The organism is Peribacillus sp. TH16 (genome assembly GCF_016651095.1).
Lineage (GTDB): Bacteria > Bacillota > Bacilli > Bacillales > DSM-1321 > Peribacillus > Peribacillus butanolivorans.
Genome location: NZ_JAEKEM010000009.1, coordinates 115,343 through 173,013 on the forward strand (window position 1 = coordinate 115,343; position 57,671 = coordinate 173,013).

Genomic DNA, 57,671 nt, shown 5'->3' on the forward strand with positions numbered 1-57,671 from the left:
GACATAATGGTTTTGGGTCGTTCTTTGTTTGTTGAAAACGGGACAGGAACCAATTGAATGTAGGCAAGATCATTAAAGAAAAACGAGCATTTGTAAGCATTCTTTTCCGTTTTTTTATAAACCATAGAGGGAATTTTTCTGATAAAAATCGAGTCTTTAGTTAGCGTCGTCTTAACACTCCAACTCTATTAGGTGATAAGATGATTAACTTTTATTTTTGGGGGAATTTAAAACGTTGATATTCGGTATTCAGCACAGATGTTGAAATTTACAACAACTTTTAAGGTCCTTATCTAAAGAATTCTAAAAAAAATTTTCTTAGCAAGTATTAGCACTAGAAAATTGGGAAAGAGATCTCTTTCATCGCTAGCCAAACATGTCATTTAATCAGCTACCACCAGAACATCGAGATGTCTAGACTCTCTTAGTAGACGTGCAACAATGGAACCTTGTTTAATTTCTTGCCATCTCGATCTTGCTGAATGCCCTATGATAACTTGTGTCGCTTTTTTATCTTTTAATTGTTTAGTTATTTCACCAACCACTAATCGTCTGTCTGCAGTTGAATATAATTCGAAATTACCACCTAATCGATTCGTAAGACTTATGATTTTATCGAGTATATTCTGCTCATCATTTGACAGAGATGGTTGATCTTTAACGTACACAACAAACCACTTAGCTTTAAGACGATAGGCAATACGAAATCCCCTTCTAATTAAGCGCTCAGAATCTGGTCTAAGATTTACACAGACAAAGATTACTTCTTCTTTTCTCCACGGCCCTCTTACTCCCTCTTTTCGTTTTAATGACTCTAATCTGTCATCCACATCATCTGCTAATTCACGGAGCGTAAGTTCTCTCAATGCTATAAGGTTTCGTGTCTTAAAGAAATTGCTAAGTGACTGTTCTACTTTATCTCTAGCATATATATATCCTTCCTGCATCCGTTGTCTGAGTGCCTTTGGGGAGATATCAATTAACTCTAGTTCGTCTGCTAAATGAAGAAAACTGTCTGGAACAGTTTCTCTTACACACACTCCTGTTATTTGCTTTACACTATCATTTAAACTTTCTACATGTTGAATATTCATTGTAGAAATAACCGAAATTCCGGCATCCAGAATGGCAATTACATCTTGATAACGTTTTTGGTTGTTACTTCCGGGTACATTCGTATGTGCTAATTCATCTACCAGCACTACTTCAGGATTGCGAATAATTATGGCCTTAAGGTCCATTTCCTCAAGTACTACGTTTTTATATGTAATATGTTTTCGAGGTATGATTTCTAAAGTTCCAATTTGCGCTGCTGTCTCTTTACGCCCGTGTGTTTCCAATAATCCAATCACAACATCAATTTCGTTTTGATTCAATTGATTTGCTTCCCTCAGCATGGTATATGTTTTTCCTACACCAGGTGCAGCCCCAATATAAATTTTTAACGTACCTCTTTTTACTCCTTGTATTTTTTCTTTTATTTCATCAGGAGAAAGTCTTTGATATGGATTTTTTTTCCTTGTTTTTGACTGAATAGCGGGTATTACTCTTTCTCCATGTACTTCTGCACGGTCTGCTACAATAAACACATCAATATTTTTCGTTTTTCTCAATATTCTATTTACTATTGAACCGTGAATAATCTCTTCCCATCTCGTCCTTTTAGAATGACCAAGGATAATTCGAGTTACATAATGTTGCATGGCATATTCAACTATTTCTTCAGCGATTTCTTCCCCTTTTATTGTCATTTCCTCAAATTTTCCATTTAATTTATTAATGAGTTTTTGCATGGATCTTTTAAACATTTCTTCTTCTTTAGATAATTTTCTTTGAGTTGGAACAAAGCTAACAATCAATAGCTCCCCACCTAAACGCTTGGCTATTTGATCCCCTCTTCGTATTAAGATGGATCCATTCCAATGATATTGTACACATACCAAAATCCGTTCAGAAGCACCTGAAGGTCCCAATAACCCTTCCTCTTCTCGATATTCAGTTAGATCCTCTTCCACTTCTCCAGCCAAAAACCGGAGTGACAGTTCCCTAAGTACCGCTAGGTTATCCTTATTGTATAATTGCACAAGTCCTTTGGCTTGTTCGTCTTTTTCTTCAATTTCCCCTTCCTGGAGACGTTTTAAAATTGCTTCAGGAGTAACATCTAAAAGACGTACTTCATCTGCCTGCGTCAATGTATCTTCGGGTACAGTATCATTTACATGAAGTGGCAGTTGTAGTAATTGCTCTGCAACTTTTTTCACTCCTTTCAACTCGTAAATATTTATTGTTGTTATGACACTAATCTCATTGTTTATTAATTCCTTAACATCTTCTAATCTAGTTGGGTTTTTAGCAGATGAATGATTTTTATGAGCTAATTGGTCAACTAAAATTACTTCCGGGTTTCGTTTGTAAATTTCCTTCATATTCAAATCTTGTCTAACATGACCGTTTTGCTCCCATTCGATAGAAGGTATAATTTCTAGGCAGCCTAATTGCTCAAGTGTTTTAGGACTACTCGATGTGCAAACTACCCCGACAACTACGTCAATCCCACGTTTTTTTAACTCATTTCCTTCAAGGAGCAAATGATAGGTTTTCCCTGAACCATATACAGCCCCAAGTATGATCTTCAGCCTGCCTTTTTTAATATTAGAGATCGACTGTAGAATTTCATCTGGTGTTTTTCTACGAAATTGATCTGGCATATTACTACCTCCAGTTTCATTCTAAGGTAAAAGGAGAGTAGAAAAACTCTCCTAATTAAAATTATTCTAGTTCGTCCAATGCTATATTTAACTTCAAAACATTAATTCGAGGTTCACCAAAAAGTCCAAATGAACGACTTTCCGTGTATTCGTCAACAAGATTATATAAACTTTTTTCAGATAATCCTCTCTCATTTGCAATACGGGGAACCTGAACAATCGCTCCTTGAGGAGTAACATTTGGATCAAGTCCTGAAGCCGAATTTGTCATTAAGTCAGAAGGTACATCTGCTTTATCTACTGTAGGATTTTCATTTAAAAATTCTTCAATATCATTTAATGTCCTTTCAATCATTTCTTTATTTGATGGAGAATAGTTTGGCGTACCTGAGCCGGCTGCGTCGTAATTAATGGAAGAAATACGACCATGGAAGTAACCCGGATCTTTATAAGATTGACCAATCATTTCGGAGCCTATAATTTCACCCGATTCATTTTTAATTAAGCTACCCTCTGCTTTTACAGGCATTATCACCTGAGCTAGCATTGTCATCAGTAACGGATACGCAATTCCACAAATAAATAGTAGTACGAAAACTGTACGTATATTCTTTAACATGAATTCTCACCCTTATTTTTAATTTTAAGCAACTCTAAACATCACAAGAATTAAATCAATAAATTTAATTCCGATAAAAGGAACTAACACTCCTCCTAATCCATATAGAGACAAATTCTTTGTTAACAATCTTGTGGCGCTCATAGGAACATATTTAACACCTTTCATAGCTAATGGTATTAGCAATGGAATGATAATGGCGTTAAATATCAAAGCTGATAATATAGCACTTTGAGGTGTTGCTAATCCCATAATATTTAGAGCTTTCATTTGAGGAATAGCCAACATGAACATAGCAGGGATTATCGCAAAATATTTAGCCACGTCATTCGCAATACTAAAGGTGGTTAAGGCACCTCGGGTCATAAGCAATTGTTTTCCAATGGCTACCACTTCAATGATTTTTGTAGGATCTGAATCCAAATCCACCATATTAGCTGCTTCCTTTGCTGCATTTGTTCCTGTATTCATTGCCAATCCAACATCAGCCTGTGCTAACGCAGGCGCATCATTTGTACCATCACCAGTCATTGCTACAAGTTTACCTTCCGCTTGTTCCCTCTTAATAACAGAAATTTTATCTTCAGGCTTTGCTTCGGCAATAAAATCATCTACTCCGGCTTCTTTAGCAATAGTCGCAGCTGTTAACGGGTTATCACCAGTACACATCACGCTTTTAATGCCCATTTTTCGTAATTCATCAAAACGTTCCTTCATACCTGGTTTTACTGTATCTTTCAAGTAAATAACACCTAGTACACGATTTCCTTCTATAACAACAAGTGGCGTCCCGCCTTGCATGGCTACTTTATCACTAATGTCTTTTAAATCACTTGGGACTTTTCCCCCCTGATACAGGATGTTTTCGATTATTGCATCAACTGCACCTTTTCTGACCTTTTTCCCATCAGTAAAGTCAGTTCCGCTCATCCTGGTTTCAGCTGTAAACTCTATTCCTTCCGTACCATTTTTATTTAATTCTTTTTCAGACAAGCCGGATTTTTTTGCAAATTCTATGACAGAACGGCCTTCTGGAGTTTCATCATGTAAAGATGAATATACCGCAAATTTGTTAAGCTCTTCTTGACTTATACCACTAACCGGTAAAAGGGCAGCAGCCATGCGGTTCCCATGTGTGATGGTTCCCGTTTTATCAAGGATGATCGTATTAATATCACCAGCTGCTTCTACCGATTTTCCAGACTTCGCAATTACATTATATTGTGTTACTCTGTCCATTCCCGCTATTCCAATAGCAGAGAGTAGACCTCCGATTGTTGTAGGAATCAAGCATACCAGTAATGCTATTAAGGTAGCGATTGGCAATGTCACTTTGATATATGAAGCAATAGGTACTAGCGTAGTACATACAAGCAAAAAGATAAGTGTCAAACTAACAAGCAGAGTACTAAGGGCAATTTCATTAGGTGTTTTTTGTCTTTTAGCTCCTTCTACCAAGTTAATCATACGATCAAGGAAAGATTCCCCAGGATCAGTACTTACTTTGACTTTGATATAGTCACTAATAACTTTTGTTCCACCTGTTACCGAACTAAAATCCCCACCAGACTCTTTTATTACAGCAGCTGATTCACCAGTAATTGCTGATTCGTCTACAGCAGCCACTCCTTCGATTACATCACCATCCGTTGGAATTAAATCATTGGCTTTCACTAAAACTGTATCGCCCTTGCGTAGTTCTGTTGCATCGACTATTTTTATGCTGCCATCTTTCTGGATTAACCTTGCTTTAGTATCCTGCTTTGTCTTTTTAAGACTATTAGCTTGTGCTTTTCCGCGTCCTTCTGCCAGAGCTTCAGCAAAATTAGCAAAAATAATGGTCACAAATAAAATGATGGTCACTGCAATGTTATATCCTCTTTCTGATATTCCACCAAAAAGTGCAGGGTATATTGAAAGGAGAAGGGTAATAACAAACCCTATTTCAACTACAAACATAACTGGATTACGAGCCATTACTTTTGGATTTAATTTTTTGAACGCATCTTTAATCGCCTCTAAAACAATTTTCTTACTTACGTTTGCTTTACGCTTTGTACTCATTTGGAATACTCCTTTTCAACATTTATCTAATCGTTAGCCACTCAGCGACTGGCCCAAGTGCAATTACTGGGAAGAAAGTCAATGCTCCAATAATTAAAACAGTAGCTAAAAGAATAACAAGGAACGTACTATTATCTGTTTTAAATGTTCCGATTGTTTCTGGAACACGTTTCTTAGCGAGTAATGATCCAGCGACAGCAATCATTGCAATCATTGAGAAGTAACGGCCAAACAACATGACTAAACCAGTGGAAATATTCCAAAATGGTGTATTGTCACCTAAACCTTCAAAACCAGAACCATTATTGGCTGCAGAAGAAGTAAACTCATAGACTACTTGAGAAATACCATGAAAACCAGGGTTTGAAATAGCCGATGAACCCAACTGTGTTGCTAAAGCTATGGCAGAGGGTACTAAGATGATTAATGGATGCAGAAGAATTGCTATTGCTATTAATTTCATCTCCTTTCCTTCAATTTTCTTACCTAAAAACTCAGGTGTACGGCCAACCATAAGTCCGGCAAGAAATACAGCCATTACTGAATACATAAGGATATTTACCGTTCCTACTCCATCACCGCCAAACACACAGTTCAACATCATCATGGCCAGTGGTGCTATGCCTCCGAGTGGAGTAAGGGTATCATGCATATTGTTAACAGAGCCTGTAGTAGCAGCTGTTGTCACACTTGTAAATAATGCACTCTGAGCAATACCAAAACGAACCTCTTTTCCTTCCATACTCCCATTCTCTTGTGAAAGACCTATTTTCTCTAATGCTGGATTACCATTTTTTTCATTGATATAAGTAATACTTAAGAAGACAAGCAACATTAATCCCATCGCTGAAAAAAGGATCCAGCCTTGTTTCTTATTTCTCGCCATATATCCAAAAGTGAATGGAAGAGCTGCAGGTATCAGAAACATAGATAATATTTCCAAGACATTTGTAAAACCGTTAGGATTTTCAAATGGATGGGCTGAGTTGACCCCAAAGAAACCTCCTCCATTTGTACCAATGTGCTTGATAGACTCCAATGCAGCTACAGGCCCTCTTGCAATATTTTGCGTGGCTCCTTCTAATGTGGTAGCAATTGCCGTAGGATTAAGTGTTTGCGGCACCCCCTGTGACACTAGAACTAAACCAATCAAAATAGATAATGGAAGTAGCACCCGAGTAATTGAACGAATTAAATCCACATAAAAGTTTCCTATACTCCGCTGATTCGTTAACCCTCTAAAAAATGCCATACATAATGAAAGACCAGTAGCGGGTGTCGTAAACATCAAGAATATAATTACTGCCATTTGAGATAAATAAGAGAGACCCGATTCTCCACTATAGTGCTGTAAATTGGTATTTGTAAGAAAACTTGCAGCAGTATTAAATGCCAACAATGGCTCCATGCTGTCTATCTTACTAGGGTTACCTGGTAAAACACCTTGAAAGCGAATGATAATGTACGAGATAATAAACATTACTAAGTTACTCAATAGCAGTGCCTTGGCATACTGCTGCCATCTCATATCATTTGTATCAATGCCAGATAGTTTGAAAATAACTCGTTCTATTTTTCCAAACACGCTATCTTGTTTGGTTATTTCAAGAGAATAAACATTCGTTAAATATTTGGCCATTGGTATGGAGAATATAACGACAAGTGCCAATACCACGCCGATTTGTAAAAAATCCATTTACTTTTCCTCCGTTAGTAACTATTAATATTTTTCTGGATAAATTAGAGCATGAATTAAATACAATGTAATCGCTCCGACGATAAGAAATAAAAACATTTTCTACTCTCCCTCTTTTTCTATAACTTTGTTACAAAAAAGAATAAATCCTAAAAAGAGAAAAAAAGTTATAGCTATAAGTAATATCGATACAAAATCCATGTAAATTTCTCCCTTCTTCTTCCAAACAGCCATTAATAATAATTTTCTTTTTTCCACCGCTTAATAATTACTGGCAATTAAACTAAAGAACATTGTTTGTTAAAAGCCGATGACACAATCAGCTCCCCTTCTTTAACACATGCTAATATATTGGTTATGACAAGTGACAACTATTAGTCTGAAAGGTTTGAACTCTGAAAAAATTCTAACAAAGTTATTTCCATCAATAAGAGAATTAGGAAAGAGATATAGTTATAAAAAGCTAGTGCATTCGGGCAAATTGATAGTGGTCTTAAACCACTTTTTGTCATAGTCAAATATTTGCAGATTATTTGTGTGCATATGGCTTGCCAAGATGCTTATCTTTTCTAAATTTGAATAATTTCTAATCAGTACTTTTCCCATACAACCGCTCCATTTACTTTTTTTGTTTTCCACGCTTAATTTTTTCTTGGTTAGATAATCCTAACTACTAAAACATAAAAAATAGACCAATGCTTACTCTCTCTCCAGTATGCAGCCATGCAAATTCTATTCAGATTCCAGCAGCGTAAAAAACATTCACGCAGCGGAAAAAAGAATGACTTGCACAAACAAACATATTGTTGGAGAAAAAGTACTCATTGGTCTACTTAACGCCTAGCAAGCTATACAGCTCTCTCTGCGATCAGTCTTCCAAGAAACCTTTTCATTTATAGGCATAATAAAAAGACCTACTAAAATGACAGGTTGCTTTTTTGCTTTAATCACAACAAAAAAAGCCTCCTGAATTAAGGTGGTCTAATGACCTCCTTCGCTTTAGCCGACGAAGTTAGCTGACGGGTAGGATGGCGAAAGAGTGTCTCATCCCTTCTGCAAATGCAGAATTAACCCCAATAATAGTGGGTCCTCCGTTCTCAATTACTTGAGATTTGGCCGATATCAAATTGTTATTTATGAGGATTATTCTACGCTCACCATTAAAGGTTTGTAAACCTCATTAAATCTCGAAAAAACTTCAAATTCATTCATATAAGTCCATTTCAATTAAATTTATCCATAAAAACCTTTATTTACTCTTAAATCCTATATATTACGGATTTTTCTAAAGTTTTACAAACTCATATTGACAAGAACTTAGATTGGGCATTATGATAAACCCCATAAATTCCTGAGATAAAATGGAGGCAATATGTTAAATTCTAAAAAGAAACTTGAGGCTGAAATAAGTGAAGCATTTATTAAATTCCAGCGTGATCTTATTGGCAGAGGACCACAGGAAGCCAAAACATATTTAATTAATGACATGTTGATTACTCGTTTTAAAGGTGTTCTGACAGTGGAAGAAAAGCACCTTGTCAGTCACAATTCCGGCAAAAAACTTGTAAAAAAAATGCGTTCGCTTCTTCGTGAAATGTACACCAAGGATTACGAAAAAATAGTTGAAGATCATACTGGATGCAAGGTTCTTTCCTCCCATAGTGATATTAGCACTAAAACAGGTGAAAGAATCGAAGTTTTTATTATGGATAAGGATTTAGAGAGGTACTTAGAAACTATCAAATAAATAATAGTACTTGATTTGAAATTATGAAGATAAAAAGTATTGAAGTTTTTGAACGAACTTGTTTAGTATTAGTACAAAATATATCCTTAAAGGCTCAAGATTACGATTATAATAAATTACTATATTAAGATTATTTTTATTTGAGAATTTGTCGGATGTTTATCCTATTCATCAATAACATCCTGTAACCTATACGGTCAAAATCCGGATTATTTTTATTGAGCTTTTTTAATAAAAAACATCAGTAGGATGACTATGAATGTTGTCATCTTAACCGATGTTTTTTACGTTTTCGTTAAATCAAAAGACCGTAATTTGTACTTATTATGTTTCTGCATTTTAAATTCCAGCAATTTAATACTTTTTATAGGTGTAAGGATTGTCAGAATCTTCAAGTGTATTCCAATCTTGGGCTATGAGATACGAAATAGTTGCTTTGAATGGCTGGTAATAAATTGAGGATAATTTCCCCTAAATCAGCGATATAATGTATAACTCGGAATCATATTACAGAGAGCAGTTTAGCACTCACTGCTTCTCCATAAAATGTAATACCATAAAACTCAATAGTTTTGTCCATAAAGTTACCTGGGAAATTATATAGGATATCTAATCCTTATAGGTAGTTTTTATCATTTAAAACCATACTCTCTTTTTTGTGGAGAGTGCCTTAAATTCTTCCTCCCTTAACTCTTAATAATCTTCATCTCCGTAATAACTACTGTATTAGGTTGTCTTCGGCACTACTTTCCCAACCATTTCTTCACTAACAAACATCTTTATTTTTCTAGCCACAAAAACATCGATTAACACAAACGGAAATTCTTATATTAAGATATTAATAAATAGTGTATTCAATTGTAAAAAGGTTGACATAGCAAGTATCCTCACCTTAACTTTGTTTATAATTTGAGGAATATATTATTATGATAAAATTAATCTTATGACATTGAATATAAAAACTTAACAACATCAAATTACTATATCATTGTGAAAGCAGGTATATTTATTGCTGAGTAAGCCATTAATAAGCCACGTACTTCCATCATTTCAACTTCATTACGAGAGCTCAATTCGTACCGCGTGGGTATCATCTCACTGTTAGCAATCCATGTTTGGGTGATAATGCTACTATAAACAATTTTGGTTTTCCATACAGATCCAACACATTTTGTACAGTAGTAGTATCATTATGTCTAAGATTTAGAGAATACTTGCATTTGTCCTGAATTTTTTTGCATCAGAACTCAATAGAGTATATAATTACATTATATACAAAATATGTAAAAAGGAAACAAGAGTTATACCTGTGTTATGTTTACCATTTTAATATTTAAGGAGGAAATGGGTATGAGCATGAAAAAATCCTTAATAGGAGTGTCTACAGCTGGATTCATAGCACTTCAAATTTTACTCCCTACAATGACTGAAGCCTCAACGGCTGTCAAATCCAACATCACTCATTATGTAAATGCAAGTGATCCTTACCCGGGTCATGTCATAAAATACGGGGATCAAGGACCTGAAGTGAGGAAAGTACAGAACCAATTAAACAAGAACAACGTCCCAATCTCAGTGGATGGCATTTTTGGTTCGATTACGCTTAAGAAGGTCAAAGAATTTCAAATGCGAAGACATTTAAACACAGATGGGATAGTTGGACTGTCCACTTGGACTGCACTTTATCAAACCGAGTTTCCTTATCCAGGTCATGTTATTAAAATTGGAGATCGAGGTATGAATGTGACTAGAATTCAAGCGCGGCTTAATGACGCAGGGGGATCAATTAAAGTGGATGGTATTTTCGGACTAAAAACTCAAGTCAAAGTGAAGGAATTCCAGAAAAAATTCGGTTTGCAAGTAGACGGAATTGTTGGTCCAGAAACCTGGGACATTCTCTTTAATTATCAAGAATAGGCTGTGTGAATAAATAAGCCATCATGTGAATCAACTCAACAAATAGATAAGGCTGTCGAGGGTTTCTCGACAGCCTTACATTACCATAACAATAGAGTCTATTTAACAAAATATGTGGTACATTATTTCAGCAGCATATAAGGCTCATACTTTGTATAAACATCTTTACGGCGCTTTCTATCTTTAAATGTTGTTGCTGCACCACTTTTCCGATTCTCATAGAGTTCGTCAATATCCACTGTACCGGTAATTACTGTATGTTTATTAACTTCTGCTTCAGCTACTACCCCATTGGCTAGCCAAGCTTTGTCACAAGGACTTAATATGCTTGCACGCCCATATCCATTAGGTAGGGGGTCTCCTGGTTCACCAACAGTAGGACAATGAACAAAGTATACTTGGTTTTCAATCGCACGTGCATGAGCACAATGGCGTACTCTCCAAAAACCAGCCTCAGTAAAAGTGTATGATGGACAGAAAATAATGTCTGCTCCGTTTACACTTAGTATTCTTGATATTTCTGGTATCTCAGCTTCATAACACACAGCTATGCCAATCTTAACCGGACCTATAGAATACACTTCAAGTGTATTCCCTTCAGAGGTTTGCCAATTTGCTTCAGCAGGAAAGATATGAGTTTTTTTATGTTCAACATAAGATCCATCTTTATCAAAAATGTATGCAATATTAAAGTACTCATCTTCACGACATTCAAGATGTGAGCCTGCAATAATAACCTGCTTTCTTTTTCTTGAAATCGAACTAAAAAGTTCTTTATATTGAGTGGTATATTCGTCGATCTTGATTAATGACGAAGCATTCTGATCCGGAAAAGTCGCTAATAACCCGATAGTTAACAGTTCAGGAAAAATAATATAATCTGAGTTTTCGGGAACTTGATTGATTAAGTCTTCTACTTGTTTCTGGAATTCATTAAACGATGCTACTTTTTCTACACGAAATTGACAAGCAGTAATTTTGACTTTCACAGAACCCCTCCCAATTTATTTCTTTTTGTAGCAATGATATAATCATTAATTTCATTTATACGCCCAAAGCCCCCCTTGGTCTAGTTAACCATTTCAACGATAGTGTATGACATGACAACTTCAAACTAGAGTAGGAATTAGGAAATATTACTTTTATTCATATTATTCATTTGCTTACCATGAATAGTGATGTTTTTAGTTAGTCCACTTACAATAAACGTTACTATTATATTTATTAACAACGCTATAACACCTGTACTGATGTCATTAATTACGTGTGGTATATTCGGCAGAAATGTAGCTATTTTCACACCTGAAATTGTCGCATATAAAACAATAAGCACTCCAGCAAATATCCCAGCAATTGCTCCATATTTATTAATTATATTGATTTTTGGTAAACTGCAAAATAATGCAGGTGCTAATTGAGTAATTAAACTATACGACATGATATTCAAGATGGCTAGCGCTTCGCCACCTGTTACCGTTACGATTAAGGCAATGATTGAGATACCAATTATTATTAATCTTGAGACAATTAATTGTTGTTTCTCATTAGCTGCTGGAACCAAAACTTTGTAAAAACTATTTGTTAGCCCTACCGATGCAGCCATTAGCATAACGGAAGCCGGAACTAGAGCGGTCAATAAGCCTGCAGCTCCGATTAATCCGATTACCCATGGATCAAATGTTTGTATCGCTAGTCTTAAAAGCGAAAGATCTCCATCAGCCCCTTGCAAACCCGGGATTTCCATAATAGCTGCAAAACCTATGAAAAAAACAAAGAGCAATAACAAGGTGTATAGTGGTAAAGCAATTGCATTTTTACGAAGCGTTCTTTCTCCATTTGACGAAAGAACAACCATGAATGTTTGTGGTAATAAATAAAACCCTAAAGCATTTAACAAAACCGTGGAGATAAACCAGGATTGACTCAGCCCTTGATCAGCTAAGATTAGCATTTCAGGTTTAGCAGACTGAACCGTCTCAAACATTGGCTGAATTCCTCCAAAATAATGGAACGGAATATAAATACCTAAAAATATTACAACTACCAATATCATAAAATCTTTAAGTATAGCGGTCCATGCTGAGCCATGAATACCTGATATCATTACATAAGTTGTTACAACGATGGCACCTATTATACTAGCTGCAACTGGTGAAATTGCTCCGTAAGAAGCTTCTGAAACAATTATCCCTAACCCTTTGAGTTGTATAACTATATAAGGTACAAGTGCCAAACTTCCCAAAACAGCCACTAACATCCCCATTGAACGACTGCTGTATTTTGATGCAAAATAATCTGGCTGAGAAATAATTGAATGTTGCTTTGAATATCTCCATATTTTGGGCACTAACCAATAAGATAGTACATAGGCTAAGAATATATATGCAGGTACGTAATAAGCCGCTGCTCCTTTTGAGTAAGCCCATCCACTTCCACCAAGAAACGTAAATGTTGTATAAATTTCACCTGCAATTAGTAGAAAAATAAAGAATGTACCGAAGCCCCTGCCGCCTACGGCAAATTGCTCCATATCCATATCCTTTCCTTTTCTTGCTTTTATCCCTAAATAAAGAGCTAGAACTAAGAAGATAGCAATAATAAATAATGAGATATTCATTCTAGATCACTCCCTTTATTATCAGGATCGAACTTATATACAATCATTAAAATAACCGAAGCCATCACCATCCAAAATGCAACCCAAAATAACAAAAAAGGCATTCCTAATATGTAAGGTTCTATTTTATTTGCATAGGGCAGAAAAACTAAAAACCCTATGAATGGTACCCAGAGCAATAGCTTAATAGCATTCAAATTATACCCTCCCTGTAATTCGTAGGTTCAATAGTTAATCTTTAGATTAAGTGAATCACCATCAGTAAGGATTCTTTTATCCATTACTGATGGTATGATGGATAAACATTAGTCACCCTTTTATGTTCTTAAATCCATACAACAAACAAATTACAAATCAATTCTATTTTAATTATTCTTACTAAGAATTCTTATTTAGACTGTATGGCAAGTACAGTTTCTAAAATCACATTTACTCCTTTTTCACAATCTTCCCATGTGGTAAGCTCTTCTTCACAATGACTTTTACCGTTAATACTTGGGACAAAAACCATAGCAGTTGGAATGTAACTAGCTATGAACTGGGCGTCATGACCAGCTCCACTTACCATTCTTTTATATGAAAGACCTAATGAATTAGTAGATTGTTCTAACAAATCACAGATTGACTTATCGAACCAAACGGTATCCCGGTCCCATAATTTTGTTACTTGGATTTCACATCCATCCTTTGAACCTGGTGTTGTAAGTCCTTCAATTATTTCCTCTACCTGCCTAATAGTTTTTGGATCCTTATGTCTAGCTTCTAACGAGAAAATAACTTTATTTGGAATAACCGTATGAATATTAGGAAACACATTTACCCTTCCCATCGTAAAAACTAAATCGTCGTCAAGCATACCCAGTTTTTGACGAGCCTCTGTGATTAAGCTATTCGTAGTAAAGAAAGCATCTTTTCTCATATTCATAGGAGTGGTTCCGGCATGATCAGATTCCCCTGTTACTTCGATTTCATAGCAAACCATTCCAAGCACACATTCAACAACACCTATGGTTAGTGATTCACGTTCAAGAATAGGTCCTTGTTCAATATGCAACTCTAAAAATGCTGTAGCTTCTTTTAAACGAGACTCTACTTCACCTGCATACCCACTAGCATTTAATGCTTCGTCAAAAGTAGTTCCCTCACTATCTGTTTTTTGCAGCATAATAGTTTTTTCGAATTTTCCTGAAAGAATTCCCGATGACATCATAGAAGGTTCAAACCTAGCTCCTTCTTCATTAGTAAAATTAACAATCATAACCGGAATTTTGGGTTTGATATTATTATCTACTAGGGTTCGCACAACTTCTAAACCAGCAACTACTCCTAAGATGCCATCAAACCGTCCACCCTTTTTTACTGTATCCATATGTGAACCCATTACAATCGGCGGCTTGTCTTCAATTCCTGCTAATGTAGCGTAAATATTCCCCAAATCATCAACTTTAATGGTCATTCCCAATTCTTCACAACAATAGCAAAAGTAATCACGAACTAAACGATCTTCTTCAGTCAGTGATAGGCGAGTGACACCATTGTTTACTGTTCGTCCAAAATCCGCAAATTTTTCAAGCGTTTTACTTAGCCTTTCACCATTAATTAATAATTTTTGTTTTTTCATAGAGCATATCCCCTTTCAAATAAACTGCTAAATTTCTTAAAGCGATTTTTTCGGCTTTTCACTTTTAAAAAAAATGTAAGCTCTTCGGGAAATCCTTGCAGTGAAAATACTACCCTTGCATTGAAAAAGTAATGTGAAGCACCCACTACGATAGATTATATTTCCACTAATGATTCTCTATGATATAGAATCTCACCATCTATAATCGTTGATTCTACTTGTAAATCTTTAATATGAAGCGGGTTAACTTTTAAAATACTGTCAGTTAAAACCACGAAATCTGCCAACTTGCCTACCTCTATGCTGCCTTTAATATCTTCTTCAAAACTCGCATAGGCGCCATTCCAAGTGTATAGTTTAATGGCTTCCATTACGCTAATCGATTGAGCAACACCTATTTCAGAACCAGATTGGCTTCTTCTATTAACAGCAACGTGAATACCTAATAAAGGGTTATAATCAGTAACTGGAGCATCTGAACCACCTGCTGCAATGATGCCATTATCAATAAAATCACGAACAGCATACATGTGGTTGACTCGATTACCATAGTGTTGGATATATATATCCCCGAATTCATAAGGAAATGGAGGGTTTGGGATAGGGATGAGTTCGAGATTTTTCATTCTCTCTTGTAAATCTGGCGATGAGATCCCCGCATGCTCAATTCTGTGGCGATGATCTTTTCTTGGTGATTCCTCCAACGCCTTTTCTACACAATTTAAATACATTTCAATCGCTCTATCCCCTTGAGCATGCACAGTGATTTGATAGCCTTTTTTATGTGCTTGTCCTAAAACTTGATAGATTTCTTCTTCACTATAATAAAGAATGCCAAAATTGTCAGGGTCACTGGAGTATGTCTCACGAGTGGCAATCGTAGGACCAGTACTACTTCCATCTGTAAATAATTTAGCCGGTCCAATTTTGAATCTTTCGTCCCCGGTACCGGTTACTACACCTGCTTCTACCATTTTATTAACAAATTCATGAGAATTATTTAATGAACCAATCATTGCATATATACGAACACGAATATCCTTACTTTTAACAGCTTGTTGAAGTAAACGGAAACTCTCAGGACCATAAGCACCTGCTTCATGAATACTTGTTATGCCTGCTGCAACGAAATGCTCTGACGCAATTTTCACTGCTTTCATAAGTTCACTTTCTGTATAACTTGCAATCTCAGTCATTATCATATTTGCTGTTTCAATTAATCTGCCTGTAAACCTTCCCGTCTTATCCTTTTCAATAATCCCTCCTGTAGGATTTTCAGATTTTTCATTAATTTTGGCAATCTCTAACGCCTTGCTATTAACCACGCTTATATGACTGCATGTACGGGATACTATAATTGGATGTTCGACTGAAATTGCATCCAACTCGGCTATTGTTGGATAACGCTTTTCTTTCACAACCGTCTCATTGAATCCCCAAGCACGTATCCATTCACCTTTTGGGATGGTTGATGCTTTCTCCTTCAAATCATTTAACAAATCCTCTATAGATTTGATATGCTCATCTTTACAACTTACTGCCAACTGATTAACCCCGTATAAAATAAGGTGAATATGAGCATCAATAAATCCTGGAAGTAGTGTCTTTCCTTGCAAATCAATCACTTTCGTTTCTTCTCCGATAAAGTCCTTAACTTCTCGGTTTGAACCAACTGCTGAGATACGATTCCCTTTCACCGCTACCGCTTCGACTACTTTATTCCTTTGATCAACTGTAATAACTTCTCCGTTAATGAACACAATATCAGCTTGCATAAACACACCCCTTATTGAACTTCGCTTTTAAAGAGACAGTATTTAAAACCTTATTTCTGATCTGTAAATCCCTTTTTCATAACCAAAATAATGCTGACTAGTATTCTCACAATACTTACACTCGTCCGATACCTCCAAGGACCACAATTTTGAATATTCAGTTTTCAGTAGTTTCATTATATCTACATTAGGAATTATATACATTAGACAAAAAGTTAAAAATTTCATCGATTTTTTATACTTTTCATATGATTATGTCTTATTCGCAAATTATCCAGTGGTAAAATTACCTATTTGTTGAGGCATAATAAAGGAGGATATAGAGAAAGCAAGAATTGATATCCACCTACATGTAACCTCTATTGAACAGGAATATTCTAACTCGCAATACGAATTATAGAATTCAATTCACACAAAACTAAATCTCCTGCAGAGTGGTATTCCTTTTTACTTTGAAATGTTTGAAGGAAGACTTTTTCTTACTAGAAAAGGATAGATAAAGCCTATGAGATGGCTTTATCTATCCTTTTAAATTTCTTCTTTTTATTTCAACTATTAAATCTGTTGAAACCTCCCAATAAGCCCCATAGTCAAATACTGTTTATTTTCATTAAAATCCCATGGCCAATATCTAAGGGATAGTTCACTTTTATCCGCTTTTCCCATAAAATCTTTTATTCCAATCAGGGCTGCACCATACCCTACATTAGAAGCTAAAGCAAAGATGGCATTAAGCCCTTTATTAAAAGTATCCATATACTCAGGCTCTATCTTTAAAATATCAGACCATGTAATATAAAACCCATTTTCAACGCAACATTTAGAAATTGAGTGATGTAAGGTAAGTACAATCTGATCTCTTAAGTCAAGAAAGCCATCCTTAATCTTTTCTATTTCTTCCCTCTCATATTGGTGCTCATATTCAGAAAGTGTATCTATTGCCCAATTATAAAATAATTGGGTATAAATTGCGGATGTTGCAACGATATCAAAATGATTAATATAATCAGCGAAAACTCCATCCGCTATCTGACCTAACTGACTCTCAGTATCTTTCAGAAATCTTACAATATCATCGGCTTTTTCCCCGCGCTCTAGCAAAAAAGAAAGCTTATGTTCAAAATCTATTTTATTCAACCCTGTTACATCGAATTCAATCAGTTTGATTTTATTACGAGTACTTTCTGAAAAATGCTTCGTACCTTTTTTCATACTTTCTATATCTATATCGAATAAATAAATGGAGTTGCATTTAGTCGCAAGATGGTCAAGATCTAGATCATCGCAATTGCCTGCACCAAATATTGCTACTTTATCAACTAAACCTTTTTTCAAAAAAACAGCATCGAATAATCCTGTAACTTGTTCACGATGCATTGTCCATCTAGTTCTTCTGAATTCATCTCGATTATGATTCATTTCTCTTTGAAAAGTATCCAAGAAAATCGCTCCCTTTGAGGTCCTCTTTACTAAAATATTGTATCAAAATATTTCTATTATGTAGAGGGATTCAAATAGTTTCACAAAGCACAGAAAACAAAACTGCTAATATTCATGAGGTCTCTCAAATTTCTTAGACTTTCAAGTTCATATATTCTAATATTTTTAGGATCTTTATATGCTACACAAACGTTAGGATAATATGGAAAATAATGAAATTAGGTGTTAAAGAAAGGGGGGATTTATGAGTAAAACTAAGAAGATTTTGCTAAGTTTACTCGGAATTTTTCTTATAATCTTGGCCGGTGCTGCAATACTAATGGTTTCGTTTACGCAAAGAATGAAAGCATTTGTCCATAAAATCATCGCGAAAGAGATAAAGAATCCTTTCATTATCAAAAAACCTACCTCCTTTAAGGAAGTAGGCGTATTCAAATTCATTTTCAAAAAAGCTTCGAAATAGCTTAGAGTGTTAATCATTGCAATGATTAACACAACTAACTAACAATCCTTCAGGACTATCTTTGATAAACAGATGAGATAAGCTGTCCTAGTCTTCGAATTCCCTTGATTATTTCTTTCTCATTGGCATAACTGAACGAGAGCCTGAGAAACTCGATTCCATCCTTTTGATCCAAGAAAAAGTATTTCCCTGGAACATATGAAACACCCTCAGCTAAAGCTTGTGATAATAAATGCGAAGTATCAACACCTGGAATCCTCACCCATACAAAGTAACCACCATCTGGTACATACCAGGAAACGGATTCTGGAAGAAATTGTTCCATCGAACGGATTAACGCAGTACATTTAGTACGATACACATCTTTTAAAAGGTCGAGTCGTTTCTCAAGATCGGTGTTTTCTAAGTATACAGCCATTGTACTTTGAGCAAATGGATGGTCTAAATCTTTTTTAAACCACTCTAAAGCCTTAATGAATTCACTTTCTCCTGCTATCCATCCAATTCGCATTCCTGGCGCCACAACCTTGGATAATGAACCCACGTGAAGGACTCGTCCGCGTTTATCAAAAGATTTTATTGGCAGCGGACTTTTATCGAAGGATAATTCTCCGTATGCATCATCTTCTAAAATGAGGAAATCAAACTCGATGGAAAGCTCCAATAAATGCTTCCGACGCTCAGTTGTCATAGTCGTCCCAGTTGGATTTTGAAAGGATGGGATGGTATATAGAAAACGCGGGAGGGGGAGACCTGTACGTTTCCTTTCATCCAGCATTTCTTTTAATCGGTATGTTTGGAGTCCGTGTTCATCTATAGGTATACTAATAATTTGCTTCGTATAGTTTTGAAAAATCTCTAAAGCCTCCATGTAGGTGGGAGATTCCACCACTACGACCGCTTTATCATCAAGGAGAATGCGGGCAATAAGATCAATCGCCTGGCAAGCTCCTGATGTAATCAAAAGCTGTTCTTCCAAAACGCAAATTCCACGCTCTGCCAATCTTATCTGGAGTTGCTGCTTCAGTCTTGCAATACGTGGACTTCCGAGATAATGGAGCGGCAAATCCTGCTCCTCATCAAGAAGTCTTGCTACTGCTCCCTTGAGCTCCTCAGCAGGAACGAGAGCAGGATCCGGATAGCCTGAACTCAAGCGAATACAACCATCTGGAAGATCTGGCATCCATGCACCGGGCGGATCATTCTTAAGTGCCGCTTTAATGTTTTCAGAAAAAAAAGATTCAACATTCACTTTGACCATACACCTTTCCGTAAAAGTGAAGAAAGGCAGATCATCCGCCTTACTTCACTTTTTATGCAAATCATTCCATTTCTTAACCAAACGCTTCGGTGCTGCCCGTAAATAGGCTTCTTGTATTAGATCGGTCAATTCATCCCAGTCTTCCCTATCCGGATTTTGAATAGAGACCCAACCGTGATGTCCTATATACGGTGTTTTGAAAAAATTCTCATTCTGTAGCAATAATTCTTGAGTGTCCCGATCTGACTTGAAAGATAAGCTGAATCCTTTCTCTCTTTCACCTGAAATCACGAAGGATTTTCCATTGATTTTAAAAGTATTGTGACCGAAACCGTCAATAAGTTCAACAGCTTCGGGCAGCGCAAGACAGATATTGCGTACATTTTCAAGCATGCCTGCCGTGTCTTGTAATTTCATGTTTTAAATCACCTATTATCGAATCTATTTTGCATTCACATCTGGTTGATGAATTCCGAATATATTGCCTTCGGTATCAATATAGTATCCTTGCCACGCCATTCCAGGCAGGGCATATTTGGGCTTTGCGACCTTGCCGCCATTCTCCATAATTTTAGCTTCCGTTAAATCGTAATATTCCACTCCCATTGTACAAGCAAATGCATTTAAAGCTTGGTTTGTTTCCGGCGGAGCACTTTGACGCTGCATCAAAGCACCATTGATCCCAAGTTCATTCTCATCGCCAGTTACTGCTCCAAAGTAAGGCATTCCTGCATAATCACTCCAATCTTGAAATGACCATCCGAATACCTCTCCATAAAACTTCTTTGCCCGTTCCATGTCATTCACATGAATTTCGAAATGAACTAATCTTCCCATGATTTCCTCCTATTTTTTACAAGAATTAAAATTATACAGTGTGTTCGCTTACAAATTCCTATTTATTATTATAACGGGTGTGGAAATAAATTCAATTTATATTATTTTTAGTTGAGATTAAATCAATTTTTAGAGCCTCATCATACATCCTGTCATAAATTTTTAGAAAGACCACAGGAACCGTTCTTCAAATATAGTTAGTTCCGACCAACAGAATCGGTTTGTTTGAAGTGACACCGGACTCTCTTATCCAGCTCAGGACCATATTGATGGACCCACCGCATAATGGTTGTGTAAGCTATGGATATGCCTCGTTCCTCCATTTTCCACCAAATCACGAAAACTCAAGTTGTACCGTATGTACCATCTTACTGTGAGAAGAATCATTTCTGTTTCATACAGGTACACATCCTTTTTTTAGACTGATAGTATCAGTATGCCCAAGATTTAGAGATTCATTGCAAGTGTCTTAAATTTTTTCACCAGAACCGTTTTGTATAATAGATACATCTTGAAGAAAAAATAAAGGACTAAATAGCTGTGCAATTTAGTCCAGAATCAGTTGATATTAATCTATTCAACAGCTGATCTAGATTCTGACTTAGCTCTATCGTTTGGAAATCTATAAAGCCATTTTTAAGGGCAGTAGATATCATTCGTTCTCTGATTGTTTCTATTTGTAATAATAAATCACATTGGGGACAACATGTCTTAGTGTGGTTTTTAAATAACTAGATCATCACCTAGCCTATTTTTTTAAAAAGTATTATTATAATCGGTTAGGTATTTACAGTGTTTATAATTTATTGGGAATTTTGTCATTTTAGGAAGTTGAAAGATTTTTAGTCTCTCCTAACGGCTTTCATATAAACTAAAAGTTTATACAGTATGCATCATACTGATCATGCACCTTTTTTAGAGTAATAGTATCAAAGATTTAGAGATTAATTGTATTTGTCTTGAAGTTTTTGCACCAGAACCCCATATATTATTAAATCTTTTAGGTTAAGGCCCGATTCAGTTCCTGTTTATATCCTACCCCAGCACTCCTTCCTGGTTCTGAAGCAACAGGGTTTTGAATTTGTTCGTTTAATTCCATTCAACATCCTCCCCTTTTTAAAATCTATTCAGGTAACAATGCTACATAGCGAAGTTCTAAATACTCTTCAAGTCCCTGATGTCCTCCGACTCTTCCCAATCCGCTTTCTTTTGTTCCTCCAAATGGTGCTTGAGGACACGCTAAAGAAGTGGTATTAACACCAACATTTCCAAAGTCCAAACGGGCCATTAACCTATGCATTCGAGCGGCTTCTTTTGTATAGACATATGCAGCTAGAGCATATGGCGTTTCATTGCAGCCCTGTAAAACTTCGTCCTCCTCTTGAAACGCCATCACCGGAAGAATGGGACCAAAAATTTCGTTCTTTGTGAGGTTCATCTCTGGTGTGATTCTGCTTAATAGGGTGGGCTGATAATAGTATCCGTTACGGTACGGTTCTTCAACTACACAGTTGCCACCAGCCAGAATTGTCGCTCCCTTTGCTAAGGCATCGTCTACTAAATCCTGAATTTTCATTCTATATCCTTCATCAATCATAGGACCTACGTCACCTTCATATTGACCGTCTAACCGGAAAGTTAGTTTACACATTTTTTGTTGAAGGGCATTAATCAATGCATCATGAATGGTTTCGTGAACATAGACGAGATTGATTCCGTTACAAACCTGTCCGCAGTTTTCAAATTTGTTAGCAATAATTGCATCCGCAACTTTTTCAATATCTGTATCTGGGAACACAATAATTGGACAGTTACCGCCTAATTCTAGTGTTAACCGTTTAATATGTGAGGCAGCATTCTCCATAATCAATTTGCCAACTCGTGTAGAACCAGTAAATGCAATCTTCTTCACGCGCTCATCTTTAACTAATTGATCTCCAATCAGCTTACCATTACCTGTCACGATATTGACAACCCCATTAGGGATTTCAGTTTTTATCAATTCTTCTATAAGAGCAATGGCAATGAGCGGCGTCTGATCAGCAGGCTTTAAAATTACCGTACAGCCGGCAGCTAGCGCTGGAGCAACTTTGTTTGCCAAGATAGCAGCTGGAACATTAGATGGCGTAATCAGCCCTACTACTCCCACCGCCTTTTTAAGAACGTATAGCTGTTTACCCGGTTGAGAAGAAGGGACAATCTCCCCATACACCCGTTTGCCTTGCTCGGCAAACCATCGAATAATGAGCTGGGTCCCATATATTTCTCCCATCGCTTCGTTTAGCGGCTTCCCTTGTTCCATAGATAAAAGACGGGCTAGTTTTTCTTGGTTTCTTAAAATCCTATCGGCCCACGCCTGAAGATAAACAGCTCTTTGATCAGCCGGAAGCTCTGCCCATTTTTCAAAGGAATCGGAAGCTGCAGCAATGGCTTGATCCACTTGGCTTTCATCTGCATCTGGAACCTTTCCTATAATCTTGCCTGTGCTTGGATTGATGACATCCATCTCCTTAGATGCCGTTACTTTCTCTCCATTAATCCACATAAAATTCCCATCCGTAGCTCTTAGCATTACTTCCTCTCCCTCTATATTAAATAAACTCAAAATATTTTCTTCGCTCCCAGTCAGTTACTTCAGATAAATAACCCTGAATTTCCATCTTTGCAGCTGTTAGATAGTGATCAACGACATCGTTACCCAGCAAGGCTCTTACTCGTTCACTGTGGTCTAAGCGTTCTACAGCCTCCATAAGGTTAAGCGGCAGAGACCCTATATTGCTTAGGTTATATGCGTTCGTTGTTGTACATGCAGGTGGTTCAATCTTGTTTTCAATTCCATAGAGTCCTGAAGCAATGCATGCTGCTATAACTAGGTAAAAATTAGCATCTGCTCCTGGTACACGGTTTTCAAGGCGCATCGATTTCTCTTTTCCATCACTGCGGAAAGAGGTTGTGCGATTGTCTACTCCCCATGTTAACGTATTGGGTGCTCCCATTCCTGCAATCAGCCTCTTATAAGAGTTGATATAAGGCGCATAAAAAAGCATGAACTCTGAAGCTAATTCCATTACACCGCCTAGGAAATAGCGTCCAGTATTCGAGATGCCGTGCTCTTGCAACGGATCATAGAATAAGTTTTTCCCACTTTGTAAATCCCACAAACTAATATGAGTATGTCCGCTGCTTCCGGAGTCATCAGTTACTGGTTTGGCCATGAAAGTTGCCGTTAAACCATCCATGGCAGCCAATTCTTTCACGGCATTTTTGTATACGGCTGTATGGTCTGCCATCCTAAGTGCATCCGAGTATTTTAAGTTAATTTCGTATTGTCCCTTGCCCCATTCCCCTTTGATGGATTCCACAGGTATGCCTGCCATCGTCAAATGGCGAGTAATCTTGCTTAGAAACCTGTCGTCACGTGTGAGGCGATTAATTGAATAATCAACAGGATAAGGGAACAGCGGTGAAAGCTGATGATAGTTTTTTTCTCGCAATGTATCTTCAGTTTCCTTAAATAAATAGAATTCTAGTTCACTCGCAGCGTTCACTTTATATCCGAAATCCTTTGCGCGCTGAATTTGCCTTTTTAAGATTGTACGGGGAGCAACTGAAATTTCAGTCTGATCCTTATTTTGTAAATCTCCTAAAACAAGGACCGTTTTTTCACACCACGGATAGAGCCTTAGCGTTGACATGTCAGGTTTGATCACCATATCATGGAGTCCATTGTCTAAACTGCAAAATTCATAGTTATCCTGAAAATCGAGGCTGACGTCCCAAACAAGATTAACCGCGCAGGCGTGAATTCCCTTCTGAGCTGACTCTAAAAAATAGTCTGCAGTAACACGCTTTCCGAAAAGCTTCCCTTGCATGTCTGCAGCTGCAATAATAACGGTTTCAATATGTCCATTGACAACCATATCCTGTAAACGATTGAGATCTATCATGATTTATATGCCTCCTTGTGTTTTAGTTCATCATGGGAGAAGTTGTTCTCCCATGAACTTATTGAATGGTCCAACCGCCATCAACAAACAGTGTCGTTCCTGTTATATAACTGGATTCGTCAAGTGCTAAGAATAGCGCTGCATTGGCAATATCTTCCGGTTGTCCAACTCTTCCAACCGGAAGACGCTCGATGATCCAATCCCTCACTTGTGGGATCTTAAGTCCTTGTTCAGTAAATGGTGTTTGAACTACCCCAGGTGCCAAGCTGTTTACTGTAATGCCATGACGTGCTAACTCAAAAGCAGTTGCTTTTGTCAAAAGATTAAGCCCACCCTTTGAGGTATTATAGTGCGGCTGACAGCTTCCACTGCTGGAGACAATAACATGCGCTTCAACTGAGGTGATATTAATAATTCTCCCCTTTGTTCCCTGGTTGATCATTTCCTTGGCGATCGCCTGAGTACAGAAAAACGGACCTTTTAAATTCACATCATGAATACGATCCCATTCTTCTTCACCAAGTTCAAAAAAAGGAGTGAAGCCAACAATTCCAGCATTGTTGACAAGAATATCGATTCTTCCAAACGTCTCCATTGTCTTCGCTACCAGTTGTTCCACATCCGCTTTTTTGGTTACATCCGTTTTAACAATTAATACCTTAGATTCTTGCGGAGCCATTTCTGCTGTTTCCTGAGCCCCTTTTTCATTCACATCTGCGATAACAATATGAGCCCCTTCTTGCATAAAACGAAGAGCAATCCCTCTTCCGTTGCCAGATCCTGCACCTGTAATAATTGCTACTTTATTTTTTAATTTCATATCTTTTACTCCTCCATTTTTACTAGATTAATAGCAAATAGCTTTAAAATTTCCTTAAAGCTATAAAGTGATTCGATTTCAACGTATTCCTCGGGACCGTGATGTCCTGCCCCCACCGGCCCAAATTCAATCGCTGGTATTCCATAGTTGGCGTAAAATCTTGTATCTGCAGTCCCGTCTTGACCAAAGAATTCAATTTTCCGGTTCAAAAAATGTTCAGTGACTTGTTTTAACTGGACTACATAGGGGTGACCTTCATCCGTCAGCACAGGTGCACCTTGAGCGAGAATTTCCAGATTTGCATCGGGAGCAGCACGTTGAATTTGCTCTATGATTTCGCTTACTTCTTCACCTGGTAGATATCGAATATCTAAATGGAACGTGCATTGATCAGGAACCTGATTGATGCCCTTGCCCGCTTCAATCTTCGAGAGATTAAAGGAAGGGCGTGTAAAAAATAAATTGGTCTTTTGGATTTGCTCGATAGCTTCAATAGCCTCACAATATTTCATCGCCTTAAGAATCGCGTTTTCCCCTAGCCACGGTCGACTGCCGTGAGCAGCTATGCCAGAAACCTCCATCTTCAATTGCAGTACACCTTTAGCTTGAACAGCAATTTTATAATTGGTAGGTTCACCGCAAATGGCAATTTCCCCACGATATCCTTGGTCAACTAAGAAGCCTGTTCCATCAAATCCACCACGTTCCTCGTCTGGTACTATACAGAGCATGATTTTTACCAGAAGGTCCATTTTAGACAAATCAACCATAGCGTGCATCATTGCAGCAACGGAACCCAGCATATCATAGCTTCCTCGCCCAAATAACTTCCTTTCTTCAATCCGAGGGCTGAAATCTTCCGAGGCAGCTGACACAACATCTACATGTCCGTTTAGTATAATAGTAGGACCCTCTCTCTCTTCATTTACGATACAAACAAGGCTCATTAATCCCTGATTCTCCAACAAAGTTATAGTAAGCCCTCTTTGTCTTAGCCATTCTGCACAATATCCAATGGAGGCATTAATACGTTCTGATGTGGTAGCTTCCATACGAATAAGTTCACAGGCAAGCCCTTCAATAGAATCTTTATGTTTAATGTCGCAAGCCGGCACAACTTCTTTATTCAAATCAAATCTCCCCTTTTTTTTAAAACCGTTCACCTCTTTCTTAATATTACGTCAATTAGGAATACTCTAACTTATAATGCAAAAAGTATGCCAACTTTTATTAAACCATGCAAAGGGATTTTTTCTCTAATTTAATGGGATAAACGGTTTTAAGAGTTCATTAAATCCTGTTTATCCCGTTTACCCCATTTTGTAATTGATACAATCCTTTTTCTGTTATATGGCATCCTTGTCTTCCCTTACCAACCTTAATCCATTGCTTTTCATGAAGCTCTTTTAGTAGAATACGTATTTCAGTTTCACTGGTAAGCAGCGTCCTCTGTTGGGCTATATTCCATAGGCCTCGCCTGCCAATACTTCTACCTTTTTGTCTTTCACTGAGGATTGACTGGAGAATAAATAGGCTTAAGTCTTCTTTGGACAGTTTAGAAAATTCGCTTAGGGGTTTATCCACATTTGTAGTAGCCATGGGTTTGTAAGCAAGAGAATCAAGAAACGGTAAATCTTTAGTTGTAATATGACCATTATTCATAATCGATAAGTATTCCATAGTATTTTGTAGTTCCCTGATGTTTCCTGGCCAATGATATTGCAGAAACACTTCCGACACGGCTGCTGATAAATTCTTATTCCATCCGTTACGACGAAGAAAAAAGTTAGCTAGTTGAAGGATATCCTTTCCTCTCTCTCGCAAAGGTGGAATGGACAGGGGTAATACCTTCAAGCGGTAATATAGATCAGCTCTAAATTTCCCTTCTTTGACGAAATCTAAGAGGTTACGATTTGTAGCAGAAATAACCCTCACATCAATAGGAATCACTTTTGTTCCCCCTACTCTTAGGACTTCTCTTTGCTGTAGAACCCGAAGGAGCCGTTTCTGAAAAGATAAGGAAATATCTCCGATCTCATCAAGAAAAATGGTTCCTCGATGTGCTTGCTCAAATAGTCCAGGCTTGCCTCCTTTTCTGGCCCCTGTAAATGCCCCTTCTTCATAACCAAATAATTCACTCTCAAGCAGTGATTCTGATAAAGCACTGCAGTTCACTGCAACAAATGGGAATGCTGCACGAGTCGAGTACTGATGAATGGAATGGGCAAACAATTCTTTTCCCGTTCCACTTTCTCCTAGAATAAGTACATTTAGATCGCTCTGAGCCATCTTTTTTGCCATATCGATCAGCATCATCATCTCTTCGGATTCTGTAATAATGTCCTGAAATGTATATTTGGCCTGATGACCGGACGTCTTCAACTTGGTTCTTATTTTTAACTCAAGTTCTTCTAACTTCTTTGCAACTTGAAGGATTAGAACTCCTCCCGAAACGGTTTCTACTTCCCCATTTTCAATACTTATATGGTTCATGATCACCTGTTGGTTTCTTATTATAAAAGGAACTTCTGTAAAAGGAGTGTCTAAAGTCTCTCTTGTTAGTTTTTCGTCGTGAAAAAGAGAAAGAATATCTCTTCCTGCCACCTCCCAAGAGGAAAGAGCAAATATTTCTTCCGCAGCTTTGTTAAATATCGTGATATTCTTTTGGTGGTCATAGGCGATTACTGCATCTTGGACCATGTTAACGGTTTGCTGAAGAACCTTTGTTGTTTTTATCAATCCTTCCATCGTGACATGGAGACCCTGGCTTCGAGTAATTATTTTTTTCGTGTAATCGGAAACAATATGCTGTGTATCTTCCTGCAATAAGTCAAACCGAGTCAATATATCGACAATGGTGCTTACATCAATTACCCGCTCCCCTATGTTAATAACCTCTGTGATGTTTGGAGGTATAATTTTATATTCATTTGGCGTTATTGCACTTGTAATAGAAGGGATTTTCTCCATAGACGGAAAAGCTGGAATAAGTTCGATATGCCTAGCTCCAAGCTCGTAAAGTAAAGAAACAGTCTCTTCTGCCGATTCTCGTTCATCGTTATAAAGCAGCCATTTGCTACCGGATTGGATCGATAAGACTTTGTCCCAGCTGGATTTTAACAGCGTACGTCTGATAACCATGCTCTCTAAAGATGTTTTTACTTTTAGGAGCGGCTGGTGGGTAAAGATCGTCTGGGTACTTAGTAGTATGAGATCATAATCTGTCTCATTCTTCACCCACTCTTCCTTCGAAAAAGGAACGAAAGATAAATATTTGCCTAAAAGGTCACTCAACTGCCTGGCTAAATATTGACTGGTATTCTGTGAACCTGAAATAATCGCAATATTAATAGAACGCATATTTCCATTCTCCTTTTAATCTGGATGAAATAATATTCTATATAGGGTTCTGGTGCAAAGATGATTTCAAAAAAACATAGGACATGAATTTCCTGCTAACTTACGGATTATGATGCGATGCCAAACAGTTTATCAATGAATTCTTTTCGATTTTGGGCAGACTTCACCCCTTGGTGAACTTGTCCTTTTTTCATCAAATGCATGGCTTCAATGCCACATACTATTGAAGTAGCAGTTTCATACGTTTTGAATCCCAGCATGGAGCGTACTCTTTTCTTAATGAAACGATGATCTTGTTCTACGATATTATTAAGATATTTCACTTGTCTCATTTGGATGCCTTCAGGCATCTTTTACTCGTCTTTTAGCTGTTGAATGGCTACAGGATACGCTGGATTTTTATCGACAGTTACGACACGAGGCTTAGAAACATGAAAAGACCGCAAAGCTTTCTTGAAGAAGTACTTTGCAGCCTTTTGGTCTCTTGTTTTACTCAGGTAAAAGTCAATGGTGTTTCCTTCGGAATCTACTGCACGATACAGATACATCCATTGAAACCTTTTACTTTGATAAACGTTTCGTCTACTCTCGATGAATCATTTGTACGTTTTAGATGACGACGAAGTCGCCTGTCTAATTCAGGACTATACTGATGAACCCAACGCATAATTGTCGTGTGAGCCATCGATAATCCTCGTTCCTCCATCATTTCCACAAGATTACGAAAGCTCAAGTTGTACTGTAGGTACCATCTGACGGTTAGAAGAATAATATCGAGTTGATAATGTTTCCTCTTGAATAAATTTTGCTTTTCCATACTGATCACGCACCTTTTTTAGATTAATAGTATCAGTATGTCCAAGATTTAAAGATTAATTGCCATTGTCTTGAAGTTTTTGCACCAGAACCGTTCCTTCTGCAAAAGCATGTGAGTTTGCTATACCCAAGGATAAAGATAAAATTCCAATTTTTAATAGATTCTTTGCTGGTTTAATTATAATTTCCTTTTAAAATAGTAAAATATTCACATTATGTAAGTATATTACTTATTATACAATAGTCAACCAGCAAAAAAATATTATAATAATAATAATAAGGAGGAAACTATAAAAACTACACTCTATATTATGATTGGTGTAATTTATCTCGCTGGACTTTTTCTTCTAGTAGATTTTCTGTTAAATATACAAAATGAAACATTTAAAAATCATTATCTTATGTTATTATTTCCGTTTTTTAGTTTATTTTAGGCTTGTATCTATCTTTAGCAAATATTGTTGAGTATAACTTCCTTTTATGTAGCTTCTCAATCTTATAAATCATTATCGGAAGATTCAATTTCATATTCTACTCTTTTATCGCTGAAAGAATATACTTATTCGTGGGAAGATGTGGAGAAGATTAATTATTATGAAGGAAATGATGATGAATTTTCAGAATACGTATTCTTTTTTAGCGGTGGAAATAATTTGAATTTAAGTGAAAATGGATATATTAAGAAAATAAAATTCATGATAATTATTAAAGCTGAAGATTTAAATATAAAAATGGAGAATATTGAAGAGGATTAATTGGTTCATTTAAACTACTGGATTTATTATATAGGTTATGAATTACATAAATGAGCTTGGATGCACTTCCAAGCTCATTTTGTGTTGATGTTTCTTATTATTAATATAAGATCAGAAAAACTATGCAGCAAAATATTAATTAAGTATCAATTTTTTGTAATTAAACTTTGTTCCCTGTTCTGTTGTTAAAACACTTGCTATTGTAGGGTAAATTTCACTTTCAGTTCCGTTAAAATTTTTAGTGAAAACAAAATAGCATGTTGGAAATGAAAGCAATAGATTAATTGGTTAACATTTTCAATTGTCTTTTTTATATCTCCATAAGAATTGAGAACATTAAATTCAGTTCCTTATACCTTCAAAATTTATTTGATAAGTCTTTACTTCTTCCTATTTTTAATGGACGGTGAGTCCGGGTTTTCAAATAAAATGATAGGTACCCTGTTATTAAAACGATGACCGTTGAAACAATAAGGACAATACATCCAGTTTTAACCTGTATGCCGGGTTGATTCAAAACCATTGTTAACTCCCCGTTAACCACTTTGGGAATATCAAGATACGTAAAAGGGGATAGGTAGGAATAATCCTCTAGAATTTGGGTGCTGACTACATATCCTACTGTAAAAATTGCGATTGTAGCTATATAAATAGTAAATGTATTCTTTAAAAAGATGGATAGAAAGTTCGATAAAACAAGTATCAACAGTAAAATAAGGAAAACTAGAAACATACTTTCCCATAAATAATCCCCTAAAGCTAGAAAGTGAAAGCCACCGTTTTTAGATACATGCCCTGTATAGGATACCGATTCAACAATGCTTGGGTGATCATAGTATAAAACCGGATAGTTCAAATCACCGAAGCGATTAAAAAGTGTACCTACCAAAACTAAAAGCAAGCATAATGCTGCACAGCTTATCATCGAAAGAATGGCTGCAGTTAGAGTTTTTCCTGTTAAAATACCCCTTTCCTTAATAGGCTGTGTTTTTAAAAAGTTCAGGTATACTTCTTTCCTCTTTCCCCAGCCAATCCTGAACCAAATAAAAATAAAAATGGAAGTATTAATATAAAGTATAAATAATTCTCAAAAAAGTAATAAAGAGAATAAAGACCACTATTATCAATTTTTTGATTGGCTTTCAGCACATCACTTTTTAGGTCCGCATCCCAAAATATCGTTCGAACATATTCTCCGGAAAAAATCGGACGAATATCATGTTCAATCAACCATTCTTTTTCAGCAATACTGTCATCAATTGAAAATCGACCTAACTCCGTTTTATAGTCTATTACCAATTGTCCCGTGTCAATATCTCCGTTGGCAGCCCGATTTTGAAAAAGTTGGTAGTCCACCAAAGGTCGCCAATCTCCTTGTTCATAGGAAGCGTTTGCATCTTTATTTTTTTCAATCATTTTAGTACCGTATGCTAAAGTATTTCTCATTAAATCTAATTGGATATTTTCCGTTTGTTGTTCTTTTTCTAATGTAGCAATGCTCTCCTTCACTGTTGGTAGAAGCAACATTTCTACTTGCTGAGCATCATCATGCACTCGTTTGACGTACTCCTTTTCTTTATCTTCCGTTTCCTCTGCAAGAAAAAAATACCCTAATATTATTAAAAATGAAAATAGCAAGTTTACCTGCTTCATTAAACCTCTACGACGTGCTTTTCGAAATTCAAAAACTGAAATTGTCCAAATGGATCTAACATTTCTTTTCGTTTGTCCATTCCAAAATGGTTTTTTATGACCCGAAAAATTGAACAAACCAGTATCCTTTTCACTGAAAATTATGGATATTCCAACCAAACTGATACTCCATATCAGAGCCGAAAGAAGATACAGCCAATCCGTACTTTTAGGAATATTTGCTATCAATTCACTAAAATGAAAAACTTGATAAGGATTCCATTTATTTTGGAAAAATACAAGATCGTCTGTTGTGAAATAGCCAACGACTAAGATAAAACAAGTCGATAGTATCAATGTAAAAGAGTTCTTTAGCCAATTGCTTAATAGGGTTACAACTGCAAAAGTAAATAGACAAGCACTCCCAAAAAACATGTATGCTCTTAATACATAACTAGACGTTGAAATATAGCTATACACTTTACCCGTAGAAACATATTGGGGATACTGAAAATCGAATACTCGATCTCCAAAAATCAATGGAATAATGATGCCTATACTCAGAATCATCACTAAGAATATAAACAACATGAAAAGCAAGCTGATATATTTACCTACAATTATATTCCACTTAGGAATTGGTCGGGTCGTTAAGATTCGCCAGGTATTATGTTCTTTTTCTGTGGTAATAGTATTCCCAAAAAACAACAATAAAAGGAAGATGGAGCCGCTCCCAAAAAGAAGCATAATAACGTCTTTAAGGTATAATACCGGAGTTACTGGAAAGGCTTCATCCGCATATGATAGATTATGAGCCAAAAGCCAATCATTTTTCTTCATTGCCTTTTCCAGTTTGCTTCCTTCCAAGGATTCAAATTCGCCACCATGTGTAACATACTGTTGCAAAGTTGATTGGAAAGCTGCCATTTATAATGGGAAATGGGATAAAATACCGAACATTGAGCATGAATTTCTGAAGCATGTCTTTTCCTACTTTTTTCACTTCTTCTAACTGTTTTGTTTGTAATTCAGTTAGAGAACCTTCCATCTCAATTGCTTTTAAATTATTATAGCTTGTATTACTATCTGCGATATAAGGTTCGATAGCTTTAGAGGCACGTTCCGACATGGTAGACTGCTTTTGATAATTTTGAAAAAAAAGTCCACTTATACAGAATAGAATAATAATAAATAGCCAAAGTAGCTTTTTTGGCGCCAAATTTTTTAAGTTCAAACAGAAAGGTCGTCATGACACACCATCGCTACTAAAGAATATTTTCTTATATCGTTCCTCGATGCCTAAAATTTTCTTTTCGATATCCAAGACGACTATGTTATGTGACTTTGTCAATTTCCGCTAAATTATGTGATGATAAAAGAATGGCCGTTCCTTGTTCAGCCAATTCTAATAATAGTTCGCGGACCTTTATTGCACTGGTTGGATCGAGTCCATTCAGTGGCTCGTCAAGAATCATCAATTTCGGCTGATTGATTAGCGCCATCGCCAATAATAATTGTTGCTTCATTCCGAGTGAATAGTGTCCCACCTTTTTATTCAAATAGCCATCTATCCCAATTCTTTCAGCGGTTTCAAAAATATGTTTTTTTGTAATCCCTTGCAAGTCCCCGATAAATTGGAGATGATCATATCCCGTTAAATAATCATAAAGCACTGTGTTATCCTGCATGAAAGAAATTTTTCTAAATACTTCTGGATCTTTATTACTTCCTCCTAGTATATTGACCTTACCATTATTGCAGGTAACAAGTTGTTAATAATATTTAGAAGTGTTGATTTGCCAGAACCATTTGGACCTACGAGAGCTACAATTTCAGAATTGTTTATATCAAATGAAATTCCCTTCAACACTTCTTCTTTACCGTATGATTTATGTATGTTATTAACAGATAAAATCAATTTTGTTCACCCCTATTATTTGGTAAACTAATTTTTTGAACAGGATAATGAATGAAATTAAATATTTGAAAGAAATATGATTATTAGACTATCAGATTGTTGATAAAAGAAAAGCTCTTGAAACAGTCTTTTTAAAGAATGTTAAGCAAGAGCATAATATTTATTCTACTACATTTCTATTAGTTTTGTACTAGCTGGCATTGGATATGGTAAATCGTCACGGTATAAATAACATCTATAGTACTTATAAGTTCCAGCAGTCTTATACTTTGATAGATATCCACGTACATCCGGTTCTTGATTAAAAGATATAATAAATAAATCCGGATAATAAACACTACTAGCTGCAGCAGCTTGAGTAATTACTGAAGTAGTAGGGCTAATAGTATTCACTTTTCCCCCTAATGAATTATTCTCAGCTGCTGTTTAAAAATATAATATTTCTCCTTGTAATTTTGTAAAAACTCCCATTAAACATCACACACATATACAATATTCACCATTTAATATACCATTTTTATAAAAATAAACTCTATTAAGTAAAAATATACCTATTTTGAATAATTTTCGATAACATGCCCTTCTTCTTTTTTTCTTGAGATGCATGTTGAGTGTTGAGATTGGCATTCTGGAAAATTTCCGCTACATAACTAGTTATTTCACTGCAAAATTCAACTCTATGGAAATTTAAGGATAAATGAACAAACCTTTGCTCTTCTGTGCAAAAGCTATTTAACATCAGGGGTCTACTTTTTTATTCTGAATAATGCAGTCGGAGCCCCTACCATACTATCTGTACTCAACATGTCTTATACAAGAAGTGCTCCTACGGTTACTCCAGCTGCAAGAACTGCACCCCCGAATATTTGTGATATGACAACAATCCACAAAGAACGTCGATATAACTGTTGTTTTTTTCTGGAGAATCAATGTATCTTTGTAACCAACCTAGTCGATTTTCCCTATACTTTTTAATACTTCAGCTTTATTGGACATTATTCTGTCTTCCTATCCGAAGAGCTTATTTATCATCTTAGAGATTATTAACCTAATTATTATAGAAAAAGACAAAGAAAATACGGTCCAAATTACTTGAACCGTTTTCCTGTAACTTCAATAGGTTAGGGTTTTTTTTCCAGAGTTCCCCTGCTCTATGCAGATCAACCTCTTTGGCTAGTTCAGAAAACATTAGGTCATACCTAATATATTCCTTTGCAACTAAAACAAGTGCTGTATCTTGTGATTTAATAGCCCGTGCTGCTGTACTTGAAGGAAAGTTGGCAAATAATACTTCTTCATTGTCCCGTGAAATAATGGTTAGACGACCACCCTTCCCGTTCTACAACTAAATCCGGATCCATGTAAAAATGATGGCTGCCGAAGCAACCCTGTATTAAAGTAATGCACCTGTTAGCGAAATAAGGGAGCAATTAGTTATCAATTTCGAACCCCTTTATAAAGCCTTTATGTTCTCTTGGATGATTATTGCGATAGCTTTATAATCATACCTATGGTTAACGACATCTACAACAAAATCCTGTTCTTCTTCTATTCCCATTATCCATTGATAATGATTGATCTTCAGAAACATAATAGGGGGGAAGCGAGTGCTGTCCTCTTGTTTGCGTTGTGGAACGCATGATTTTTTGAAATGGATTCGAATAATGCTTCAGCCTTTTTATGAATAGATGGGTAAGCATCATTTTCTAATATAGTTTGTCTGGGTTTGTTCACTGCAGAATCAAGGAGACCGGGATCTTTCACTCCGATTTGTTCAGTAGGAGAATAAAATTTTATTTGAATGGCATTAATAGCAATAATTTGAATAGTGGAAAGATAGATTATAAACGTCATATTATCTATCCATCAATCCCTTGAATGCTTCGTCATGACCTTTAATAACGTCTGAAAATATTTCCATAAATTCTGCATCTACACCTTTAGGTAATTTCACATTTTTATTTTTCCTTAAAATGATTTCTTCACCCTTGAACTCAACCTCTAATTCGTCTCCAAAAGTTAAATTTGCAGTTTTCAACATTTCAACTGCGCCGACTTTAGGTAATTTCCTAATGGTCATTATTCATTCCTCCTTCAAAAGAAAGTTATAATTGTTATTACTACACAAAAAAGCTTGCAGATTTAGACCCTAAAAGGGGACCTTATTCTACAAGCTGAACAACCTCCATCATCTGAAGGTTGTTCTGTTAAACTATTGATTAAAATGATATACATACATATGTCAGGGGTTTCTGAACCAATGTACCAAGCTGATACACCCCTAAGTGATTTTGTTTTACCAGGTTAAGTCGAAGACCGATCGATTTTTTATCTTCTATCCATATTTGATGACTTTTTCAATCGGTAGTATATTCCATTTAATCCATAATTCCAATAAATAATGAATCCACTTTGACAAAAGATTGATCAAAATGGATTCATTTTCAGCAGCTTCGTTTTTATAAAAAAGTTTGATCATTTCCTACTTATGTTGTTCCACAATAGTGCAGGACCTATCTTATATATTTAAATTATGTTAATAATTAAATTTCCTGCCCTTACTCTGCCATTAAATAATATTTCTTTAAAATGTCTATTGTAATGTTTTTAGCGTCTGTACTTGTTCCAGCAATATTCGTAGCAAAGCTATACGCCCGATTGTCCGTTTCTATAAAACCGACAAACCACCCTATGCCTGACCCTTGACCTGTTTTTCCGTAAAGGGTATAGTTATTTCCTTCCTTCTGGATCATCATCCGTTTAACGGTTTTCAATACATCCTTATCAAATGGAAGCTTCTCTTTATACAATGATTCCATAAAATCAACTTGTTCTATTGGAGAAATTTTGAGTGAACTACTTAACCAAAACTGATCAATTCCTCCACTAATATCTTGGTTACCATAAGAAATGTTTTGAACCCATTCCTCCATTCGATTTTCTCCAATGTCACGAGCCATAGCTTGATAATACCAAACGACAGAGTTTCTCATAGCAGACCCAAGCGTGTGATCTTGGTTCCAGACCTCGATTTCTCGCTCAACACCATCCCAATATTTAATGTCGTATTCATCTTCAACAGCTCCTACCTGTAACCCAATGAGTGAATTTGGCACTTTAAAAGTCGATTGCGGTGCAAATCGTTGATTCGCGCGTTCATTGTTATAGACTAATGTTTTTTCTCTTTTCATATCACGTAATATGAACGTTCCGTCATGGTTCGTAAAAAATTCATCGACCTCGAACTTCTTATGATTCAGCTTGCCCTTGGAAGCATTCGCTTCACTTGGTAGTTGGACACTTGTAATTAATAGAACAACTGCACCAATAAGTGCTAAAAAAAATGATAAATTCTTTCGTTTTCTCATATTCGATTTCCCTCACTTAATTTAATCATCTCATAAACATAGAAAACTGAAATGTTCATTATACAATTGAACTCCCTGAAAATTTCAAGCAATAAAAAGACACAAAAGTAGCTGCCCTTTCAGCCTATCCATATACTCATCATTCGTGCTGATCTTGATCATCATCTTCGAAAAATGCTTCCATGATTCCCTGTCCAATCTTCTGGCTAATTGGATGGGAGTTTGTCCTGGCATTTGGGACGACTACTGAAAAAGCGACTTCAGGATTGTCGTAGGGAGCATACCCAACCAGTGTTAGGTTGTTCGTCGGTTTATCTGTATATGTCTTTCGTAATTCAGGATCATAGTAAAAGGATTGTGCTGTCCCCGTTTTACCGGCTATTTTGTAGCTTTTGTATGGCTGTTTATTGAAGTGGGAGGCAGCGCTTCCGCCTTGTTCGTGAAACACCTTTCGGAATCCCTCTTGCACGCGTTCAACCTTTTGCTTATCCATGTCGATGCGATTCAGATAAACAGGAGAGACGCTTTGGAAAATGACCGGATCTTGGTCTTCCATTTGCGGCTCGCGGATCTCCTTAAGAAGGTGAGGCTGCACCCTATATCCTCCATTAGCAATTGTCGATATGTATTGAGTCAGTTGCATGGGAGTGTAAGTATCATATTGGCCGATCGTGAAATCTAGCAAATAGCCTGGGGAGCCGCCTTGGCCTCGATATCCGCTCGCTTCATTCGGGAGATCGATTCCTGTCTTTACCCCTAGTCCGAATTGATTGAAATAATAGCGAAACGTTTCAAAGGCATTCGAATCTAGCGGCAGCTTCATGTTTCTATAATAGGTCTTCCCAAGCATACTCATAGCCGTCTTAAACATATAGACATTGGAGGATTGCTTCAATGCAGTCAGGTCATTGACCATCCCCATCGTTCGTACTGACTTCTTGACTGGGGTACTCAGCAGATAGATTGGCTCATCCAGGAAAGACTGGCCCGGCTGGATGGCCCCACTCTCATACCCGGAAAGTACTGTCGCCCCCTTAACGGATGATCCCATTTCAAAAGATGAATTGACAGTGCCAAGGGCATAATCGGTCGCTACCCACTTGCCGTTGACTTCTTCAATCTGTTTCCCAACCATAGCCAGAACTTCTCCCGTTACAGGATTCATCATGACTACAAAGGCCTTATTTAGGAATGCCCCACCTCCGTTCCTCTTGGCATCAATCAGTTCAGCAGTAAGTATCTCTTCCACCTTCTCCTGTAAACCTATATCAATGGTTAGCATAAGATCCTTACCCGGCTCACCGGCGGAGACCTCATGGGTTCTAACAATGTTTCCTTTTCTATCCGTTTCAATTTCTGTCACGGACTTCGAGCCCCTGAGGACATCTTCATATTGGTATTCCAACTGGCTTTTTCCTACCCGGTCATTCCTGCTGTAACCCTTTGATAAGTAACCGTCCAGCTTCTCCTTCGGAATTCCTTCCTCCCGGGATGTCGTGCTTCCCAATACGGAACGGAATAATTCCCCATACCGATAAGTCCTTTCCCAATCCGTCAAAATATCCACTCCAGGAATTTCATTCAGTGCCTCACTCACTCGTGCTAATTCCTGATTTGTTACATGTTCGACCTTGATTGGCTGAGGGGTATAGGCATAGCCTTTCTTCATTTCTCTTAAAATGGCGAGGACCTTCTTTTCACCATTTCCGATTTCTTTTAAATCGGATTCACCAATCCGGTCCAGCTGCCTCTGATAACGTTCCTTATTTGTCAGCTCTTGGTTCTGCAGTTCCTTGTCTGTCAGCTTCTTTAGTGCTTTCTTAGGACGGGTCACGATCCAGTAGTCCTTCATGTCTCGTTCTGTAATCTTGTCTGTTTTGATCGATATATACGCGGAGAGTTTCGTAGCAACTTCCAGCAGTTCCTGGTCTGTTTCATTTCCCCTTTTAGTATAGACAATGATGTTTGACGCTTCATTATCGACAATCACTTGATTGTTCCTGTCGTATATTTTTCCTCGTGGTAGGTGATATCTCACTTCCTTCACATTGGTGCTATTCAGTTTCTTCTCGTACATTTCCCCTTCATTGAGCTGTACAAAGGCCAGTCTGAAAACCAGAACGGTAAACAATACAAACACAACTGTCATAATAATATTCAGCCTGGCCGATTTCGTCCGATTTTTTTTAGTCTTCTTCCTCTCCACCAACGTCCTGTCCCCTCGCTTTTTTCCTATTTTTTACGTTTAGCGTCGTCAGACTGACACAAGCTATGCCGACGATGCAGAATAAACTGAGTGTAAGAGGCTGAGGAAAAATAGTGTATATCACACTACTGATAATCACCAGTAGAACACGGATGGAGGTCATTCTGTCTCTCCACTTACTCACCTTACACAACTCCTTTTTATTTAGTATCAACTAACCATCAGCTGATGAAAAAATCCCACTGACAGAAGTATTCCTTTATTCATTCTCAGCTAAATACTGATCCAGCACAGGTTTTATTTTCGCGGTCACATAATGGCTCCCCCCGCGATTTTTTACATCCTCCACAATGGCTGTAAGCAAGATAGATGGACTCTTTGTATCAAACACGACGACAAAGCCATTCTCCATCCCGTCTTCGCCTTTCTTGCTCTTCAGCTCAGCTGTCCCCGTCTTTGCAGCTAGTACCTCTTTTGCCGTCTTAAGATTATGGGCAGTCCCGGTATCACGCTCCACTACCTGAATCAATGCCTTTTGGACGGTTGAAGCAACCTCACTGGAAATGACGGATTTGCGGATAGGCTCCTTTTCATCCGCTATCAAAACAGGCATCACCATATTTCCGCCATTCACAAACGGTGTAAACGCAGTCCCTAAATGGACCATTGACATCAGAACTTCCCCCTGTCCATAGGCAGAATCAGCGAGCAAGACTTCATTCTCGATCCCATCATTGGACAGCTGGCTCTTTTTCAAATAAATCGGCAGCTGGAAATCCTCCTGGAACCCAAATGCCATAGCATTCTTCTCAAAATTGGCAGCTCCCATTTCCAGGGCTTCCTGAGCGAAATAGATATTATCGGAATAGACCAGTGCATCAACCATGTCCACCGGACTTGCTTCCTTTACGCGGGTGACAAAATAGCCTCCCCAGCTGTTGTCCTTCTTCCACTGCAAGCCGGATATTTCCCGTTTCTTCTCCGGGAATGTCGTTCCGACGGTGAGTCCTGAGGCGGCAGTAATTGCCTTGAAGGTCGACCCTGGTGCATACAGGCTGGAGAAACGGTTCAAGAATGGAAGCTTTGGGTTTTCACTGTATGCTTTCCACTGCTCCTCTGTCATCCCGCTCACCATTAAATTCGGATCGAAGGATGGATAGCTGACGAGCGCTAATATTTCCCCGGTCACCGGATGTATCGCTGACACCGCGCCGGCATCTTGCTTCATCGCTTCATACATGTTACTCTGCAATGCAGCATCGATCGTCAGATTTATGTTTTTACCATTGATGGCAGCCACTTTTTTAAGAGTGCTTTTCTGTTTGCCTTCCTCGTTCTTTATTTGAATGATGCCGCCCTTCTTTCCTCTCAACTGCTTCTCATACACTTGTTCCAGTCCGGACTTACCGATGTAATCACCTGACGTGTATTCATGGTCGGCGTCCTTTTCGAGGTCTTCACTCGTTACTTGCTTCACATAGCCAATCAGATGGGCACTGCTTTCTTTTTCGGGATAATACCTTATCCTTTTCGTTTGGAAAAATACTCCAGGTAGATCCTCATCGATACTTTCCGGCTGAAACTCTGCAGGCATGGCAGCAATCGGGACGAAGATATCTTCGGTCACCCATTTTTGATCAAGCGCCTTTTGAAAGCTTTCTTCCGGAATCTTGAAATAAGCGCTTAGCTTCTTTATTCCAGCTTCCTTGGACTCTCCAAGCTTCCCTGGGATGATCCCCATTTCATACACATCTTTATCCAGTGCGAGCGGATTTCCATTACGGTCAAGGATTTCACCCCGATGCGGCAAAAAGGACTGCACGCTGACTTTATCTCCTTTCTCCATCCCAGCGAAGATCAAATCAGGATTCCATTTCACCTTCCATGCCTTCCCGTCATCCGTCTTCTCTTCTATAAAAAAGGTTTGATAGGACGCTGTCACCTCTCCAAGAAATGTATGAATTTTCACCTTGAAGCGTCCTTCATACGTTTCATTATCCTCTTCGTAAAGCAGCTCCTTGGATAAAACGTCGATTGAAGAAGCCTCAATGCCTGAAAAAATCGCATCATATTTATCTGAAAAACTCTTTTTCGTATAATCGTAGGTTTCCAATTCCCCTTCAGAAATAAGTTTCAGCATTTCCTCGTAGTTTTGTTCAGAAAATTGTCTCACATATTCATTAAAAACTTCTTCCGGGGTTGCCTGATTCGCTTTAAGGAAATGCCACAGAAGCAGGCCCCCAGCCGCCAATGCTACAACCAGCACCAATATTGTTACTTTCTTCATTGTTCATCCCTCTTCCTCAAATAGGCCTGATTTGCATTTTTTCATTTACTGAAGATAATAAAGTAATCAGCCTACCATAATCTTGTTTCGATAACATTTGAGAAAAGCTCTCAAACCTCTCTTTTTGTTTACTCTCTTTTGAGCATCCAGATATAAATATGTAGCAAAAAATCATCATAAACAGTACCATAAACGGTTTAGTCTTTTTCACTACGTTACCTCCTATAAAAACAACTTGTTAAACTCTTTCCATTCCATGAATTTTTTAAATGATAATTTATTATCTTTGTCTACTAAATGCGCTGACTTTGTTAAGTTTTTGACAGGTTGTTTACTATTTCGACATTATTTAAGGTGTTGTATCTTTTCTTTCACATTAGTTTCTCCACTCTATCTTGCTAAATTCCCCCTCACATTCCTTTTTGCCGGAAAATAGTTGTCTACTGTTATTCCAGAAATACCAAGAAAAAGAGCTATTACCATCATCTATATCCCCTGTTTACCACTTATGAAAATATTACATATGTAGTTTTTGAAAGTATTACATATGTAGGATTTGGAGTCAATACTTTTATTCTTAAAGTGATAGCTATATAAAAAATATAATATTACAATCGTAAGTTTTAAGGTAAAGAGTAGTATACAAGAATCTTTTTAAAATAAGAATGTTGATAGGTAGCATGAAGAATAAATAAAAGTAGGTGTTACAATGTTGAAAAAGAAAAAAACAAGTTCCTCCTATCTTTTTTTCATTCAATCTACAGAAATGTGGATCTTAAATATTACATATGTAGTATTTAAGATCAATGTTTTTTCTTTATCCTATCGTTTCATTGACTTCTTAAAATATGAACAATATAATTAAATTATTACAATCGTAAGTTTAAGGATGGTTTATATGAAAAAATTACCTCAAATTTCAGAAGCAGAATTAGAAGTTATGAAAATAATCTGGAAACACCCTAATATCAATACCAATGAGGTTATTGAAAAGTTATCCAAAACTAGTAAATGGAGCCCTAAAACAATTCAAACAATGTTGTTACGGCTAATAAAAAAAGGAGCACTGAATCATTATAAGGAAAGTCGTGTATTTGTTTATACACCAAATGTAGCTGAAAGTGATTATTTAGAAATTGAGAGTCGTAGTTTTTTGAATCGTTTTTATAATGGTACTCTTAATTCTATGGTTTTAAACTTTTTGGAAAAAGATAAGCTGTCAGATGATGAAATTAATGAGTTGTATCAAATTTTAGAAGAACGTAAGAACAGAAAGAAGGAATAATATGGGCAGCTCTTTCTTTTCTCTCTTTTTCATCAGTAATATTATATTGTCTGTGATTTTTTGCATTATCATATTCATAAAAAAAATATTAAAGATTCAAATAACTGTAAACACCCAATATCATATCAGTGTCATTTCTCTTTTGACATTGATTGCTCCTTTTATCCCCTTTCATTTTCTAAAAATAAACTCTTTTTTTGACTGGATGATAAACTTGGGAAGTAATTCAAAATTATCTGATATCCATTCTACAGGTAAAACGAAAGAAACAATTGTTCAAAATGCAAATTGGCTACAAGATTTTTCTATGTCAATTGAGCAATCGTCTTTCAGAATGATGGATTCTGTCTTTTTCATAGTGTGGATATTAGGAATGATTGTTATGCTTATGGCTACTTTATATAGCAATCTAAGAATCGGCAATATAAAAAAAAGCCTACAAGTAGTTGAAAACAAAGAGTTATCAGCGCTTTTTTATACATGTAAAGAGGAAATACATTTTCATAAAAAGGTTGTCTTAGGGTATTCCTCATTCATAAAATCACCCATTACCTTCGGGATTATCAATCCATATATTGTCATACCAAAAGATATTTCAAGGCTTTCTATTGACGAGATGAAATGTGTATTGCTTCACGAGTTGTACCATTGTAAACGTAGAGATATGCTAGTAAACTATTTCATGTGTCTGGCCAGAACTGTTTATTGGTTTAATCCTCTCGTATGGTATTTCTTAAGGGAAATGAAAACAGAGATGGAGATTTCTTGCGATTATGCAGTTTTAAAAACGCTAGATAAGGAATCACATCTCAAATATGGTGAGGTTATTTTAAAATTTGCTTCTCTTTCACAACGAACATCATCATTGTTAGCTGCTTCGGAAATCAGTAGCTCATACAAACAAGTAAAAAGGCGTATTATTACAATCGGAAATTTTCAAGTAGAATCACATCTGCTAAAAATGAAAAGTAATCTAGTATTCATCATTCTTCTTGCGATCATTTTGATTAGTATTCCTTCGATATCTGCATTGGCGGCTGTGAACAAAGAAACACATCCTTTTTCTCATACCAATGTAGTGTACAAAGATTACAGTAGCTTTTTTGATGAACTTTCAGGGAGTGCTGTACTGTATGATTCCAAAATGAAACAGTATACTATATACAATAAGAAAGAAAGCACTACTAGATTCCAACCTACTTCCACTTATAAGATATTCAGTGCATTGTTTGCGCTAGAATCTGGGATTATTACAAGGGACAATTCTCAAATGAATTGGGATGGAACCCTATATCCATATGAGGAATGGAATCAAGATCAAGATTTATTCTCAGCTATGGAAAGCTCCTCCACATGGTATTTTCAAAAACTTGATCAACAGATGGGCAAAAAGAAATTGCAGAATTATTTTGAACAGATAAATTATGGAAATGGCGATTTATCTGGCAATATAACTAATTATTGGCTAGATGCCTCTCTAAAAATTTCTCCTGTTGAACAGGTAGATATTTTGAAAAAGTTTTATGATAATGAATTCGCTTTTGAACAATCTAATATTCAAACTGTGAAAGACTCCTTACTTTTAGAAGAATCAAATGGTAATTTGTTATCTGGAAAAACGGGAACCGCAGTTGTAAACGGGGAAAATATTGATGGTTGGTTTGTGGGATATGTGGAAACTGTAGATAATACTTTTTTCTTTGCCGTTCATATTCAAGGTGAAAAGCAAGCAGGTGGAAGTTCTACTGCAAAGATAGCACTTTCCATTTTGGAGAAGGAAGGTATTTATCAATCTGATTTCTGATAGAAATGATTTTACATCTAGTTTTTCTTTTTATTTTATAGATAAATATATACGTATGTGATATAAATAATTGCAAATTTGTGAAAAAGGTAATGTTGTTCGAATTATCTGATGTCACACAATAGGTGGCATAGGTATTACTGGAGAAGAGGAACCGCAAAGTAAAATCTGCGGTTTTTTTATTTTCAAAAAAATAAAGGAGTGATTCCATTGCTTCATCATATTAGTAAGTATTCTTCATCCATTTTCTTTATAGCGATCAGAATAGAAGTCACGAAGAATGAAATTATAAACATCTTTTAGTGAATAGTTATTTGTAGTACGGTAATATTTATTGAACGAATTGTTGTTTTTGCTCACCGGTTCTACCCTTAGCCATCTTTACTGTGTTAACAGGCATTTTAAGCTACTCCTTCAACCATTCTATTATTAGTATAAAGTTCTATATAAACTTATATATTCCTTTTATTCTCAAGCCTCTGCATTGAAAACGTTCCTCAACAATCTGGCCCGTTTGTTTAATAAAAAAATCCTGCTTCACAACAGGACTTTTGATCAAACTTTATTATAAACGATCAGACTTTATTCAAAATCCACACTTTGAAATGCTGTTATCAGAAAGCCTAGAGGAAAAAACACTTTTAAACATTACTACATGGAAAGATGGCTACTTTTCTTCAAGGATCGGATCGGATCGGTTACAAAATTAGATCCCTACGAAAAGAAAATCTTCATTCAAGATGAATTGGATTCGGAAATTACGCTCAACTTTTTTAATATTGTTGACGTCAAGAACCATAGCAATTAACCGATGCGAAAGTAAAAACCCTAACTTTTCATATAGGAAAAAATACTCTGGAGAATATCTCATCCCCAGAGTATTTTTACACTAAACAACTATTAATTTTATTTAACAGCCTCTTTTAATTCCTTACCTGGTTTAAAAGCAGGAACTTTGGAAGCCGCAATTTGTATTTCTTCTCCTGTTTGTGGGTTTCTACCCGTTCGAGCTGCTCGCTCGCGCACATCAAATGTGCCAAATCCAACTACTTGGATTTTTCCCTCTTTAGCGAGCGTATTGGAGATCGATTCAAACAATGCATCCACTGCTTTTTTCGCGTCTCCCTTTGTTAGTTCTGCTTGTGTTGCTACTTGAACCGATAACCCTAACTGTTTCGCCACTTTTTTGACGAGTTTCTTCTATTATATTAGGCTATTTTTAATATCTCTTTCGTATTTTTTAACCAACTTAAAAAAGTCGTCTTTTTAAGGCCTAAATTCGTTATGGCTTTAACGGCTGTAATCTCTCCTGATTTCCATGGGTTATCGACTTGATTTTGTTCCACTCTATTATTGAGATATCTAAAAAATTGCCTTAGTTGTATGCCTTCAGATTATGTTTCCCTTTTTTAACTCTTGAAGTGCTATAGGGTAGGCAGTGTTCTCATCTACTGTTTACACGAGAGGTTTAGACACGTGCGAAAAAGCCAAGGCTTTCTTAATAAAGCGCTTGGCTGCATGTTTATTTCTTGATTTGCTTAAATACCCATCAATCATATGCCCTTCTGAAAGTACAACATCTATATGCCAAAAGTATTTCCACCATTAACTGATAAACATTGTCCCGTAATAAATTTTGCTTCATTGGATGCCAAAAATACAACAGCATTTCCAATATCTCGAGGCTCACCCATTTTACAAAGAGGAACGCCTTTTTTATATTCACTCGTATCTATTCCCTCGTGTCTTTCTACTGGGATAAAACCTGGATTTATTAAATTGACCGTAATGCCAAAAGGTCCTAATTCACTTGCCCAGGAACGTGTCATTCCAATTTGGGAAGACTTTGCTGTTACGTAGTTTGAAAAATTTGGATTTCCCATCTGAATAACTTCGCTTCCGATATTAATAATTCGACCTTCGTTTTTTTTCTTCATTCCAGGTAAAATAGCTTTTGTTAATAATAAAGGTGCTTTTACGAAGAAATTAAGTTGATCTAAATAATCGTCCCATGTACTTTCTTCAATAGATAACTCAGGTTGGGGGCCAGTGGCATTATTAATTAAAATACCAATGCTTTCACCGACTTTTTCCTCAGATTGTTTTACAAGGTGTTTTACTGATTCCTCATCTGTCACGTCCCCTTTGACTAATAGAGCTTTTCCTCCAGTAGATAGTATGAAATCAACGGTTTGTTGTGCTGCTTCTTGGTTATTTGCATAGTTGACAATAACTGTTGCACCTGAATCGGCTAAAGTTGCACTTATATGTCTTCCAATTCCTCTTGAACCGCCTGTAACTAATGCAATTTTCCCATTTAGATTGTGAGTCATATTACCATTCCCCCTCCAATTTTAGAAATCCTACATTAAATTTAAGCAACATGAAAATTTGAAAACAGAGTGGATTCTTAAGCTAGTAAGTTAGAGGAAGACATGATCTGTATTTTAGGGATTGTTTTTTATTTCTCACTCTTCTTCCTAACTATCTTTCTAGTAACGGGCTGTGACCATTTTTTTCCTTGTGAAGAATTCAACGCCATCTGTACCATTGGCATGCAGATCCCCATAGAAAGAGTCTTTCCAACCAGAGAATGGGAAGAATGCCATTGGTGCAGGAACCCCTACATTCACACCTAGCATGCCTGATTCGATATTTTCACGGAATTCGCGTACATTTGCACCACTATCTGTATAAATACAAGCACCATTTGCGAATCGAGAATTGTTGGCCACATCAATTGCTTCTTCTAATGTTTTGACACGTACAATAGATAACACTGGTGCAAAAATTTCATCTTGCCATATTTTCATTTCTTGTGTTACGTTATCAAAAATAGTTGGCCCAACAAAGTAGCCGTTCCCGTTCACAGCTGCATCTTCACGGCCATCACGAACTAATTGAGCTCCTTCTTTCACGCCCGAATCAATGTAGCTAAGCGTACGATCTTTATGATTTTCACGAATAACAGGTCCTAAGAATACATTCTCTTCTAACCCGTTGCCGATCACAATATTGTTCGCTTCTTCTACTAATCTGTCGATCAATTGATCTGCAATTTCTTCTTGCACAGTTACAATCGATGCCGCCATACAACGCTCTCCAGCAGAACCGAAAGCTGCCCCAATAATTTGTTTCGTTGCTATATTTAGATCTGCATCATTTAGCACAATTGAATGATTTTTCGCACCAGCCAACGCTTGAACACGTTTTAAGTTCTCTGTTCCTTTTTTGTACACATACTCAGCAACTGGCTGTGAGCCAACAAATGAAATAGCTTTAACTAATTTATGTTCAAGAAGGCCATTTACCACTTCATGGGCACCATTGACAATGTTTAGTACGCCTTTTGGTAAACCAGCTTCTTCAAATAATTCTACTATTCTTGCAGCTAAAAGTGGTGTTCGCTCTGATGGCTTTAATACAAATGTATTACCACAAGCAATCGCAAGTGGGAACATCCAACACGGCACCATCATTGGAAAGTTAAAAGGTGTAATACCACCAATAACTCCAATTGGATAGCGATACATACCAGACTCAATTCCTGTTGCAATATCAGGAAGCTGTTTCCCCATCATTAATGTAGGAGCTCCTGCTGCAAATTCAACACATTCGATTCCACGTTGTACTTCCCCATGCGCCTCGTTAAAGCTTTTCCCATTTTCAATTGTGACTATTTTCGCTAACTCATCCCAATTTTCTACTAATAATTGTTGGTATTTAAACAGGATACGCGCACGTTTTGGCACAGCTGTTTTTGACCATCCTTTAAAGGCTTTATTAGCTGCTTGTACAGCTTGCTCTACATCTTCTTTTGTTGAAAGTGGTACTTGAGCAATGACTTCACCTGTAGCTGGATTATATACAGATTCCGTTTTGGCCGTAGATGATGCTACCCATTCACCGCCAATATAATTTTTAATTACTTTTGTGTTAGTTGTAGTTGACATTTTGTATTCTCCTTTTTAATAAACTAGTAGACTTTTATGATTTAATTTTATTTATGCTGGCCTGAAAATCATAATCAAAACAGTAGTAATATAGATCAACAATTTCTTGGTGAGATGGCACTTTTGGGTTATTTGCGGGACTGCCACTTGCTATAGCATCAGTTGCCATTTTATGAACTATTTGTTGAAATTTATTTTCATCGATTCCCCACTTTTTCATATTCGGGATATTCAAATCGTAACAAAGCTGCTTAATCTTATTGATAGTCACATCTGCTAACTCTTCATTTGTCGAAGTTTTCAATTCGGGAGATATAACTCTTCCAATTGTTGCTAATGCATCGATGGCAGATTCTTTAGTAAATTCGAGTACTGCTGGAAGCAACATGGCATTTGAAATACCGTGCGGCACGTGAAATAAAGCTCCAATTGGTCGTGACATCCCATGAACTAGCGTGACGGAAGCATTAGTAAAAGCAAGGCCAGCTTGCATAGACGCAATTGCCATTTTTTCTCTTGCATCCAAATTCTCTCGGTCTTCATAAGCTATTCTTAAATGATTCAAAATAGCTTCTATCGCCGAAAGTGCAAAATTTTCTGTTAATGGTTGTGATAAACGTGATATATAAGCTTCAATTGCATGGCAAAGTGCATCAATTCCTGTTGCGGCGGTAACTGCAGGTGGTGTTGAAATTGTAAGAATTGGATCCACAATAGCTACATTTGGAAGGAATGATGGATGTTTAATCATCATTTTAATATCTTCCTTAGTATTGGTGATCACTGTTACGTTTGTTACTTCTGAACCAGTTCCAGCCGTAGTTGGAATTGCAATGAGAGGAATAGGTTGTTCCTTAATTGTAGAATTCTCCCCCATATAATCACCAATATATCCACCATTGGTTGCTACTACTGCTACAGCTTTGGCAGCGTCGATGCAACTGCCTCCTCCTACCGCCACAATGACATCACATTGCTCTCTTAAGCAAAGATTAAGTGCTTCATTGATATGTAAATCCGTCGGTTCAGTGTTAACATCCAAATATGAAACATAAGAAACATCTGAACCTTCTAAATATTTTCCGCATTTTTTTACAAGACCTATTTTCTCCATTATACGATCACTTATCAAAAGTACTTTATTACCATGAGCTACAACTTGTTCCCCAAGCTGAGTTAAAGAATTTGGACCGTATATAACTGAGTTAGGCATACGAAACTCTGAATATCCTCCCATAATTCTCCTCCTTTCATTATCTTTTTTCTTTCAAAATAATGCTCAATTCTCCTTTATTAAATGTCATAACATCAATGTGCTCCCATCTTTTAAAAAAGAAGACTCCTGATGAACTCAGAAGTCATCTCTTGTTTCCTTAAGCCCACTTGTTGTTGTTTAACTCTCTACTTTTAAGAGTCACATTTCATAGTGAAGATTCCTTTTAATTTGAAATATTAATATTATGATTAAAATGCCTCTCTATATCCTCTTTACTTACATCAGCTAAAGAATTTGGCCTCCAATGTGGTTTACGATCCTTCTCAACTAACACAGAACGAACTCCTTCATAGAAATCATGATTCTTCATAAAATTCATACTTAATTTAAGCTCCATATTAAAACATGAAGTAAGTGACTGATTATTTCCCTTCTGTAATTGGCTTAAAGTTACTTTCAATGAAGTTGGAGATTTAGATTGGATTGTAGATTTTGTTTTAGATGCCCAATCGTCTCCTGAATCAGCCGCCATACCCAATGAAGCAACAATTTCTTCCAGAGTTTCATATGCAAAGTGTTTATCTATTTTTAATTGCAAGGCGGATAGAGGAGATTTTTCTACTAGATGAGAACAAAAGGAATCTAGTAACTCGCAAATTTGTTTCCTCGCATCGTCCAAATTCCAATTTTTATTTTGAATCTCGTAAATGAAGTCCTCCCAACGAGTACTTTCCATATAACGATTCGCAGCTCCTACATAAATTACATCAGCAGGCTGTATAGTTGCCCCAGTTAGCGCAAGGTAACGTCCTACATGACCAGGCATTTTATTCAGAAAGTAACTTGCGCCTACATCAGGGAAGAAACCGATATTCATTTCAGGCATGGCCCATTTTGTTTTTTCTGTAACAATCCTTTCACTTGCCCCGACAGATAATCCCACACCACCACCCATAACAATTCCATCCATATAAACAAGAATTGGTTTTGGGTATTGATGTATCATTAGATCCATCCGGTATTCCGTAGTAAAGAAACGGCGGGCATGTTCTTCTACGTTAGCGTTCCGTTGATTATAGAAGAATCGCATATCTCCTCCAGCACACAAACCTTTTGTTCCTTCTCCTGAAATACAGATTAACGACACTTTTGGATCTGCTCTCCACGTATCTAAAGTTGTCTTCAGACTCTCTACCATTTCTGCAGAAAGAGCATTGAGTGCCTGAGGACGGTTCAGTTTTAACCAACCTACTCCCCGGTCAATATTACATAAAATGTCAGTTTCCATTTAAACCTCCATTGACTTAAGGATTATGTTAATAGCAAGAGGTTAACATCTTTCCAAGTACAGGAATCAATCTATTTCTACTAGTCGCATGTGAATATCCGTAGAATGACTTTTTATACCCCAAGAAGGGGAAGGAGTCCATAGTACCAAAACACCAAGATTGACTCCCGACATTTCTGCATCAAGTTCATTTCTTAATTAGCAAATTGTCTTCATACTTTAGGCGAAGACGTGCAGTGATGGCATGACCCTCCATCCGTTCTGCATCACAAATCGCTGCAACATGTGGAGCCACTACTCTTGTTCCCTCTTCAGATACTTTCTGGTACGTCAGAGTTTTTAGGAATTTTCCAACCCATAACCCGCCAGTATAACGAGCTGCGCCGTCAGTAGGCAACACATGGTTAGTCCCAATCGCTTTATCTCCATATGCAACCGTTGACCGTGCTCCAATAAATAGTGACCCATAGTTGGTTAGTCGATCAAAATACCAGTTATTATCGCTCGTCTGAAGTTCAACATGTTCAGAGGCGATCTCATCAGCTACTTGAAGTACTTCTTCCCGGTTGTCGCATAAAATAATTTCACCTCGATTTTTCCATGCCTGCTCCGATACTTCAGCAGTAGGCCAAGAGGTCTTCAACCACTGTTCCACTTCCTCGATAACCTTCTGTGCAAATAATTCCGAATCAGTGACCAATACCACCTGGGACGTGGGGCCATGTTCAGCTTGTCCCAATAAATCAGCTGCAACAAGCCTAGCATCGGCGCTCTCATCAGCAATCACCAACGCTTCAGTTGGACCTGCTAATAAATCGATACCTATCGGGCCGAATAGTTGTCGTTTCGCCTCAGCCACATACGCATTGCCTGCGCCTACGATCATATCTACAGGTTTGATACCGTCCACACCATACGCCATTGCTGCAAGTGCTTGAACTCCGCCAAAGCAGTAAATCTCATCCGCACCAGCAGCTGCCATCGCGTAAAGTTGTGGGGCATGAATGCCCCCTTCTCTGGTTGGAGGTGCGCATGCGATAACGCGTGACACACCCGCCGCCTTTGCAGTTGTAATCGTCATAATAGCAGATGAGATGAGAGGATATCTTCCACCTGGTACATAACAGCCGACTGCATTTACAGGGACTAACTTATGCCCAAGGGTGACGCCGGGCATAGTTTCGACCTCTAGGCTACCTATTGTGGATCGTTGACGTCTAGCAAAGTTATCTACCTGTTCACGGGCAAAATCAATACTAGCTCGCAATTCAGGTGGCGTTTCTCGTCTTGCCTTCTCAATCATTTCTTCATCGACACGGAACGATTCAGGGTTCCACATATCAAACTTTTGCGAATATTTTCGTACCGCTTTGATGCCTTGTTCTTTTACATCCTCCAGGATCTGTTTAACTGTCTGACTGATTTCTGGACTAGCAGATTCAGACGCCTGTTCTGCACTTTTTAGATAAGTAATCGCCATAGCTTATTCTATCTCCTTTCGATTTAACAACTTTTATTCAAAATTGGAAGTTCATTTTAAATATATCTTTTGCTTTAAGAGATGAATCATCGAAATTATCAAGATTCATCTCTTAAAGATCAATATTTTTTATTTCATGTTTTGCAATATTCTATAGGTTCTTAAGGTGACTGGTTTTAAAAAGTAAGTGCATTTAGTATTATTTTTATATTAATTACCTATTCTCTATCATAAATAACTAGTTTACCTCGTGGCCCAACGGATTCCTCGTATAGTCAGTTCCATTACCTCGTGGATTTCAAACTCCTTGGTACTATGTCCCAATGTGTGATAAAACACTCGACCTTTTCCCCATTGTCTCTTCCATGCTACTGGCATCTGGTTGCCTTTCAACCAAGTAAACTCATCCCCGTCCATCACTGTTGTTGCAATCACATCATTACCGGGATCCGTATGCATATAGTACTGTTCTGAGAACAACTTAAAGCTCGAAAGTCCATCCGTCAAAGGATCATCCTTTGGAAAATCAACTTCATACTCTATAAAATCACCTGGATGTCCGAGAACATGCCCCCCCAAAACCATCTTGAAGAACTTATGGGGATGACTACTGTCGAATGCCCCGGCTAATGCATGCCAACCAACTAGACCCACGCCTCGCTCGATAGCTTTAACCAGCGCCTGTTCTTGCATGATACTGAGTTCATCGGCAGTCCAGATAGGAATAATTACATCAAACTCATGTAAGCGATTTGACTCCAGGATACTTAAGTCATCAGTACACTCCACCACATACCCCTCAAGCAAACGATTAACTGTCAAGTCAGCCAATTCGGTTGGATAATGCCATTTCCATCCGCCATGTAATACCAATGCTTTTTTTCTATTCATTTGATTTCCCTCCCAAAAAAATCAAATTTTGCTTATAGATGTTGCTGAAGAGATCGGTGCTTCGCGTAATCATCTCGTCGTTCTTTATCCATGTAGTCCGCCACTGGGAAGTCCCACCAACCTGGAGTAAACGGCCCTGCTGCATCCCTTGAAGTCATTGCTTCTATTAATGTAGGTCCATCTGTTTCTAAGGCTTCTGCGAGAGCTTTAGCCACTTCATTTGGCGTTTCTGTTCTCCAAGACTTAAGTCCGAAATTTTTAGCTACTTCAGAGAAATTTGGTGTGTACGGCTCTCCATTTTTCAAACTAAATTCAGCTCCAATATGCCGATTGGTCAGTTTGCGCTGGCCACCGCGAATAGACATATAACCCATGTTGTTTAAAATCAAGAAAACTACAGGAATATTGTGCATCACTGCCACCGCAATCTCAGGTAATGACTGCATAAAATCCCCATCACCAACAACACATACAACTTTTTTATCTGGCTTTGCCAATTTTGCTCCGAGAGACGCTGGAACAGCCCACCCCATTGGTGACCAGCTTCCTGAGTGAATATAAGTCCGTGGCTCATATAAAGGAAATCCTTGTTTAATTACACTTTCACAATTCCCTGAACCTGCAGCCACAATTCCGTCACGAGGAAGTACTTTACGTAATTCAGCCAATACACGTTGTTGGGTCATTGGTGAGCTATCACTCTCTCGGCGCGGAGCAAGCTTTTGTTCCCACTCTTCCTTTTTCTGTTCAATCTCAAGATGATAACTCCCGCGACGTTCATTCATTTCCTCTGCCTGCTCTGGCGTTATGATCTCCAACAGATCCTGTAGGGCAAACTTTGCATCTGCTACAATTCCCACTTCTGTTGGATAGTTCTTTCCAATCTCCTGTGGATCAATATCAATGTGAATGAGCTTGGCTGGAGGGAAAGAGTACGTCACTCCCTTTACATAACTTGAAGAAGAACTATCCGTGAATCGACAACCAACTGAGATGACTACGTCTGCATTCGCTGCTAGAAAATTGCCGCTAGTTGTTCCCGTATGACCAATTGCCCCTGCAAATAGAGGGTGATCCTCAGGCATAGCACTTTTTCCATTCCATGTTGTTACTACAGCTGCCCCAACTACTTCCGCCAGTTGACGCAATTCAGGTGAAGCTTCTGCCGTGATGGCGCCACCTCCAACAACAATCACTGGTCGTTCAGAGGACAACAGTAATTTTGCTGCGGCTTCGATTGCCTCTGGGTCAGGACGAAGTCTTCCCATCGGCATTCTTTTCTTAAGATCATGAATTTCAACATCTGCACTTTCAGCTTGTACGTCCATTGGAACTTCTACATGTACGGGACCTGGTCTTCCACTCAACATAGAGTTAAAGGCACGGTGCATAATGAACGGAAGCTCATCAACTCGGCTGACTTCCCAATTTCGCTTAGTTACTCCTTCAGTGACGCGATTAAAATCGTTAGAGTGGTAACGATCTAATTCCTGCATGCATCCGTGACCACGCATATGGGTTCCAACCCCACCAGTAAGAAGAAGAGTGGCTGTCGAGTCGGCATAGGCTGCGGCTAATCCAATTATCGTATTTGCTGCACCAGGACCCACGGAAGTCATAGCAGCCATCGGTTTTCCAGAAGCACGGTAATATCCGTCTGCGAGATGAACAGCACTTTGCTCGTGCATCATCTGGATAAAGGGAATTTCACAGCCTTCCTGATGGAAAGCATCCATGAGTGTCCAGCTTCCGTGACCAGGAATACCTGCAACATAAGGAATTCCATAATTTTTTAAAGCCTTCGCAATAATTTGACTACCTGTTAATGTCTTACGACTACTTGCACCATTACCCAATTTTTCGACTTCATTTTCCACGGTATCGATTGATTTGCTCATAATTTTTCTCCCTTTCTCGTTTTGTTGACCGGTTCACCTCTACGAAAGACCCAAAATTGAATCACTCTTATCAGGATTACCTGTTATATTTAGTTTTTTGTTGACCGGTCAACTTAACATATTTAGTTCATACTTTTTCTTTGTTGACCGGTTCACTAACAAAACTAACATTTTAATAATTTTTTGTAAAGAACAATTTTTATATAATTTAATATATTCAGATAAATAGCTCTACTATCACACATGACAATTCCTTCTTAAACTTGTCTCATAGCAGTTATCTTTTTTTCATAACAAAGTGCTTGGAGGCTCCACCATTACGGTCTTCTATCATTTAACTCGTTAAGAATTTGTCCATGGTATCTGTCTAGCTTATAGAACAGGAGTGGAAGAATCTGAAGTGCTGTGAATAAAATGCCACTAGTAAACAGTATAATGGAGATGGCGTTTCGAGCTCCATCCGTAATTGCGTTTGGGTCATACCCCGCCCATCCTAATGCATACCCTACGAGTGCAGAACCTATCGCAATACCGAATAAGGTAGCGAAGCTATATGAAGAATATAGCAAACTTTCACTTTTCTTCCCAAATTTCCACTCTTGATAATCAACTGTATCACTCAACATCGCATAGATCGCTGCAAAACTCACTCCCATTAAAATGTAGGTGATTAGCATCAAAATAGTAAAAAGGATAGTTTGTTCACCTAGAAAGATTAGAAGAATAAATGATAATAAAGCTCCGGCAAGGGCGATGAGATTTCCATTTCTATTACCAAATCGTTTTAAAATAGGGCTTGCAATTAGGCCACCGACGAAGTTGCCTCCATTGACCACTACCAATAAAATTGTAGCCATTGCAGGTACGTTTAGAACATACGCTGCATAATAGATAATGATACCAGACACCGCTCCTAGTCCTAAGTATTGCATTAAACAACTAATAGTAAGCAATATCCAAGGTTTATTTTTAAACATATTGATTACTTGTTTCCTAGTTTCATCTTTATCTCCTATTTCTGTATACTCTGCAAATCGTTCTTTACAGTTTTTAAAAACAAGGAAAAACATTATTGTACCAAGGATAGAATATAAGGCCATCACAATTGGGAACCCCACCTGCTGATTTCCATTCCCGAAAAGGCTGACTAATGGCAAGGTACAAAAAGCTACAATAGTAGCACCCATCCCCATTCCCATCGTACGATAACTACCTAATTGTTGCCTTTCATGCTTATCCTGTGTCATCATTGTTAGCATTGAACCATAAGGAAGATTGACCGCTGTATAACAGAGTCCTAGTAAAAAATATGTTATATATGCATATATTAGTTTCCCGGTATCTGAAAAATCTGGTGTAATAAAGGTTAATACACTTAGAACCCCAAGAGGTATGGATAGGTAAAGCAAATAAGGCCTGGCTTTTCCATGTTTACTTTTAGTTCTATCAACTATAATGCCCATCACTGGATTAGCAACGGCATCGCATATTCTTGTAATTAAAAACAAGGTGCCAACTGCAGCTGCTGAAATACCATAAACATTGGTATAGAAAAAGAGTAAATAACTCGCGGTCATGCCCCAAATAAAATTTGAAGCCATATCTCCTAATCCAAAGCTCACTTTCTCCATTACACCTATCTTATTTGATCTGTCATTCAAACTTGTACTCGTTTTTAATGTATCCGCTTTCAATAATTCACTCATTCTTCTCACTTCCCTTCTTTTAATTACATACCTTACTCAGTTTTCGTACATTTAGTAATGCATCTAGTTTTAACCTTCATTGATTTCCATAATCAGGCCATTTTTACAATTTCACTTTGACAAATGTATACTTTCACCAGCTGGTAATATGGTCTTTTGCTTAAGTAGATGATTCCCAACACGCAACGCTTGTGCAACGATAGTTAGAACTGGATTAAGTGCTGCTGATGATGGGAAAAACGATGCATCCATGACATATAAGTTTTGAACCGTATG

Annotated in this window: 50 protein-coding genes, 6 pseudogenes and 1 riboswitch (1 of these 57 cut by a window edge); of the genes and pseudogenes, 7 read left to right on the plus strand and 49 right to left on the minus strand. The window is 37.3% G+C overall.

All coding sequences use genetic code 11. From position 1 onward, the window contains the following. Positions 1 to 383: 383 nt before the first annotated feature. From JFV29_RS14695 to kdpA, 4 genes are all read right to left on the minus strand, one after another. Positions 384 to 2,708 (minus strand): universal stress protein, encoded by a 2,325-nt coding sequence (locus tag JFV29_RS14695; protein ID WP_201184822.1) that lies wholly within the window; start codon positions 2,706 to 2,708, stop codon positions 384 to 386. A gap of 61 nt (positions 2,709 to 2,769) precedes the next feature. Further along, the gene (kdpC, locus tag JFV29_RS14700) at positions 2,770 to 3,327 is read right to left on the minus strand and encodes a potassium-transporting ATPase subunit KdpC (protein ID WP_201184824.1); all 558 of its coding nucleotides are present in this window, start codon (positions 3,325 to 3,327) and stop codon (positions 2,770 to 2,772) included. A 24-nt stretch (positions 3,328 to 3,351) separates the two neighbouring features. Then, entirely contained in the window at positions 3,352 to 5,391 is a 2,040-nt protein-coding gene (kdpB, locus tag JFV29_RS14705) for a potassium-transporting ATPase subunit KdpB (RefSeq protein WP_201184826.1), read from the minus strand. Between the two features lie 22 nt (positions 5,392 to 5,413). Continuing rightward, complete coding sequence (gene kdpA, locus JFV29_RS14710) at positions 5,414 to 7,087, minus strand: potassium-transporting ATPase subunit KdpA (protein ID WP_201184829.1); 1,674 nt, start codon at positions 7,085 to 7,087, stop codon at positions 5,414 to 5,416. 986 nt (positions 7,088 to 8,073) lie between these two features. Continuing rightward, positions 8,074 to 8,215, minus strand: a riboswitch (cyclic di-AMP (ydaO/yuaA leader). Positions 8,216 to 8,459: 244 nt separating this feature from the next. Here kdpA and JFV29_RS14720 point away from each other — a divergent pair. Both JFV29_RS14720 and JFV29_RS14725 read left to right on the plus strand, forming a co-directional pair. Next, positions 8,460 to 8,834 carry a DUF2294 domain-containing protein gene (locus JFV29_RS14720; protein WP_056523721.1) on the plus strand — a complete coding sequence of 125 codons (375 nt, stop codon included), beginning with the start codon at positions 8,460 to 8,462 and terminating at the stop codon, positions 8,832 to 8,834. A gap of 1,350 nt (positions 8,835 to 10,184) precedes the next feature. Beyond that, complete coding sequence (locus tag JFV29_RS14725; protein WP_201184831.1) at positions 10,185 to 10,751, plus strand: peptidoglycan-binding domain-containing protein; 567 nt, start codon at positions 10,185 to 10,187, stop codon at positions 10,749 to 10,751. Between the two features lie 122 nt (positions 10,752 to 10,873). Here the strand turns inward: JFV29_RS14725 and JFV29_RS14730 are convergent, their stop codons facing one another. From JFV29_RS14730 to JFV29_RS14755, 6 genes are all read right to left on the minus strand, one after another. Then, positions 10,874 to 11,740: a nitrilase-related carbon-nitrogen hydrolase gene (locus tag JFV29_RS14730; RefSeq protein WP_201184833.1), complete on the minus strand. Its 867-nt coding sequence runs from the start codon at positions 11,738 to 11,740 to the stop codon at positions 10,874 to 10,876. Between the two features lie 137 nt (positions 11,741 to 11,877). Next, on the minus strand, positions 11,878 to 13,368 hold the full coding sequence (locus JFV29_RS14735) for a sodium:solute symporter family protein (RefSeq protein ID WP_201184835.1): 1,491 nt from the start codon (positions 13,366 to 13,368) through the stop codon (positions 11,878 to 11,880). Further along, positions 13,365 to 13,565 carry a DUF3311 domain-containing protein gene (locus JFV29_RS14740; protein WP_053346153.1) on the minus strand — a complete coding sequence of 67 codons (201 nt, stop codon included), beginning with the start codon at positions 13,563 to 13,565 and terminating at the stop codon, positions 13,365 to 13,367. The genes JFV29_RS14735 and JFV29_RS14740 overlap by 4 nt, the downstream gene beginning before the upstream one ends. Before the next feature lie 191 nt (positions 13,566 to 13,756). Next, on the minus strand, positions 13,757 to 14,989 hold the full coding sequence (locus JFV29_RS14745) for a Zn-dependent hydrolase (protein ID WP_201184837.1): 1,233 nt from the start codon (positions 14,987 to 14,989) through the stop codon (positions 13,757 to 13,759). Positions 14,990 to 15,144: 155 nt separating this feature from the next. Next, a complete protein-coding gene (locus JFV29_RS14750; protein ID WP_201184838.1) occupies positions 15,145 to 16,764 on the minus strand; it encodes an amidohydrolase in 1,620 nt (539 codons plus the stop codon). Positions 16,765 to 17,319: 555 nt separating this feature from the next. After that, the gene (locus JFV29_RS14755; protein WP_201184840.1) at positions 17,320 to 18,204 is read right to left on the minus strand and encodes a hypothetical protein; all 885 of its coding nucleotides are present in this window, start codon (positions 18,202 to 18,204) and stop codon (positions 17,320 to 17,322) included. 244 nt (positions 18,205 to 18,448) lie between these two features. On the opposite strand from JFV29_RS14755, the gene JFV29_RS14760 reads away from it, so the two are divergent. Further along, positions 18,449 to 18,667, plus strand: coding sequence for a hypothetical protein (locus tag JFV29_RS14760; protein WP_201184842.1), 219 nt, complete (start codon positions 18,449 to 18,451; stop codon positions 18,665 to 18,667). Between the two features lie 55 nt (positions 18,668 to 18,722). Here the strand turns inward: JFV29_RS14760 and JFV29_RS14765 are convergent, their stop codons facing one another. The 11 genes and pseudogenes from JFV29_RS14765 to JFV29_RS14815 all read right to left on the minus strand — a co-directional run bounded on the left by JFV29_RS14765 (position 18,723) and on the right by JFV29_RS14815 (position 29,709). Beyond that, positions 18,723 to 19,919, minus strand: a complete 1,197-nt coding sequence (locus tag JFV29_RS14765; protein WP_201184845.1) for an aminotransferase class I/II-fold pyridoxal phosphate-dependent enzyme — start codon at positions 19,917 to 19,919, stop codon at positions 18,723 to 18,725. 54 nt (positions 19,920 to 19,973) lie between these two features. Then, entirely contained in the window at positions 19,974 to 20,345 is a 372-nt protein-coding gene (locus JFV29_RS14770) for an MmcQ/YjbR family DNA-binding protein (RefSeq protein WP_201184847.1), read from the minus strand. Positions 20,346 to 20,369: 24 nt separating this feature from the next. Further along, positions 20,370 to 20,765, minus strand: coding sequence for a VOC family protein (locus tag JFV29_RS14775; protein WP_201184849.1), 396 nt, complete (start codon positions 20,763 to 20,765; stop codon positions 20,370 to 20,372). Between the two features lie 203 nt (positions 20,766 to 20,968). Further along, positions 20,969 to 21,152 (minus strand): annotated as a pseudogene (locus JFV29_RS14780) (IS6 family transposase); the annotation flags it as partial. Positions 21,153 to 21,295: 143 nt separating this feature from the next. Beyond that, positions 21,296 to 21,442, minus strand: coding sequence for a Spo0E family sporulation regulatory protein-aspartic acid phosphatase (locus JFV29_RS31135; protein ID WP_201187843.1), 147 nt, complete (start codon positions 21,440 to 21,442; stop codon positions 21,296 to 21,298). A 446-nt stretch (positions 21,443 to 21,888) separates the two neighbouring features. Next, positions 21,889 to 23,337, minus strand: coding sequence for an NAD-dependent succinate-semialdehyde dehydrogenase (locus JFV29_RS14790; protein ID WP_201184851.1), 1,449 nt, complete (start codon positions 23,335 to 23,337; stop codon positions 21,889 to 21,891). A gap of 19 nt (positions 23,338 to 23,356) precedes the next feature. After that, positions 23,357 to 24,712, minus strand: coding sequence for a glutamine synthetase family protein (locus tag JFV29_RS14795; protein ID WP_201184854.1), 1,356 nt, complete (start codon positions 24,710 to 24,712; stop codon positions 23,357 to 23,359). A 58-nt stretch (positions 24,713 to 24,770) separates the two neighbouring features. Further along, on the minus strand, positions 24,771 to 25,532 hold the full coding sequence (locus JFV29_RS14800) for an SDR family NAD(P)-dependent oxidoreductase (protein ID WP_201184856.1): 762 nt from the start codon (positions 25,530 to 25,532) through the stop codon (positions 24,771 to 24,773). A gap of 5 nt (positions 25,533 to 25,537) precedes the next feature. Further along, positions 25,538 to 26,662: a M20 family metallopeptidase gene (locus JFV29_RS14805; RefSeq protein WP_201184858.1), complete on the minus strand. Its 1,125-nt coding sequence runs from the start codon at positions 26,660 to 26,662 to the stop codon at positions 25,538 to 25,540. Positions 26,663 to 26,822: 160 nt separating this feature from the next. Beyond that, positions 26,823 to 28,892: a sigma-54 interaction domain-containing protein gene (locus JFV29_RS14810; protein ID WP_201184860.1), complete on the minus strand. Its 2,070-nt coding sequence runs from the start codon at positions 28,890 to 28,892 to the stop codon at positions 26,823 to 26,825. A 107-nt stretch (positions 28,893 to 28,999) separates the two neighbouring features. Continuing rightward, a pseudogene (locus JFV29_RS14815) lies at positions 29,000 to 29,709 on the minus strand (IS6 family transposase). A 574-nt stretch (positions 29,710 to 30,283) separates the two neighbouring features. Between JFV29_RS14815 and JFV29_RS14820 the strand changes: the two are divergent. Beyond that, on the plus strand, positions 30,284 to 30,463 hold the full coding sequence (locus JFV29_RS14820) for a hypothetical protein (RefSeq protein ID WP_201184862.1): 180 nt from the start codon (positions 30,284 to 30,286) through the stop codon (positions 30,461 to 30,463). A 358-nt stretch (positions 30,464 to 30,821) separates the two neighbouring features. Here the strand turns inward: JFV29_RS14820 and JFV29_RS14825 are convergent, their stop codons facing one another. The 16 genes and pseudogenes from JFV29_RS14825 to JFV29_RS14885 all read right to left on the minus strand — a co-directional run bounded on the left by JFV29_RS14825 (position 30,822) and on the right by JFV29_RS14885 (position 42,085). Next, a complete protein-coding gene (locus JFV29_RS14825; RefSeq protein ID WP_201184864.1) occupies positions 30,822 to 31,364 on the minus strand; it encodes a hypothetical protein in 543 nt (180 codons plus the stop codon). Between the two features lie 98 nt (positions 31,365 to 31,462). Then, on the minus strand, positions 31,463 to 33,001 hold the full coding sequence (locus JFV29_RS14830; RefSeq protein WP_201184866.1) for an ABC transporter permease: 1,539 nt from the start codon (positions 32,999 to 33,001) through the stop codon (positions 31,463 to 31,465). After that, positions 32,967 to 33,329 carry a hypothetical protein gene (locus JFV29_RS14835; protein ID WP_201184868.1) on the minus strand — a complete coding sequence of 121 codons (363 nt, stop codon included), beginning with the start codon at positions 33,327 to 33,329 and terminating at the stop codon, positions 32,967 to 32,969. The genes JFV29_RS14830 and JFV29_RS14835 overlap by 35 nt, the downstream gene beginning before the upstream one ends. 100 nt (positions 33,330 to 33,429) lie before the next feature. Continuing rightward, a complete protein-coding gene (locus JFV29_RS31715) occupies positions 33,430 to 33,621 on the minus strand; it encodes an AAA family ATPase (RefSeq protein WP_446728266.1) in 192 nt (63 codons plus the stop codon). Then, positions 33,607 to 33,965 (minus strand): annotated as a pseudogene (locus JFV29_RS31720) (ATP-binding cassette domain-containing protein); the annotation flags it as partial. The gene JFV29_RS31715 and the pseudogene JFV29_RS31720, both read right to left, overlap by 15 nt. 216 nt (positions 33,966 to 34,181) lie before the next feature. Next, positions 34,182 to 34,406: a hypothetical protein gene (locus tag JFV29_RS14850; RefSeq protein ID WP_201184870.1), complete on the minus strand. Its 225-nt coding sequence runs from the start codon at positions 34,404 to 34,406 to the stop codon at positions 34,182 to 34,184. A 419-nt stretch (positions 34,407 to 34,825) separates the two neighbouring features. Then, a pseudogene (locus tag JFV29_RS31725) lies at positions 34,826 to 34,989 on the minus strand (MFS transporter); the annotation flags it as partial. Positions 34,990 to 35,101: 112 nt separating this feature from the next. Next, a pseudogene (locus JFV29_RS30570) lies at positions 35,102 to 35,389 on the minus strand (TrmB family transcriptional regulator); the annotation flags it as partial. 77 nt (positions 35,390 to 35,466) lie between these two features. Next, positions 35,467 to 35,604 (minus strand): hypothetical protein, encoded by a 138-nt coding sequence (locus JFV29_RS31410; protein WP_342366562.1) that lies wholly within the window; start codon positions 35,602 to 35,604, stop codon positions 35,467 to 35,469. Further along, positions 35,595 to 35,867 (minus strand): type II toxin-antitoxin system death-on-curing family toxin, encoded by a 273-nt coding sequence (locus tag JFV29_RS14855; protein ID WP_342366563.1) that lies wholly within the window; start codon positions 35,865 to 35,867, stop codon positions 35,595 to 35,597. Before JFV29_RS14855 ends, JFV29_RS31410 begins: the two co-directional genes overlap by 10 nt. 1 nt (position 35,868) lies before the next feature. Further along, complete coding sequence (locus JFV29_RS14860; RefSeq protein WP_201184872.1) at positions 35,869 to 36,093, minus strand: AbrB family transcriptional regulator; 225 nt, start codon at positions 36,091 to 36,093, stop codon at positions 35,869 to 35,871. A gap of 478 nt (positions 36,094 to 36,571) precedes the next feature. Continuing rightward, positions 36,572 to 37,381: a class D beta-lactamase gene (blaOXA, locus tag JFV29_RS14865; RefSeq protein ID WP_201184874.1), complete on the minus strand. Its 810-nt coding sequence runs from the start codon at positions 37,379 to 37,381 to the stop codon at positions 36,572 to 36,574. Between the two features lie 139 nt (positions 37,382 to 37,520). After that, positions 37,521 to 39,587: a peptidoglycan D,D-transpeptidase FtsI family protein gene (locus tag JFV29_RS14870; RefSeq protein ID WP_342366592.1), complete on the minus strand. Its 2,067-nt coding sequence runs from the start codon at positions 39,585 to 39,587 to the stop codon at positions 37,521 to 37,523. Further along, positions 39,568 to 39,771: a hypothetical protein gene (locus JFV29_RS14875; RefSeq protein ID WP_201184876.1), complete on the minus strand. Its 204-nt coding sequence runs from the start codon at positions 39,769 to 39,771 to the stop codon at positions 39,568 to 39,570. Before JFV29_RS14875 ends, JFV29_RS14870 begins: the two co-directional genes overlap by 20 nt. A gap of 75 nt (positions 39,772 to 39,846) precedes the next feature. Next, a complete protein-coding gene (pbp4, locus tag JFV29_RS14880) occupies positions 39,847 to 41,874 on the minus strand; it encodes a penicillin-binding protein PBP4(5) (protein ID WP_274606970.1) in 2,028 nt (675 codons plus the stop codon). Between the two features lie 16 nt (positions 41,875 to 41,890). Next, positions 41,891 to 42,085, minus strand: a complete 195-nt coding sequence (locus JFV29_RS14885) for a hypothetical protein (RefSeq protein WP_201184879.1) — start codon at positions 42,083 to 42,085, stop codon at positions 41,891 to 41,893. Between the two features lie 687 nt (positions 42,086 to 42,772). On the opposite strand from JFV29_RS14885, the gene JFV29_RS14890 reads away from it, so the two are divergent. The 3 genes from JFV29_RS14890 (at position 42,773) to JFV29_RS14900 (ending at position 45,771) form a co-directional block, all read left to right on the plus strand. Next, positions 42,773 to 43,159 carry a BlaI/MecI/CopY family transcriptional regulator gene (locus JFV29_RS14890; RefSeq protein ID WP_201184882.1) on the plus strand — a complete coding sequence of 129 codons (387 nt, stop codon included), beginning with the start codon at positions 42,773 to 42,775 and terminating at the stop codon, positions 43,157 to 43,159. Between the two features lies 1 nt (position 43,160). Beyond that, positions 43,161 to 44,963 carry a BlaR1 family beta-lactam sensor/signal transducer gene (locus JFV29_RS14895; RefSeq protein WP_201184884.1) on the plus strand — a complete coding sequence of 601 codons (1,803 nt, stop codon included), beginning with the start codon at positions 43,161 to 43,163 and terminating at the stop codon, positions 44,961 to 44,963. A gap of 655 nt (positions 44,964 to 45,618) precedes the next feature. Continuing rightward, the gene (locus tag JFV29_RS14900; protein ID WP_201184886.1) at positions 45,619 to 45,771 is read left to right on the plus strand and encodes a hypothetical protein; all 153 of its coding nucleotides are present in this window, start codon (positions 45,619 to 45,621) and stop codon (positions 45,769 to 45,771) included. A gap of 98 nt (positions 45,772 to 45,869) precedes the next feature. Here the strand turns inward: JFV29_RS14900 and JFV29_RS14905 are convergent, their stop codons facing one another. The 12 genes and pseudogenes from JFV29_RS14905 to JFV29_RS14960 form a co-directional block, all read right to left on the minus strand. Further along, complete coding sequence (locus tag JFV29_RS14905; protein ID WP_201184888.1) at positions 45,870 to 46,145, minus strand: HU family DNA-binding protein; 276 nt, start codon at positions 46,143 to 46,145, stop codon at positions 45,870 to 45,872. A gap of 26 nt (positions 46,146 to 46,171) precedes the next feature. Beyond that, entirely contained in the window at positions 46,172 to 46,309 is a 138-nt protein-coding gene (locus JFV29_RS14910) for a hypothetical protein (protein ID WP_201184890.1), read from the minus strand. Further along, positions 46,298 to 46,538: pseudogene (locus tag JFV29_RS14915) on the minus strand (DDE-type integrase/transposase/recombinase); the annotation flags it as partial. The gene JFV29_RS14910 and the pseudogene JFV29_RS14915, both read right to left, overlap by 12 nt. 5 nt (positions 46,539 to 46,543) lie before the next feature. Further along, positions 46,544 to 47,296, minus strand: coding sequence for an SDR family NAD(P)-dependent oxidoreductase (locus JFV29_RS14920; RefSeq protein WP_201184892.1), 753 nt, complete (start codon positions 47,294 to 47,296; stop codon positions 46,544 to 46,546). 159 nt (positions 47,297 to 47,455) lie between these two features. Then, entirely contained in the window at positions 47,456 to 48,916 is a 1,461-nt protein-coding gene (locus JFV29_RS14925) for a CoA-acylating methylmalonate-semialdehyde dehydrogenase (RefSeq protein ID WP_201184894.1), read from the minus strand. A gap of 34 nt (positions 48,917 to 48,950) precedes the next feature. After that, a complete protein-coding gene (locus tag JFV29_RS14930; RefSeq protein WP_201184896.1) occupies positions 48,951 to 50,153 on the minus strand; it encodes an iron-containing alcohol dehydrogenase in 1,203 nt (400 codons plus the stop codon). Positions 50,154 to 50,355: 202 nt separating this feature from the next. Then, positions 50,356 to 51,420 carry an enoyl-CoA hydratase/isomerase family protein gene (locus tag JFV29_RS14935; protein WP_201184898.1) on the minus strand — a complete coding sequence of 355 codons (1,065 nt, stop codon included), beginning with the start codon at positions 51,418 to 51,420 and terminating at the stop codon, positions 50,356 to 50,358. Positions 51,421 to 51,607: 187 nt separating this feature from the next. After that, positions 51,608 to 52,900, minus strand: a complete 1,293-nt coding sequence (hisD, locus tag JFV29_RS14940; RefSeq protein WP_201184900.1) for a histidinol dehydrogenase — start codon at positions 52,898 to 52,900, stop codon at positions 51,608 to 51,610. 243 nt (positions 52,901 to 53,143) lie between these two features. After that, positions 53,144 to 53,791, minus strand: coding sequence for a ThuA domain-containing protein (locus tag JFV29_RS14945; protein ID WP_201184901.1), 648 nt, complete (start codon positions 53,789 to 53,791; stop codon positions 53,144 to 53,146). A gap of 32 nt (positions 53,792 to 53,823) precedes the next feature. Continuing rightward, on the minus strand, positions 53,824 to 55,689 hold the full coding sequence (locus JFV29_RS14950; RefSeq protein ID WP_201184904.1) for a thiamine pyrophosphate-binding protein: 1,866 nt from the start codon (positions 55,687 to 55,689) through the stop codon (positions 53,824 to 53,826). A gap of 317 nt (positions 55,690 to 56,006) precedes the next feature. Continuing rightward, positions 56,007 to 57,395: an MFS transporter gene (locus JFV29_RS14955; RefSeq protein WP_201184905.1), complete on the minus strand. Its 1,389-nt coding sequence runs from the start codon at positions 57,393 to 57,395 to the stop codon at positions 56,007 to 56,009. A 111-nt stretch (positions 57,396 to 57,506) separates the two neighbouring features. Next, on the minus strand, positions 57,507 to 57,671 hold the final stretch of the coding sequence (locus JFV29_RS14960; protein WP_201184907.1) for a GMC oxidoreductase. The gene runs 1,380 nt beyond the window's last position; only the last 165 of its 1,545 coding nucleotides appear in the window; its start codon lies beyond the right edge, outside the window; it ends in the stop codon at positions 57,507 to 57,509.

Bases quoted from the DNA above. Each gene is read 5' to 3' on its own strand.
- JFV29_RS14695 (WP_201184822.1), bottom strand. From the start codon at position 2,708: ATGCCAGATCAATTTCGTAGAAAAACACCAGATGAAATTCTACAGTCG.
- kdpC (WP_201184824.1), bottom strand. From the start codon at position 3,327: ATGTTAAAGAATATACGTACAGTTTTCGTACTACTATTTATTTGTGGA.
- kdpB (WP_201184826.1), bottom strand. From the start codon at position 5,391: ATGAGTACAAAGCGTAAAGCAAACGTAAGTAAGAAAATTGTTTTAGAG.
- kdpA (WP_201184829.1), bottom strand. From the start codon at position 7,087: ATGGATTTTTTACAAATCGGCGTGGTATTGGCACTTGTCGTTATATTC.
- JFV29_RS14720 (WP_056523721.1), top strand. From the start codon at position 8,460: ATGTTAAATTCTAAAAAGAAACTTGAGGCTGAAATAAGTGAAGCATTT.
- JFV29_RS14725 (WP_201184831.1), top strand. From the start codon at position 10,185: ATGAGCATGAAAAAATCCTTAATAGGAGTGTCTACAGCTGGATTCATA.
- JFV29_RS14735 (WP_201184835.1), bottom strand. From the start codon at position 13,368: ATGAATATCTCATTATTTATTATTGCTATCTTCTTAGTTCTAGCTCTT.
- JFV29_RS14745 (WP_201184837.1), bottom strand. From the start codon at position 14,989: ATGAAAAAACAAAAATTATTAATTAATGGTGAAAGGCTAAGTAAAACG.
- JFV29_RS14750 (WP_201184838.1), bottom strand. From the start codon at position 16,764: ATGCAAGCTGATATTGTGTTCATTAACGGAGAAGTTATTACAGTTGAT.
- JFV29_RS14760 (WP_201184842.1), top strand. From the start codon at position 18,449: ATGAGTAAAACTAAGAAGATTTTGCTAAGTTTACTCGGAATTTTTCTT.
- JFV29_RS14770 (WP_201184847.1), bottom strand. From the start codon at position 20,345: ATGAAATTACAAGACACGGCAGGCATGCTTGAAAATGTACGCAATATC.
- JFV29_RS14775 (WP_201184849.1), bottom strand. From the start codon at position 20,765: ATGGGAAGATTAGTTCATTTCGAAATTCATGTGAATGACATGGAACGG.
- JFV29_RS14790 (WP_201184851.1), bottom strand. From the start codon at position 23,337: ATGCTAAGAGCTACGGATGGGAATTTTATGTGGATTAATGGAGAGAAA.
- JFV29_RS14795 (WP_201184854.1), bottom strand. From the start codon at position 24,712: ATGATAGATCTCAATCGTTTACAGGATATGGTTGTCAATGGACATATT.
- JFV29_RS14800 (WP_201184856.1), bottom strand. From the start codon at position 25,532: ATGAAATTAAAAAATAAAGTAGCAATTATTACAGGTGCAGGATCTGGC.
- JFV29_RS14810 (WP_201184860.1), bottom strand. From the start codon at position 28,892: ATGCGTTCTATTAATATTGCGATTATTTCAGGTTCACAGAATACCAGT.
- JFV29_RS31715 (WP_446728266.1), bottom strand. From the start codon at position 33,621: ATGAAGCAACAATTATTATTGGCGATGGCGCTAATCAATCAGCCGAAA.
- JFV29_RS31410 (WP_342366562.1), bottom strand. From the start codon at position 35,604: ATGTTTCTGAAGATCAATCATTATCAATGGATAATGGGAATAGAAGAA.
- JFV29_RS14855 (WP_342366563.1), bottom strand. From the start codon at position 35,867: ATGACGTTTATAATCTATCTTTCCACTATTCAAATTATTGCTATTAAT.
- JFV29_RS14860 (WP_201184872.1), bottom strand. From the start codon at position 36,093: ATGACCATTAGGAAATTACCTAAAGTCGGCGCAGTTGAAATGTTGAAA.
- blaOXA (WP_201184874.1), bottom strand. From the start codon at position 37,381: ATGAGAAAACGAAAGAATTTATCATTTTTTTTAGCACTTATTGGTGCA.
- pbp4 (WP_274606970.1), bottom strand. From the start codon at position 41,874: ATGAAGAAAGTAACAATATTGGTGCTGGTTGTAGCATTGGCGGCTGGG.
- JFV29_RS14890 (WP_201184882.1), top strand. From the start codon at position 42,773: ATGAAAAAATTACCTCAAATTTCAGAAGCAGAATTAGAAGTTATGAAA.
- JFV29_RS14895 (WP_201184884.1), top strand. From the start codon at position 43,161: ATGGGCAGCTCTTTCTTTTCTCTCTTTTTCATCAGTAATATTATATTG.
- JFV29_RS14900 (WP_201184886.1), top strand. From the start codon at position 45,619: ATGGAAAGATGGCTACTTTTCTTCAAGGATCGGATCGGATCGGTTACA.
- JFV29_RS14920 (WP_201184892.1), bottom strand. From the start codon at position 47,296: ATGACTCACAATCTAAATGGGAAAATTGCATTAGTTACAGGCGGTTCA.
- JFV29_RS14925 (WP_201184894.1), bottom strand. From the start codon at position 48,916: ATGTCAACTACAACTAACACAAAAGTAATTAAAAATTATATTGGCGGT.
- JFV29_RS14930 (WP_201184896.1), bottom strand. From the start codon at position 50,153: ATGGGAGGATATTCAGAGTTTCGTATGCCTAACTCAGTTATATACGGT.
- JFV29_RS14935 (WP_201184898.1), bottom strand. From the start codon at position 51,420: ATGGAAACTGACATTTTATGTAATATTGACCGGGGAGTAGGTTGGTTA.
- hisD (WP_201184900.1), bottom strand. From the start codon at position 52,900: ATGGCGATTACTTATCTAAAAAGTGCAGAACAGGCGTCTGAATCTGCT.
- JFV29_RS14945 (WP_201184901.1), bottom strand. From the start codon at position 53,791: ATGAATAGAAAAAAAGCATTGGTATTACATGGCGGATGGAAATGGCAT.
- JFV29_RS14950 (WP_201184904.1), bottom strand. From the start codon at position 55,689: ATGAGCAAATCAATCGATACCGTGGAAAATGAAGTCGAAAAATTGGGT.
- JFV29_RS14955 (WP_201184905.1), bottom strand. From the start codon at position 57,395: ATGAGTGAATTATTGAAAGCGGATACATTAAAAACGAGTACAAGTTTG.